The sequence below is a fragment of the Microbacterium sp. C23T genome, assembly GCF_053345975.1.
Map to the genome: position 1 here is coordinate 1 of NZ_JBKFBD010000008.1, position 57671 is coordinate 57671.

Annotated in this window: 51 protein-coding genes (1 of these 51 running past the window's edge); 11 read left to right on the forward strand and 40 right to left on the reverse strand. The window is 70.9% G+C overall.

Features of this window, described 5'->3' with window-relative positions; all coding sequences use genetic code 11:
* Positions 1-176: 176 nt before the first annotated feature.
* The 13 genes from ACLBXX_RS06075 to ACLBXX_RS06135 form a co-directional block, all read right to left on the reverse strand.
* Positions 177-1985: a glycoside hydrolase family 35 protein gene (locus tag ACLBXX_RS06075; protein WP_447657291.1), complete on the reverse strand. Its 1809-nt coding sequence runs from the start codon at positions 1983-1985 to the stop codon at positions 177-179.
* Positions 1982-2701, reverse strand: coding sequence for a bifunctional 4-hydroxy-2-oxoglutarate aldolase/2-dehydro-3-deoxy-phosphogluconate aldolase (locus tag ACLBXX_RS06080; protein ID WP_447657292.1), 720 nt, complete (start codon positions 2699-2701; stop codon positions 1982-1984). The genes ACLBXX_RS06075 and ACLBXX_RS06080 overlap by 4 nt, the downstream gene beginning before the upstream one ends.
* Positions 2702-2810: 109 nt before the next feature.
* Positions 2811-3716 carry a sugar kinase gene (locus ACLBXX_RS06085; protein ID WP_447657293.1) on the reverse strand — a complete coding sequence of 302 codons (906 nt, stop codon included), beginning with the start codon at positions 3714-3716 and terminating at the stop codon, positions 2811-2813.
* Between the two features lie 13 nt (positions 3717-3729).
* Complete coding sequence (locus ACLBXX_RS06090) at positions 3730-3885, reverse strand: hypothetical protein (RefSeq protein WP_447657294.1); 156 nt, start codon at positions 3883-3885, stop codon at positions 3730-3732.
* Positions 3882-4727, reverse strand: coding sequence for a 5-dehydro-4-deoxy-D-glucuronate isomerase (kduI, locus tag ACLBXX_RS06095; RefSeq protein ID WP_447657295.1), 846 nt, complete (start codon positions 4725-4727; stop codon positions 3882-3884). The genes ACLBXX_RS06090 and kduI overlap by 4 nt, the downstream gene beginning before the upstream one ends.
* Positions 4728-4764: 37 nt before the next feature.
* Positions 4765-5529 (reverse strand): 2-dehydro-3-deoxy-D-gluconate 5-dehydrogenase KduD, encoded by a 765-nt coding sequence (gene kduD, locus ACLBXX_RS06100; protein ID WP_447657296.1) that lies wholly within the window; start codon positions 5527-5529, stop codon positions 4765-4767.
* Positions 5526-6395, reverse strand: coding sequence for a fumarylacetoacetate hydrolase family protein (locus tag ACLBXX_RS06105; RefSeq protein ID WP_447657297.1), 870 nt, complete (start codon positions 6393-6395; stop codon positions 5526-5528). Before ACLBXX_RS06105 ends, kduD begins: the two co-directional genes overlap by 4 nt.
* Positions 6392-7576, reverse strand: a complete 1185-nt coding sequence (locus ACLBXX_RS06110) for a glycoside hydrolase family 88 protein (RefSeq protein WP_447657298.1) — start codon at positions 7574-7576, stop codon at positions 6392-6394. Before ACLBXX_RS06110 ends, ACLBXX_RS06105 begins: the two co-directional genes overlap by 4 nt.
* Before the next feature lie 46 nt (positions 7577-7622).
* A complete protein-coding gene (locus ACLBXX_RS06115; RefSeq protein WP_447657299.1) occupies positions 7623-8312 on the reverse strand; it encodes a ferredoxin-NADPH reductase in 690 nt (229 codons plus the stop codon).
* Between the two features lie 4 nt (positions 8313-8316).
* Positions 8317-9282, reverse strand: a complete 966-nt coding sequence (locus ACLBXX_RS06120; protein WP_387142169.1) for a carbohydrate ABC transporter permease — start codon at positions 9280-9282, stop codon at positions 8317-8319.
* Positions 9282-10214: a carbohydrate ABC transporter permease gene (locus ACLBXX_RS06125; RefSeq protein ID WP_447657300.1), complete on the reverse strand. Its 933-nt coding sequence runs from the start codon at positions 10212-10214 to the stop codon at positions 9282-9284. The genes ACLBXX_RS06120 and ACLBXX_RS06125 overlap by 1 nt, the downstream gene beginning before the upstream one ends.
* Before the next feature lie 58 nt (positions 10215-10272).
* Positions 10273-11580 (reverse strand): ABC transporter substrate-binding protein, encoded by a 1308-nt coding sequence (locus tag ACLBXX_RS06130; protein WP_387142172.1) that lies wholly within the window; start codon positions 11578-11580, stop codon positions 10273-10275.
* A 49-nt stretch (positions 11581-11629) separates the two neighbouring features.
* Positions 11630-13621, reverse strand: a complete 1992-nt coding sequence (locus tag ACLBXX_RS06135; protein WP_447657301.1) for a DUF2264 domain-containing protein — start codon at positions 13619-13621, stop codon at positions 11630-11632.
* Positions 13622-13820: 199 nt separating this feature from the next.
* Between ACLBXX_RS06135 and ACLBXX_RS06140 the strand changes: the two genes are divergently transcribed.
* The 3 genes from ACLBXX_RS06140 to ACLBXX_RS06150 are packed head-to-tail and all read left to right on the forward strand — an operon-like array spanning position 13821 to position 18429.
* On the forward strand, positions 13821-15827 hold the full coding sequence (locus ACLBXX_RS06140; RefSeq protein WP_447657302.1) for a heparinase II/III domain-containing protein: 2007 nt from the start codon (positions 13821-13823) through the stop codon (positions 15825-15827).
* Entirely contained in the window at positions 15824-16930 is a 1107-nt protein-coding gene (locus ACLBXX_RS06145; RefSeq protein WP_447657303.1) for a substrate-binding domain-containing protein, read from the forward strand. The genes ACLBXX_RS06140 and ACLBXX_RS06145 overlap by 4 nt, the downstream gene beginning before the upstream one ends.
* A 35-nt stretch (positions 16931-16965) precedes the next feature.
* Positions 16966-18429 (forward strand): glutamate--cysteine ligase, encoded by a 1464-nt coding sequence (locus ACLBXX_RS06150; RefSeq protein ID WP_447657304.1) that lies wholly within the window; start codon positions 16966-16968, stop codon positions 18427-18429.
* Between the two features lie 15 nt (positions 18430-18444).
* Here the strand turns inward: ACLBXX_RS06150 and ACLBXX_RS06155 are convergent, their stop codons facing one another.
* From ACLBXX_RS06155 to ACLBXX_RS06165, 3 genes are all read right to left on the reverse strand, one after another.
* Complete coding sequence (locus tag ACLBXX_RS06155; protein WP_447657305.1) at positions 18445-19431, reverse strand: Gfo/Idh/MocA family protein; 987 nt, start codon at positions 19429-19431, stop codon at positions 18445-18447.
* Between the two features lie 39 nt (positions 19432-19470).
* Positions 19471-20313 carry an EamA family transporter gene (locus ACLBXX_RS06160; RefSeq protein WP_447657386.1) on the reverse strand — a complete coding sequence of 281 codons (843 nt, stop codon included), beginning with the start codon at positions 20311-20313 and terminating at the stop codon, positions 19471-19473.
* 68 nt (positions 20314-20381) lie between these two features.
* On the reverse strand, positions 20382-21599 hold the full coding sequence (locus ACLBXX_RS06165; protein WP_447657306.1) for a serine hydrolase domain-containing protein: 1218 nt from the start codon (positions 21597-21599) through the stop codon (positions 20382-20384).
* Between the two features lie 131 nt (positions 21600-21730).
* On the opposite strand from ACLBXX_RS06165, the gene ACLBXX_RS06170 reads away from it, so the two are divergent.
* A complete protein-coding gene (locus tag ACLBXX_RS06170) occupies positions 21731-22057 on the forward strand; it encodes a DUF2470 domain-containing protein (RefSeq protein ID WP_387142191.1) in 327 nt (108 codons plus the stop codon).
* Between the two features lie 45 nt (positions 22058-22102).
* Complete coding sequence (locus ACLBXX_RS06175; protein ID WP_447657307.1) at positions 22103-22765, forward strand: biliverdin-producing heme oxygenase; 663 nt, start codon at positions 22103-22105, stop codon at positions 22763-22765.
* Between the two features lie 6 nt (positions 22766-22771).
* On the opposite strand, the gene ACLBXX_RS06180 is transcribed toward ACLBXX_RS06175, so the two are convergent.
* The gene (locus ACLBXX_RS06180) at positions 22772-24136 is read right to left on the reverse strand and encodes an ATP-dependent DNA helicase (protein ID WP_447657308.1); all 1365 of its coding nucleotides are present in this window, start codon (positions 24134-24136) and stop codon (positions 22772-22774) included.
* Positions 24137-24145: 9 nt separating this feature from the next.
* Positions 24146-24628, reverse strand: a complete 483-nt coding sequence (locus ACLBXX_RS06185; RefSeq protein ID WP_447657309.1) for a MerR family transcriptional regulator — start codon at positions 24626-24628, stop codon at positions 24146-24148.
* A gap of 53 nt (positions 24629-24681) precedes the next feature.
* Between ACLBXX_RS06185 and ACLBXX_RS06190 the strand changes: the two genes are divergently transcribed.
* From ACLBXX_RS06190 to ACLBXX_RS06200, 3 genes are all read left to right on the forward strand, one after another.
* Positions 24682-25515 carry an NAD(P)/FAD-dependent oxidoreductase gene (locus ACLBXX_RS06190; RefSeq protein ID WP_447657310.1) on the forward strand — a complete coding sequence of 278 codons (834 nt, stop codon included), beginning with the start codon at positions 24682-24684 and terminating at the stop codon, positions 25513-25515.
* 106 nt (positions 25516-25621) lie between these two features.
* Positions 25622-26767, forward strand: a complete 1146-nt coding sequence (locus ACLBXX_RS06195; RefSeq protein WP_447657387.1) for a hypothetical protein — start codon at positions 25622-25624, stop codon at positions 26765-26767.
* Between the two features lie 57 nt (positions 26768-26824).
* Entirely contained in the window at positions 26825-28603 is a 1779-nt protein-coding gene (locus ACLBXX_RS06200) for a SulP family inorganic anion transporter (protein WP_447657311.1), read from the forward strand.
* Positions 28604-28606: 3 nt separating this feature from the next.
* On the opposite strand, the gene ACLBXX_RS06205 is transcribed toward ACLBXX_RS06200, so the two are convergent.
* From ACLBXX_RS06205 to ACLBXX_RS06215, 3 genes are all read right to left on the reverse strand, one after another.
* Positions 28607-30586 (reverse strand): cytochrome c oxidase assembly protein, encoded by a 1980-nt coding sequence (locus tag ACLBXX_RS06205; RefSeq protein ID WP_447657312.1) that lies wholly within the window; start codon positions 30584-30586, stop codon positions 28607-28609.
* 104 nt (positions 30587-30690) lie between these two features.
* Positions 30691-30978, reverse strand: a complete 288-nt coding sequence (locus tag ACLBXX_RS06210; protein WP_045301792.1) for an HU family DNA-binding protein — start codon at positions 30976-30978, stop codon at positions 30691-30693.
* Positions 30979-31189: 211 nt separating this feature from the next.
* Positions 31190-31783, reverse strand: coding sequence for a TetR/AcrR family transcriptional regulator (locus ACLBXX_RS06215; RefSeq protein ID WP_447657313.1), 594 nt, complete (start codon positions 31781-31783; stop codon positions 31190-31192).
* Positions 31784-32009: 226 nt separating this feature from the next.
* Here ACLBXX_RS06215 and ACLBXX_RS06220 point away from each other — a divergent pair, with 226 nt between their 5' ends.
* Entirely contained in the window at positions 32010-32864 is an 855-nt protein-coding gene (locus ACLBXX_RS06220) for an alpha/beta hydrolase (protein ID WP_447657314.1), read from the forward strand.
* A 152-nt stretch (positions 32865-33016) separates the two neighbouring features.
* On the opposite strand, the gene ACLBXX_RS06225 is transcribed toward ACLBXX_RS06220, so the two are convergent.
* The 10 genes from ACLBXX_RS06225 to ACLBXX_RS06270 form a co-directional block, all read right to left on the reverse strand.
* Positions 33017-34114 (reverse strand): alpha/beta hydrolase, encoded by a 1098-nt coding sequence (locus ACLBXX_RS06225; protein ID WP_447657315.1) that lies wholly within the window; start codon positions 34112-34114, stop codon positions 33017-33019.
* A 99-nt stretch (positions 34115-34213) separates the two neighbouring features.
* Positions 34214-35476, reverse strand: coding sequence for an ABC transporter substrate-binding protein (locus tag ACLBXX_RS06230; protein ID WP_447657316.1), 1263 nt, complete (start codon positions 35474-35476; stop codon positions 34214-34216).
* Positions 35477-35551: 75 nt separating this feature from the next.
* Positions 35552-36433: a carbohydrate ABC transporter permease gene (locus ACLBXX_RS06235; RefSeq protein ID WP_447657317.1), complete on the reverse strand. Its 882-nt coding sequence runs from the start codon at positions 36431-36433 to the stop codon at positions 35552-35554.
* On the reverse strand, positions 36430-37416 hold the full coding sequence (locus tag ACLBXX_RS06240) for a carbohydrate ABC transporter permease (RefSeq protein ID WP_447657318.1): 987 nt from the start codon (positions 37414-37416) through the stop codon (positions 36430-36432). Before ACLBXX_RS06240 ends, ACLBXX_RS06235 begins: the two co-directional genes overlap by 4 nt.
* An 89-nt stretch (positions 37417-37505) precedes the next feature.
* Positions 37506-38507: a LacI family DNA-binding transcriptional regulator gene (locus ACLBXX_RS06245; RefSeq protein WP_447657319.1), complete on the reverse strand. Its 1002-nt coding sequence runs from the start codon at positions 38505-38507 to the stop codon at positions 37506-37508.
* Positions 38508-38542: 35 nt separating this feature from the next.
* Positions 38543-40069 carry an alpha-N-arabinofuranosidase gene (locus tag ACLBXX_RS06250; RefSeq protein WP_447657320.1) on the reverse strand — a complete coding sequence of 509 codons (1527 nt, stop codon included), beginning with the start codon at positions 40067-40069 and terminating at the stop codon, positions 38543-38545.
* Between the two features lie 149 nt (positions 40070-40218).
* Positions 40219-40524 (reverse strand): 30S ribosomal protein S14, encoded by a 306-nt coding sequence (rpsN, locus tag ACLBXX_RS06255; protein ID WP_018173549.1) that lies wholly within the window; start codon positions 40522-40524, stop codon positions 40219-40221.
* Between the two features lie 3 nt (positions 40525-40527).
* The gene (gene rpmG / locus ACLBXX_RS06260) at positions 40528-40698 is read right to left on the reverse strand and encodes a 50S ribosomal protein L33 (RefSeq protein WP_018173550.1); all 171 of its coding nucleotides are present in this window, start codon (positions 40696-40698) and stop codon (positions 40528-40530) included.
* Positions 40698-40934, reverse strand: coding sequence for a 50S ribosomal protein L28 (rpmB, locus tag ACLBXX_RS06265; RefSeq protein WP_013584774.1), 237 nt, complete (start codon positions 40932-40934; stop codon positions 40698-40700). Before rpmB ends, rpmG begins: the two co-directional genes overlap by 1 nt.
* A gap of 216 nt (positions 40935-41150) precedes the next feature.
* The gene (locus ACLBXX_RS06270) at positions 41151-42485 is read right to left on the reverse strand and encodes a DUF222 domain-containing protein (protein ID WP_447657321.1); all 1335 of its coding nucleotides are present in this window, start codon (positions 42483-42485) and stop codon (positions 41151-41153) included.
* A gap of 278 nt (positions 42486-42763) precedes the next feature.
* Here ACLBXX_RS06270 and ACLBXX_RS06275 point away from each other — a divergent pair, with 278 nt between their 5' ends.
* On the forward strand, positions 42764-48214 hold the full coding sequence (locus tag ACLBXX_RS06275; RefSeq protein WP_447657322.1) for an SCO7613 C-terminal domain-containing membrane protein: 5451 nt from the start codon (positions 42764-42766) through the stop codon (positions 48212-48214).
* Here ACLBXX_RS06275 and ACLBXX_RS06280 read toward each other — a convergent pair.
* Positions 48198-48875, reverse strand: a complete 678-nt coding sequence (locus ACLBXX_RS06280; RefSeq protein WP_447657323.1) for a DNA-3-methyladenine glycosylase — start codon at positions 48873-48875, stop codon at positions 48198-48200. The two genes, ACLBXX_RS06275 and ACLBXX_RS06280, sit on opposite strands and share 17 nt — an antisense overlap.
* Before the next feature lie 72 nt (positions 48876-48947).
* Here ACLBXX_RS06280 and ACLBXX_RS06285 point away from each other — a divergent pair, with 72 nt between their 5' ends.
* Positions 48948-50594 carry an MFS transporter gene (locus ACLBXX_RS06285; RefSeq protein ID WP_447657324.1) on the forward strand — a complete coding sequence of 549 codons (1647 nt, stop codon included), beginning with the start codon at positions 48948-48950 and terminating at the stop codon, positions 50592-50594.
* Between the two features lie 118 nt (positions 50595-50712).
* Here ACLBXX_RS06285 and ACLBXX_RS06290 read toward each other — a convergent pair whose 3' ends face one another.
* The 8 genes from ACLBXX_RS06290 to ACLBXX_RS06325 all read right to left on the reverse strand — a co-directional run.
* Positions 50713-52134, reverse strand: a complete 1422-nt coding sequence (locus tag ACLBXX_RS06290; protein WP_447657325.1) for a hypothetical protein — start codon at positions 52132-52134, stop codon at positions 50713-50715.
* Positions 52124-52888, reverse strand: coding sequence for a TIGR03943 family putative permease subunit (locus ACLBXX_RS06295; protein ID WP_447657326.1), 765 nt, complete (start codon positions 52886-52888; stop codon positions 52124-52126). Before ACLBXX_RS06295 ends, ACLBXX_RS06290 begins: the two co-directional genes overlap by 11 nt.
* Positions 52881-53945, reverse strand: coding sequence for a permease (locus tag ACLBXX_RS06300; protein ID WP_447657327.1), 1065 nt, complete (start codon positions 53943-53945; stop codon positions 52881-52883). Before ACLBXX_RS06300 ends, ACLBXX_RS06295 begins: the two co-directional genes overlap by 8 nt.
* Positions 53932-54345, reverse strand: coding sequence for a Fur family transcriptional regulator (locus tag ACLBXX_RS06305; protein WP_447657328.1), 414 nt, complete (start codon positions 54343-54345; stop codon positions 53932-53934). The genes ACLBXX_RS06300 and ACLBXX_RS06305 overlap by 14 nt, the downstream gene beginning before the upstream one ends.
* 45 nt (positions 54346-54390) lie before the next feature.
* On the reverse strand, positions 54391-55254 hold the full coding sequence (locus tag ACLBXX_RS06310; protein WP_045301828.1) for a metal ABC transporter permease: 864 nt from the start codon (positions 55252-55254) through the stop codon (positions 54391-54393).
* On the reverse strand, positions 55251-56084 hold the full coding sequence (locus ACLBXX_RS06315; RefSeq protein WP_447657329.1) for a metal ABC transporter ATP-binding protein: 834 nt from the start codon (positions 56082-56084) through the stop codon (positions 55251-55253). The genes ACLBXX_RS06310 and ACLBXX_RS06315 overlap by 4 nt, the downstream gene beginning before the upstream one ends.
* Complete coding sequence (locus ACLBXX_RS06320; protein WP_447657330.1) at positions 56081-57085, reverse strand: metal ABC transporter solute-binding protein, Zn/Mn family; 1005 nt, start codon at positions 57083-57085, stop codon at positions 56081-56083. Before ACLBXX_RS06320 ends, ACLBXX_RS06315 begins: the two co-directional genes overlap by 4 nt.
* A 424-nt stretch (positions 57086-57509) precedes the next feature.
* Positions 57510-57671 carry the final stretch of a dihydrolipoamide acetyltransferase family protein gene (locus ACLBXX_RS06325; RefSeq protein WP_387142269.1) on the reverse strand. 1203 nt of this gene lie beyond the right edge of the window, so 162 of the gene's 1365 nt are visible here — the last part of the coding sequence; its start codon lies beyond the right edge, outside the window; it ends in the stop codon at positions 57510-57512.

The window sequence follows — 57671 nt, forward strand, 5'->3', positions numbered from 1 at the left end:
TAGCGTGGGACACGAAGGCCTCCTGGTTCGTGAAGCGGTTTCTAGACAGCTCCACTTCACAACCGGAGGCCTTCACCTATCAGCAGCTCAACCGCGATTCACAAAACAACGTCCCTGGACATCACATCTAGACGCCGATCACGCGGAGGGCGACTCAGCCGCAGCCTCGCCGCCGGCTACTCCTCGAGCGGGCCGAGGTCGGGCTCGGCGACGAAGTGCGCCTCGGCCTCCGTGACGCGATCCAGCTCGACCACCACGACGACGTTCTCCCCCGCGGTCAGCGCGGCAGCCGGCACGTAGAGGGTGCGCTGGGGGCCGCTCGACCAGTAGCGGCCGAGCAGGAAGCCGTTCACGAGAGCGAAGCCCTTGCCCCAGCCGTTCGTGTCGAGGAAGAGGTCGGTCGGCTCGTCGAGCGCGAACGAGCCTCGCAGCACGAACGGGGCGACGCCGGGATCTGCGGAGGCGGCGGGAGCGGCATCCATCGCCGAAGCGCCCAGAGCGGCGACGTCGATGGGTGTCGCGGTCCACCCGGTGAGGGGCTCACCCGCCAGCGTCACCGGACCGAAGAGACCCTTGGGTTCGCCGAGACGCACGTCGTAGTTGACGCGGCCCTGCTCCTCCACGAGGACCCGCACACGGCGGCCCGCGGGAACGACGAGCGCATCCTCGTGACGAGTCCGCGACAGCGTGCCCACCGCCACACCGTCGGCCGAGACCCACGCGTGGTCGCGCACCTCGCCGAAGCGCAGCACTCCCCCGCGGCCGTCGAGCTCGGCCTCGTACGCGACGAGGGCGCTCAGGTGCTCGAGCTGCTCGAACGTCGGCGGCAGGTCATGACGGGAACCGGTCCCCACGCCCCCTCCGGTCGCCGCTGGCGCGTCGGCCGGAGCCTCCGGGCGCGTGGGCCCAGCCGCCGCCTCGGCCGTGACCGGCTCCAGTGCGACCGCGAATGCCGGCGCGGGCCCGCTGACCGCGGGCACCTCCTCGGGCACCGGCGCGTACTTCGCGATGACGTCACGGAACGCGAAGTACTTCTCGGTCGGATCGCCGCGCTCGTCGAGCGGGGCGTCGTAGTCGTACGACGTCACGATCGGCAGGTAGCGGCCCTTGTCGTTCGCACCGTTCGTCAGCCCGAAGTTGGTGCCGCCGTGGAACATGTAGAAGTTCACGGACGCGCCCGACGCCAGCAGCGCGTCGAGCTCGGCGGCCGACGCCGCCGCCGGGGTCGTGTGGTGGGTGTTGCCCCACCAGTCGAACCAGCCGTCCCAGAACTCGGCGCACATGAGCGGCCCGGTGGGCTGGTGACGGCGCAGGGTCTCGAGGCGCTCGGCCGCGCGAGACCCGAACGAGCCCGTGAGGTGCACCCCCGCGACGCTGCCGTCGCTGAGCATCTGGTCCGTCGGCTGGTCGATCGTGGTGAGCGGGACCGTGATGCCGGCGTCCTTCGTGACCCGCACGAGGTGCTCCAGGTAAGCGGTGTCGTCGCCGTACGCGCCGTACTCGTTCTCGATCTGCACCAGGATGACGGGTCCGCCACGGTCGATCTGGTGCGGCGCCACGATCTCGTACACCCGCTCGAGGTATGCGGTGACCTCTTCGAGGTAGCGGGGCTCGGAACGGCGAAGGCCGACGCCCTCGAGCGCCGTCAGCCAGACGGGGAGTCCCCCGTTGTGCCATTCGGCGCAGATGTAGGGACCGGGCCGCACGATCGCGTGCATGCCCTCCGCCGCGACGAGGTCGAGGAACCGGCCGAGGTCGTTCCAGCCGGTCGCGTCCCACTCGCCCCGCACCGGCTCGTGAGCGTTCCACGCCACGTACGTCTCGATGGTGTTGAGCCCCATCAGCTTCGCCTTGCGGATGCGGTCCGCCCACTGCCCCGGGTGCACCCGGAAGTAGTGCAGAGCACCGGCGAGCACGCGGAAAGGCTCTCCGTCGAGGAGGAAGTCGGTCTCGCCGATGGCGAACGAGCGCGCGTCGGCGGTCATCGCGCAGCCGTGCGCGCGCGAAGCACCGCGGCGAGACGCTCGAGCTGGGATGCGTCTTCGAGGGCCGAGCCGACGGCGGCGACGCGCACCCCGGCGTCGAGGAACTCCTCGACGTTCGAGGCGTCGAGCCCGCCGGTGGCGACGAACTTCACCTGCGGGAACGGTCCGCGGATGTGCGTGAACCACCCGCTGCCGAGCCACGTCGCGGGGAACGCCTTGAGCCACGTCAGCCCGAGCGAGACGGCGAGCTGGACCTCGCTGGGCGTCGCGACTCCGGGGAGGATCGGGATGCCGGCATCCTGCGCCGCCCGGACGACGACCGGGTCGAGTCCCGGCGAGACGAGATACACCGCGCCGGCGTCGGCGGCACGCGCCACCTGCTCCGGCGTGATGATCGTGCCGGCGCCGACGCTCTTGCCGCGGGCGTTCGCCGCCTCCACGACGGCACGCAGGGCGCGCTCGTCCTCGTCGGTCTGCAGCGGCACCTCGACGGAGTCGATTCCGCGGTCCCACGCGGTCTCGGAGAGGCGCACCGAGCGCTCGACGCCCATGCCGCGGAGGATCGCCATCAGCGGCGCCCCGGCGAACGCCGTGTCGAACCAGGCGCCCTGGGCGGCAGCTAGGCCCACGCGCCCGGAGGCTCCGGCCGACGCGCCAGCGGCGACCGGAGGGGGCGTGGGGACCAGTGCGCTCGATGAGGTGGGCTGGGAAGTCATTCGCGGGTCCTTCGGGTGTCGGGTTCGGTCATCGTTGCGGGTCGGGGCGACCGCGTGCGTTCGGGGTGTGCGGCGTGCGCGCCGAAGGTTCGGGATGCGCCCGAACCCGTCATGTCGCGGTCGGGATTCCGGCGGTGGGCTCGTCGATCGAGTCGGTGGTGGTCTGGAGGGTGCGGGCGGCGCGGGCGTGGCCGGCGCGCAGTCGGTCGGACACCGCGTCGCCCGAGAGCCGGCCCGCGAGGTATCCGCCCGCGAACGCGTCGCCGGCGCCCACGGGCTCGACGACCTCGACGACGAGCGCCGGCTCGAACACCACCTCGTCGCCGACGAAGGCCGTCGCGCCGATGTCGCCGTCTTTGACGATGAGCTCGGCGACATCCGGCAGGAGGGCACGCACGTCGGTCGCGGTCGGAGTGGCCCAGAGCGTCTCGGCCTCGTCGCGGCCCACGAGCACGATGTCGGCGCTGCGGGCGAGCTCGAGCAGCGCGGGGGCGGCGGTCGCAGCATCCCACAGCGGCGCGCGGTGGTTGACGTCGAACGAGACCGGCACGCCGTGCTCCCGGGCGCGAGCGATCACCCGCGTGAGGAACGCGGCCGCGGACGCCGAGATCGCGGCCGTGATGCCCGAGACGTGCAGCAGGTCGACGCCGTCGAACGACACGTCGGCCGCGTCGGACTCCGACAGATGCGCCGCAGCGGAGCCCCGACGGTAGTAGAGCACCCCGTTGCCGGGGTCCTTCACGTACAGCCCGGTCGGGTGCCCGTCATCGAACACCACGCGCGAGACATCCACGCCCCGCCCCGACAGCTGGCGGGCGATGCGGTGCCCGAGAGCATCCTCGCCGAGCCGGCTGAACCAGACGGCACGGTGTCCGAGCGCGGCCACGTGCGCGGCGACATTCGACTCCGCTCCCCCGGCATCGAGCAGGAACGCGTCGGCGTCGGCGACGGGAGTCGCGACGACGGGCGTCACCATCGCCATCGTCTCGCCGATCGCGAGCAGAGTCCGGGGCACCCCGCCAGCGTAGTCAGGCTGCCGCATCCGTCGCCCTCCCCTGCGCGATCACGCGAAACTCGGAGATCCCGCCGAACTCGGACAGGTTCGCGGCATCGGTCCGAGTTCCGCCGGATCTCCGCATCCCGGCAACCGCCGGCGCAGCGCCGGCGGCGTCGAGCCGCGTCATCGCAGGTCGGTGACGGGGGCGGCGTCCATGTCGTCGAACGCCTGGTTCTCGCCGGCCATCGCCCAGATGAAGGTGTACGCCGACGTGCCGACGCCGGAGTGCAGCGACCACGAGGGCGAGATGACGGCCTGGCGGTCGGCGATCACGAGGTGACGCGTCTCCGCGCGCTCGCCCATGAGGTGGATGACGCGGGCGTCCTCGGGGAGGTCGAAGTACAGGTAGCACTCGGTGCGGCGGTCGTGCGTGTGCGCCGGCATGGTGTTCCACATCGAGCCCGGGTGCAGCTCGGTGACGCCCATGACGATCTGGCAGCTCTTCACGCCGTTCTCGTGGATGTACTGGTTGAGCGTGCGGCGGTTGGAGGTCAGCTGGTCGCCCAGCTCGCGCACGGTGCCCTCGCCGGGCGACACGAGGGCCGACGGGTACGCGGTGTGAGCGGGAGCCGAGAAGAGGTAGAACTGCGCCCCGCTCTCACCGGAAGCGTCGGCGAACGAGACGTCCTTGATGCCCCGGCCGAGGTAAAGGCACGCGCCCTTGACGAGCGTGTAGACCTCGCCGTCGGCGGTGACCGTGCCGGTGCCGCCGACGTTGATGATGCCGACCTCGCGGTGCTCGAGGAAGTGGTCGCTGCGGATCTCGGGGTATCCGCCGAGCTCGAGCACCGAACCTGCGGGCACGGCTCCGCCGAGCACGATCCGGTCGTGGTGCGTGTATGTGAGGCGGATCTCTCCCGGCACGAAGACGTCGGGGATGAGGTACGTGTCGCGCAGGTCCTGCGTCGTCATGCCCGGGATCTGGGCGGGGTTGGTCGCGTAGCGCTGCGGGATGTGCGTCTCGGTCACGAGTTCTCTCCTGGTTCGGCGTGGGGGTGCGTAAGGGTCAGCGGACGAGCCAGCCGCCGTCGACGGGGATGACGGCGCCTGTCACATAGGCGGCGGCGTCGGAGGCGAGGAAGACGAAGACGCCTTGCAGATCGGATGCCTCGCCCCACCGTCCTGCGGGGATGCGCGACAGGATCGACGCGGCGCGGTCCTCGTCGGCACGCAGCGGTGCGGTGTTGTCGGTCGCCATATAGCCGGGGGCGACGGCGTTGACGGTGACGCCCGCAGCCGCCCACTCGTTCGCGAGTGCCTTGGTGAGCCCGGCGACGGCGTGCTTGGAGGCGGTGTATGCCGGAACGAGAATGCCGCCCTGGAACGACAGCATCGACGCGACGTTGATGATGCGTCCCCCACCGTTCGCGAGCATGTGGCGGCCGGCGGCCTGCGACAGGTGGAACACCGCGTCGAGGTTGATCGCGAGCACGTCGTCCCAGTCGCCGAGCGGGTACTCGGCGGCGGGCGAGCGGCGGATGGTGCCGGCGTTGTTCACGAGGATGTCGAGGCCCCCGAGCTCGGCGATCACCTCGTCGACCGCGGCGGACAGCTCGTCGGGCGTGGCCGACACGAGATCGCGCTGCACGCGGTGGACCCGGCGGCCGGTCGCCTCGATGAGCTCGGCGGTGGCCGATGCGTCGCCGCGGTCGAGGAGCGCCACGTCGGCCCCGGCCTCCGCCAGAGCGACAGCGACACCCTGGCCCAACCCGCGGCTCGAACCGGTGACGAGCGCGACCTTGCCGTCGAGGCGGAACGAATCGAGGATCATGCGGCGGACTCCTGGCTTGCGATGAATCGGGTGGTGAGCTCGCCGAGGCCGGAGATGCGCACGGTGACCGCGTCGCCGTCGGCGAGCGGGCGGTGCGCGTCCTGCGCGGCGGGCAGCTTCTGCGGTGTGCCGGTCGAGACGATGTCGCCCGGCTCGAGGGTCAGCACCTGGCTGAGGTGATGGATGACGTACGCCACGCTGAAGATCGTGGTCGACGTCGACTGCGACACCGTGACGACACCATCGCGCACGACCTCCACGAGGAGGTCCTGCGGGTCCGGCGCCTCGTCGGGCGTGACGACCCACGGTCCCAGCGGCGCGAAGCCGTCGGAGCACTTGCCGAGCGCCCACTGGCTCTGCCGGCGCTGCCATGCGCGGTCCGACACGTCGTTGAGGATCGTGTAGCCGCCGACGTGGTCGAGGGCGTCCTCGAGCGCCACGCGCTGGGCGCGACGGCCGATGACGACCGCGACCTCGCCCTCGTAGTCGACATCGGTCGCGCCCGGAGGGATCACGACGGCGTCGTTCGGGCCCGCGAGCGTGTTCGACGTCTTGACGAACACGTCCGGATACTCGGGGTCGTTCGCGGTCGGGTCGACGCCGTCCGGCACGTGTCCGCGGTAGTTGTAGCCGAGGCAGAGGATCTTGCCCGGCACCACAGGTGCGAGAAGGGCAGCCGCATCGAGCACCGGAAGAGAATCCGCATCGGCCGACGCCACCGCTTCCCGCGCCGCCGCCAGAGCGGCGTCCGACGAGAGCAGCGCCGTCACCGAACCGGCGATCCCGCCCAGGTCGAGCACGCGATCCCCCGCGACGACCGCGGCCGGCCGAGTGGCGTCCGAACCGGCGTAGGTGACGAGCCTCACCAGTACTTCCTCCACTCCGGACGCGCGACGCGCATCAGAGCCTCGAGGTAGAAGTAGTCGCCCCACAGCGTTCCCTCGTCGACGCCGTTGTCCTTCGGCAGGTCGTAGACCGAGTGCAGGATCAGCGCGTCGGAGTCCTCGGCGTTCACCGGCGTGTAGTTCGCGATGAGCGACGCCAGGATCGAGTGCGCCCGGGCACTCCACCCGGCGGCGCGCTCAGCATCCGTCTCCACCTTCGCGAGCTCGAGCAGGCCGCACACCGCGATCGCGGCGGCGGAGCTGTCGCGCGGCGCGTCGCTGCCGTCGGTGTAGACGAGGTCCCAGAACGGCACCTCGTCGGCCGGCAGGTGGCGCAGGAAGTACTCCGTGCAGCGACGGGATGCCTCGAGCAGGCGCTCGTCGCCGGTCACCGCGTAGTTCATCGCGAAGCCGTAGATGCCCCACGCCTGCCCGCGCGCCCAGCACGACTCGTCGGCCGCGCCCTGCTCGGTGCCGCCGCGGAGGGCCTCGCCGGTCTCGGCGTCCCAGTAGAACGTGTGGAAGGTGGAGTCGTCCTCGCGGAGGATGTGCTCGCGCAGCTGCGCGGTGTGGCGCACCACGGCGTCCGCGAAGCGCTCCTCGCCGGTCTGCTCGTGGGCCCATGTCAGCAGCGGCATATTCATGAGACTGTCGATGATCGTGCGGCCGCGCTGGGCGGGGTCGGAGAGGTCGCCCCACGCCTGGATGATGCCCGCGGGCTCGAGGAACCGCCGCATGAGGTGGTCCGCGGCGAGCAGCGACGCGTCACGCGCCTTCGGGTCGCCCACCAGGCGCCAGGCGGCGACCGTCGACAGCGTGTACAGGAACCCGAGGTCGTGGGTGTCGAGGTCCTCCTCGCCGCGCACGCGACGCTCGAAGTCGGCCGCGTCGATCCGCGCGGCGTCGCGGTAGTCCTCGTCGCCGGACAGCTCCCACGCCAGCCACAGCAGACCGGTGCGGAAGCTCGTGGTCCAGCCGCGGTTGCCGCCGAGCGGGATGCCGCCCTCGGCGGGACGCAGCTCGTAGCGGTCGTCCACCGTCGTGTCGTCGGGGTACGAGCCCCCGAACTTCGCGATGTTGCGCCGGATCGTCGACAGCGCGGCGGCGATGGCCGCGTCGGTCGTGGTCTCGGTGGTGCCCGCGGCGGGCGAGGTGGACGTCATGGAGAGATTCCTTCTGAGGTATATGCAGAGAATGGATGCCGCGGGCTCAGGCCTGCGCGGCGGCCTTCTCGTCGAGATCGAGCACGGGGCGGAGCGTGAAGCGCGAGTTGGTCCACGCGAAGAAGAGGGCGGCGGAGGCCGTGAGGCCGAGCCCGAGAGCGGGCGCGGTGGCGAACACGGCGACCTGTGCCGCGAGGGCGGCCAGCGACGCGGCCGTGAGGTACCAGCGGCGCAGGCTCAGGTAGAGGCTGGCCCGCAGCACGTCACGCAGGCGCGCGGCCGGCACCTCCGCGATCGCCACCAGGGCGACGAGCCCGACCGCGATCGCGAGCAGCGCCAGCACGCCGAGGAGCGGGACGGTGAACACGGCGACGGCCGTGTTCGACAGCATCCGCACGTCCACGAGCAGCACCACGATCACCGCCGCGACCGCGGCACCGATCAGGAGCGCACGACGCCACGTGGCGCGGAGCCCCGCGAAAAAGGCTCGGATCGGGCCCCGCCCGCCCTCCCCGTGCTCGCGGAACGCGCGGAACGCGGCAGCGAGACCGGGGGCGGCGAGCGGCGCGGCGATCGCGAGCAGCGGCCACGAGTACAGCGGGTCGGTCGTGACCAGCAGCACCACGAGCGGCAGCGACGAGACCACCAGCAGCAGGTTCACGATGAGCCCGAGGTAGATCATCCCGATGAGGGACGCCCACGTCTCGTGCGACACCAGCCCGTTGAGCTTCTTCATGGCCTCAGCCCTTCAGACCGCTCGTCGCGATGCCCTCGACGAAGTACTTCTGGCCGAGCAGGAAGATGATCGCGATCGGGATGACCGAGATCGTCAGGCCGGCGAACAGCAGTGCGTAGTTCGTGTCGAAGAGGTTCGAGACGAAGCCCTTGAGGCCGAGCTGGATCGTCCAGAGGTCGGGGTTGCGCAGGTAGATGAGCGGCCCGAGGTAGTCGTTCCAGGTGTTGACGAACGTGAGCAGCGTCAGCGAGGCGAGCGCCGGGATCGACAGCGGCAGCATGATCTTGCGCCAGATCGCGTACTCGCTGAGGCCGTCCAGACGTGCCGCCTCCGAGAGCTCCTCGGGGATCGTCTCGTAGAACTGCTTCATCAGGAACACGCCGAACGCGCCGAACGCCTGCAGCAGGATGATCGACCACAGCGTGTTCGACACCTTGAAGTTCGAGAGCAGGATGAACTGCGGGATCATGTACGACTGCCACGGGACGGCGATCGTGCCGACGTAGAGCAGGAACAGCACGTCGCGGCCGCGGAAGCGCATCCGGGCGAAGCCGTACGCCGCGAAGGAGCCCGTCAGCACCTGCAGGAACGTGACGACCACGGCCAGGAACAGCGTGTTGCGGATCCAGACGAGCATGTTCGACTCGGTCCAGATGTCGATGTAGTTCTGCCACACCCACGTCTCGGGGAGCCACTTCACCGGCACCGAGAAGACCTCGTTGGCGGACTTGAACGAGCTCAGCACCATCCACACGAACGGCGTGAGGAGTCCGATGGCGAAGATGACGAGTCCGACGTACATCGCGATGCGGGCGATGCGACGGCCGGGGGTCATCTTCTCGGTGTAGGAGACCCGGGGCTGCTGCTCCGGAGTCTCTTCGGCGAGCTTGCGCAGTCCGCGACGTGCGCCCGCGGGGGCGGTGAAGTCGGAGACGAGGAGCTCGGCGTCCTTCTCGATCTGCTCGGCCATCAGCTGCTCCGCTTCTTGTTCCAGAGGAACTGCACGATCGTGACGATGATGCACATGAAGAACAGCGCCACGGCAGCGGCCGACGCGTAGCCGAACTGGCTCTCTTCGAAGCCCTTGCGGTAGATGAACTGCGACATCACGAGGGTGGACTGACCCGGGCCGCCGTCGGTCATGACGAGGATCAGGTCGAAGATCTTGAACGAGTTGATCGTCAGCATCACGGTGACGAAGAACATGGTGGGACGCAGGCACGGCAGGGTCACGTTGACGAACCGCTGCCACACGCTCGCGCCGTCGACGCGGGCGGCCTCGTGCAGCTCGCGGGGGACCGTCTGCAGGCCCGCGAGGAAGAGGATCATGTAGTAGCCCATGTCACGCCACGTGCCGACGATGACGACGGCGGGCATCGCCCACTCGGGGGAGGTGAGCCATCCGGGCGGGTTCTGGATGCCGATGAAGCGGAGGAACTCGTTGATCGGGCCGTACTCGGGGCTGAAGAGCAGGTTCCACACGACCGCGATCGCGACGATCGAGGTGATGTAGGGGAAGAACGCGGCGGTGCGGAAGAAGGCGACGCCGCGGAGCTTGTTGTTGAGCAGCAGCGCGAGACCGAGCGAGACGACGATCGTCAGCGGGATGTGCAGCACCGAGTAGTACAGGGTGTTGAGGACCGAGATGCGGAAGCTGCCGTCGCCGATGAGCCGCGTGAAGTTGGCGAGGCCGACCCAGTCGGCCTTGCCGAAGACGTTCCAGTTGGTGAACGACATGTAGAACAGCACGACGATCGGGATGAGCGTGAGCAGCCCGAAGCCGATGAAGTTCGGAAGGATGAAGCTCCACCCGATGAGGGTGTTGCGCAGCCGCAGCTTCGAGCGCCGGCGGCGCACGGGCGGCGGCGCGGTGCCGGCCTCTGTGGCGGTGATGGTCGCCATGGCGGACCTCCAGTGGGGTGGTGAAGTCGGGGGGCGGTGCCCGGAGGGCCCGGGGAGATCAGTCGGTGCCGACCTCGTTGGCCACGCGGTCCTGGGCCTCCGTGATGGCGTCCGAGACGCTCTTGGAGCCCGACATGATCGCGGTGTGCATGTCGCCGAGGATGCCCTGGATCGCCGCCGTCTTGCTCGACGTCGGGTTCTCCGGGTGCACCTCGTGCGTCGAGTACGCGAACTTCGACAGGTCGTCGGTGGGAGCACCGTCGACCGAGAAGTAGGTCTCGACGACCGAGTCGGTCAGCAGCGCCGGCGTGATGCCGATGTTCGCGAGCACCTGGGCGCCCTCTTCACCGGCGGCGAAGGCGAGGAACTTCTTGGCCGCAGCCACCTTCGACTCGTCGATGCCGGCGTTGATGCCGAAGCCGGTCGGGTCACCGAAGGTGACGGGGGTGTTGTCCAGACCCGCGGTCTTCGACGAGACCTGCGGGATCGGCGCGATGCCCCACTCGAAGTCATCGGCGTCGCCCGAGGCCTGCTGCGCGATCAGCGTCGCGACGAACCACGTGCCCATCTGGAGCATCGCGGCGTTCTGCTTGCCGAACTCGCCCTGGTAGGTGAGCTGGTTCGCCTTGGCGGTGTTGAAGTCCACCTGGTCGCCGGCCGACTGCAGTGCGAGCACGTTGTCGTAGAAGGGCTCCATGTAGTCGTACTCGCCCTTGAGGATGTCGCCGTCGGACTGCGCGTTCGCGAAGCCCTGGACGGTCGACTGCCAGTTGTGGAGGTACGCGCCCTTGGCCGAGCCGCCCGCAGCGGCGATGCCCTCGGTCAGCGCCGCCGCGGCGTCGCTGTAGTCGTCCCACGTCCACGAGCCGTCGGGGTACTCGACGCCGGCCTGGTCGAAGAGCGCCTTGTTGTAGTACAGGACCCACGAGTCGTTGCGGTAGGGCACCGCGTACGCCGTGCCGTCGACCTCGTACGACTTGGCGCCGCTGATGCCGTCGGGCAGCTCGACATCCGACACGTCGAGGAGCTGGCCGCCCTCGACGAACGTCGGGACGAACTTGACCTCCTTCTGCGTGATGATGTCGGGGCCGGAGCCCGCAGCGAGGTCGGCGGTGAGCAACGTGTTGTACTCCGCCGCGTCGTAGCCCTTGAGCTCGACCGTGATGTCGGGGTTCTCCTCGTGGAACGCGTCGGCGAGCGCCTGGAACTCCGGCGTCGTGTCGAGGCTCCAGCCCGAGAGGGACAGCGTGACCGGACCCGACGACTCCTCGGGCGCGGCCGCGTCGTCGCCGCCGCCACTGCAGCCGGCGAGAGCGAGCGTTGCGACCACGGCGATGCCGGCCGCGGCAGCGTATGAGCGCTTCATTCTGGGGGTACTCCTTTGTGATTGCGGACCCGTCCTCGGGCCCGGAGGGTTACCGGTTCGCGGGGGATCCGGGGTGTGCGAGGCGACTCGTGGTCGCCGTTCCGTCCGGCCAGATGACCGTGGCGGTGGTCTGGTCGCCGTCCTCGTCGAGGACGACCTGTGCGGCATCGGCGGGCGATGCGAGGTCTGCGGCGGTGAGCTCTACAAGCGTCGCGCTCCACGTGCCCGGCTCGACCGGGAACGACACGAGCGGCACGCCGGCGACGGGCCCCAGCGGGCTGGCGTCCTCGCGCGTCTCGACGCTCGTCTCACCGTCACCGAGAAGGGGACGGATGCTGCTGCTCAGCCCCTTCGCGATCACCGAGGCGGCAGGATCCACCGTCGTGCCGTCGAGCGAAGCGGCTGCCAGCGCCCAGCCGCCCAGGCGGAGGCGGAGCGACGCGGCGTCGACGCCGGACTCGAGCGAGGCGACGCGAACGAGGCGCGCCTCCCACGGGCCGCGCACGAGCGAGTGCACCTCGACGAGGCCGGCGATCTCGATGTCGCCGTCGATGCCCGAGCCGTGGCGCTGGGCAGAAGGGCGCAGGTCGATCCAGTGGGCGCGCGAGACGGAGGCGGCGATGCCGACGCGGCCGCCCTCGTCGTCCTGGACGCGCACGTCGATGAGGTCCATCGCGGCGCGGTGGGTCGCGCGGCCGGCGGCGTCCACGAGGGCGACGGACTGCTCGAGGGGCTCCTCGAACGCGCGCTGGTTCGCGAGCGGGCCCGCCGCAGTCGAGTACCCGATGCGGGCGTAGAGCGGCGAGTCGCCGACGAGGCTGCCCTCGGCGGCGTGGTCGGTGCCGTGGTTGACGATGCGCACGATGCCGTCGGCCTGCGTGCCCGAGATCACCCAGCCCGCGGGGCGCACCGTGCGCAGCTCGTCACCCGACTCGATCGGCAGCGGCCCGGTCTCGGCGGCCCACACCGGGTGGTCCGCCGGGAGCGCGATGCCGAGGAGGCCCTTCACGGCCCAGTACGGCGAACCCGGGCCCGAGTAGGACTGGGCGAGCTCACGCCACTCGTGGTGCCAGCCCATGGTGAGCACGCCGTCCTGCGCCGGCACACCGGCGTCGTCGAAGTGCGCGACGACGGCGTTCGCCGCACGGCGCAGCTGCCCGAGCGGTAGGGACGGGACCTCGGCGATCGCGCCGACCCAGAACGGGGCGGCGGCTGCGAAGCGGTAGATGAGGCTGCGGCCCTGCACGAGCGGCGAGCCGTCGGCGCCGACGAGGGTGACGGCGTCCTGCAGGAAGCGGTCGAGGCGCGCGATGTCGCCGGGCGTGCGGCCGGCGGCGAGCTCGTCAGCGCCCTGCATGCGCGACCACAGCACGGGGTAGGTGTGGAGGGCCCAGCCGACGTAGTGGTCGTACGAGCGCTCGAAGCCGTCCGAGATCCAGCCGTCCTCGCGCACGAGGACGTCGTGCAGCGCGAGGTCGTCGGCGATGTCGTCCGCCGACCAGGGCCCGCCGACCGAGCGGAGGAACGTCTGCACGACGACGCGGAACCACAGCCAGTTCGTCTTGGGGTACGTCGCATCGCCCACGACGGGCGCGAGGTAGTCGATGACCCGCTGCTGGGTGAGGGCGTCGAGGCGGTCCCAGATCCACGGGCGCGTCATGTCGAGCACGAGCGCGAGCGACGCCGCCTCGACCTTGGCCTGCGCGTGCTCGTCGAGACGCACCCAGCGGTCCTCGGCCTCGGGGTCGACGCCCGTCACGATCCCGCGGCGGTAGAAGTCGGCGAGCTCCTCGGTGCCCTGCCCGCGCGCCCCGGCGATGCGGAAGCCGGCGAGGAGGAACGTGCGGGCGAAGCCCTCGAGCCCGTCGACGGCGTGGCCATAGCCGCCCTCGGCGCCCGGGAAGTGGATGCGGCCGGCACCCGGCGACGCGTGGGTGCGGGCGGTGTCGAGCAGGCGATCGGCGTAGGCGAGCCATTCGTCGCGTGTCCAATCGAAGCCCGTCGCGATGTGCGCCGACGTGGTGGGCTGCTGGACCGTCACTGGGATCTCCCTTGATGCCTTCTTCTCGCCGCCGGAATCGGGTCCTGCGGAAAGCGAACGTTTGGGACTGTAGCAACCCAATTCGTTCATTGCAAGGTTGTTTGAGATTCGTTATGATCGTTTATGATCGCTTTGGGTTCATAACGAGCCTCACTGCGAGGTGGATCCCCCACCCATGGTGAATCAACGAGGAGGAACCTTGACGACCGCGACGGATGCCTCGACCGCGACGTTCGAGGGCGACCTGGCCGCCGTCTACCACCGGCAGGCCGGCGCCGACCGTGCCTTCGGCGCGGCCCTCGCCTCCCTCCTCGCTCCCGCAGACCGTGCGCTCCCGGTCGCGACCTCCGCCGACCGCACCGTCTGGGGGCCCGACGGCAGCGCCGACGCCGTCGCCATCGCGGACGTGCTCGCGCGCGCCGACGAAGACCTCGGCCGTCCGTGGGGCGTCCCGCTCGCCACCGCCGCGGCGCGCATCCACGACGACGGCGACCGCGTCGGGTGGGAGACCGTCGTCTTCGAGCGCCAGTTCCGCCTCGCCCGCGCGGCGGTCGCCGCCGCGCACCACGCCGACGACCCCGCGCTCGGCCCTGCGTGGCTCGCCGAGGTGCTCGACGGCGTGTGGCTGATCTGCGAGCAGAGCACGTGGTGCTGGCCCGCTCACGACGATGCGTTCCGCGAGCGCGGCTCCGTGCTCCCGACGGTGACCGCGCCGTACCTCGACCTCGGCGCGGGCGAGGCGGTCGCCCTGCTCACGTGGGTCGACCAGCTCCTCGGCGCACGGCTCGAGGCCCGGTACCCCGGCATCCGTTCCCGCATCCGCCACGAGGCGCGCGTGCGTGTGTTCCAGCCGTTCACCGAGCGCCGCGACTGGCACTGGCTCGGGCTCGACGGCGACGTGCACAACTGGAACCCGTGGATCCACGGCAACGTGATCATCGCCGCGCTGCGGCTGCTCGACGACCCGTCCGAGGCCGAGGAGCGCGCGCGCACCATCGCCCTGGCCATCGAGGGCATCGACCGGTACGTCTCGGTGCTGCCGGCCGACGGCGCCATCGACGAGGGGTACGCGTACTGGTGGAACGGCGCGTGCCGCGCCCTCGAAGCCCTCGACATCGTGCGCCACGCGACCGGGGGAGTGCTCGACGCGTCCGGCATCGCGGCGCTGCGCGAGACCGTCGCGTTCCCGCATCGCATGCACCTCGGCGGTGACTGGTACCTGAACCTCGCCGACGGACAGGCGCGCGTCTCCGCCGCGCAGCCCTGGCACGCCCTGCAGCGTGCGGCGCGGAACGCGGGAGACACGGATGCTGCCGCCCATGCTGCGTCCCATCGCATCGCCGGCACGCCCGCGGCCACCGAGCACGAGGGCTTCGGGCGCCTGCTGCGCGGCATCACGGATCCCGCCTGGGTGGGCGCGGCGCGCGAGACGTCGCCGTTCCCGCGCGACGTCTGGCTGCCCTCCACCGAAGTCCTGCTGGCCCGTGAGCACGGCGGGACCCCGCGCGGCCTGACGGTCGCCGTCAAGGGCGGGCACAACGGCGAGCACCACAACCACAACGACGTCGGCTCGTTCGTCGTCGCGTCGGACGGCGTGCCGGTCGTCGTCGACGCGGGCCGGCCGACGTACACCCTGCAGACATTCGGGCCCGGCCGCTACGACATCTGGACGATGCAGAGCGGGTGGCACAACGTGCCCGTGATCGGCGGCGTCGAGCAGAGCCCCGGCGCCGGGTTCGCGGCATCCGACGTCGAGGTATCCGTGGATGACGCGTCGATGTCGCTCGACCTCTCGGGTGCGTACGCCGGCGCGACGCCGTGGCGGCGCACGGTGCGCCTCGAGCGCGAGACGCGACGCGTCGTGATCGAGGACGCGTGGCAGCGCCCGCTCGTCGAGCGAGCAAGGAACGAGCGAGACGAAACGCGCCGGACGGACGAGAAGACCCAGGTGCGGATGCTGCTGGCCGGCGACGTGCACCGAGGGGCCGCATCCATCACGGTCACGCCGCTCGACGGCGCGACCCCCGTGCGGATCTCGTGGCCGGAGGGCGTGGAGGCGTCTCTCGTGGTGCGCGAACTCGACGACCCGGTGCTGTCCAGCGTGTGGGGCGCGCGACTCACCCGGCTCGATCTCGACGTGACGACGGCCGACGCGGTCGCCGTCACGGTAGAACTGGACCTGACGAACGCGGAGGACGCCCGATGACCGACCAGACTCCGGCGCTGCTGGCCGCGGAACGGCGGGCGCACGTGATGGCCACGCTCGAGCGCGACGGCGCCGTGCGGGTCGCGCAGCTCATGGACGAGCTCGGCGTCGCCCCGGTGACGCTGCGCCGCGACCTCGCCCAGATGGAGCGCGAAGGCCTGCTCGTGCGCGTCCACGGCGGCGCCGTGCCTCCCGCGGGAGGATTCGACGACGTCGAGCCGGGGCATCCGCTCACCTCCACTCGTACCGGATCGATCGCGATGCTCGTGCCGTCGCTGAGCTTCTACTGGCCGAGCGTCGTGCGCGGGGCCGAGACCGAGGCGACGCGCCACGGCCTGCGGGTGGTGCTGCGCGGTGCGTCGTACGAGCTGCAGGACGAGCGCCCGGTGCTCGAGCGGCTCGTCCACACCGAGGGCGTGCGCGGGCTCGTCGTCGCGCCGAACACCGACACGCCCCACGCGCAGGACGTCGTGCAGTGGCTCGCCGAATGCGGTGTCCCCAATGTGCTGGTCGAGCGAGACGCGGTGGTGCTGCCGGACGGCAGCCCCGTCGAGAACGTCACGACCGACCACGCGCTCGGCGCCGTGCTCGCGGCCCGGCACCTCGCCTCGCTCGGCCACCGCCGCGTCGGGCTGATCATCGCTCGGGACTCGCCGACCTCGCGCAAGATCGCCGCCGGCTGGCAGGCCGCCTGCCTCGAGCTCGGCCTCACCCCGTCGGATCACTTCGAGACGAGCCTGCCGCCGCGCACGAGTCCCGACTTCTCGGCGGTCGTCGACGCCACGCTCGACGCGGCGCTGTCGACCTCGGTCACGGCGATCCTCGTGCACTCGGACCCCGAGGCGATGGCCTTCGTCGACCTGGCGCTGAACCGCGGCATCTCGGTGCCCGGCGACCTGTCGGTCGTCGCGTACGACGACGAGGTGGCCGAGCTCTTCACGCCCGCGCTCACCGCGGTGAGCCCGCCGCGCAACTCGGTCGGTCGCGCGGCCGTCGACCTGCTGGCGCGGCGCATCGAGGATCCCACGCGCCCCGTGCACCGCGTCGTGCTGAACCCCACGCTGAACGTCCGCGGCTCGACAGCTCCGCCCCGCGGCGCGTAGGCGCGGAAACGCCCGGGGCTCGCTAGAGTTCCGCCATGGGGGAGGACGTCCCGGCACAGGAGTTCACCCGCGCCGACCGCACACGCCATCGCGAGAAGGTCCGGCGCAACCTCGACGTGTTCGCGCGCATGCTGCGCGAAGCGCACTTCGACACCGACGACCCGCTGACCGGCCTGGAAGTCGAGTTGAACCTCGTCGACGACGCGGGAGACCCGGCGCTGCGCAACGCCGAGGCGCTGGAAGCGATAGCGGATGCTGCGTTCCAGACCGAGCTCGGACAGTTCAACATCGAGATCAACGTGCCGCCGGCGCGCCTGCGCGAAGGCGGCCTGACGACCTTCGAGGAGGGGCTGCGGCGCAGTCTCAACCATGCCGAGGAGCGGTCCGCGACGGTCGGCGCTCACCTCGTGATGATCGGCATCCTTCCGACGCTCGCGGAGGGACACCTGCGGCCCGACAGCATCAGCGCGAATCCGCGGTACCGGCTGCTCAGCGAGCAGATCCTCGACGCGCGCGGCGAGGACATCCTGATCAAGATCGACGGGCCGGAGCGGCTCCTCACGACGGCGGATTCGATCCTTCCCGAGGCGGCCTGCACCAGCACGCAGCTGCACGTCCAGACCTCACCCGACTCGTTCGCGGCGTACTGGAACGCCTCGCAGGCGATCGCGGGCGTGCAGCTCGCGATGTCGGCGAACTCGCCGTATCTGCTGGGCACGGAGCTGTGGCGCGAGACGCGGATCCCGCTGTTCGAGCAGGCCACCGACACCCGCAGCGAGGAGCTGAAGGTGCAGGGCGTGCGGCCGCGGGTCTGGTTCGGCGAACGCTGGATCACCTCCGTCTTCGACCTCTTCGAGGAGAACGTCCGGTACTTCCCGGCGCTCCTGCCGATCGTCCACGACGACGACCCGATGGCCGTGCTCGACGACGGCGGCATCCCGGCGCTCGCCGAGCTGCGCCTGCACAACGGCACGGTCTACCGGTGGAACCGCCCGATCTACGACGTCGCGGACGGCGTGCCGCACCTGCGCGTCGAGAACCGCCTGCTCGCCGCCGGGCCCACCGTCGCCGACATCATGGCCAACGCCGCGTTCTACTTCGGACTCGTGCGCGCGATCGCCGAGAACGACCGGCCGCTGTGGTCCCAGCTGTCGTTCACCGCCGCCGAGGAGAACTTCCACAGCGCGGCCCGCGACGGCATCGACGCCCAGCAGTACTGGCCCGGCGTCGGCCAGGTGCCCGCGACGGAGCTCGTGCTGCGTCGCCTGCTGCCGCTCGCGCACCGTGGTCTCGAGGCGTGGGGGGTCGAGACGTCCGTCCGAGATCGCCTGCTCGGCATCATCGAGGGCCGGTGCCTCACCGGCGTCACGGGCGCCGGATGGTTCACGGACCGCATGCACCGCCGGGCCGACATGGACCGCTACGATGCGCTGCGCGCCACGCTGCTCGAGTACCGCGAGGCGATGCACACGAACGAGCCCGTGCACACCTGGGAGTGAACCCTCCCGGAGCAGTCAGCCGGCGAGGGCGGCCGCGCGCCAGTCGGTGAGCACGCGAGCCGCAGCGCGTGTGTGGGCCCAGGGCATCTCGGGCACCTCGAGCCGCCCCTCTGCGAGCGCCAGCGACAGCGCGTCGGCCTCGGCGGCCATCGGCTGCACGACCGGCAGCTCGACGACGCGCTCGTCGGTCCCGCGGCGCACGATCAGCGTCGACGGGCTCTCGGTGCGGCTGCCCCAGACGTTCGGCAGCACGACCTCGGCGTCGGCGAAGCGCAGCACGCCGGTGTCGGACAGGTTCTCGATCACCGACGTCGCGATGCCGGCCGTCAGGTCGCCGAACGCGAGCTCGGCGGACGCCGTGCCGTCGACGCCACCCACCAGCTCGGCCTCGAATGCCCGGTACTCCGGTGCGATCGGCTGCCCCGCCGCGGCCGCGAGGTCGATCGCGAGCGCCAGCGGGTAGCACCCCACGTCGAGGATCGCGCCGCCCGCGACCGCCGGGTCGAACAGACGACCCTCGCGCGTACCCGCGTCGAAGCCGAAGGCGCCCTCGAATCGCTGCGGTGCTCCGAGCTCCGCGCCGGCACCGAGCTCGCGCAGCGCCTCGGCAAACGGGCCGAAACGCGTCTTGAACGCCTCGAGGAAGGGCCGCTGCGTGCGCTCGGCGGTCTCCAGGATCCGCTCGACCTCTGCGAGCGTCGGGCTCGCGGGCTTCTCGCACAGCACGGCCTTGCCCGCTTCGAGTGCCCGGATCGCGAGGTCGGCGTGGGCCGTGTGGACCGTCCCGACGTACACCGCGTCGACGTCGTCGCGCGCCAGGATCTCGTCGTAGGTTCCGGATGCCTCGGCCCCGTGCTCCGCCGCGAACGCCGCCGCGCGCTCGGCCGACGAGCTGCCCACGGCATGCAGCATCCCGTGTTCCGAAGCCCGAAGCCCGACCACGAAGTCGCGGCTGATCCACCCCGGCCCGAGGACCGCCCATCTCGTCTGCGCCTGCGCCACGCCCCGATGCTACCGAGCCGTGGGCTCGTCACGCTCCGGTCAGGCGATCGGCTCCGCCGCCTCGCGCGCCGCGCGGGCGGAGGACCGGATCGCACCGATGCTCGCGGCGATGACCAGCGCGATGCCGAGGATCTCGAGCAACGTCATATGTTGTCCGAGGAATATGAAACCCGCGAGCGCCGCGGTGGCCGGCGCCAGGCTCATCAGGATCGCGAAGACGGCGGCCGGGAGGCGCCGGAGCGCGATGAGCTCGAAGGCGTACGGGATCGTCGACGACAGCACCGCCACGGCCGCGCCCAGCGCGACGATCTCGATCCGCAGGAGGGCGGCCCCGGCATCCGCGATCCCGAACGGCAGGGCGATGACGGCACCGATCGTCATCGCGAGCGCGAGCCCGTCGAGCTTGGGGAACGCACGCCCGACGCGCGCCGAGGAGAGGATGTAGAACGCCCAGCTGCCGGCGGCGCCGAGCGCGAACAGCACGCCGAGCGGGTCGAGTCGGTCCCATCCGCCGCCGCCCAGAGCCACGACTCCGGCGAGCGCCAGCAGCGCCCAGAGCCACGCCGACGCGCGGCGGGCCGCGACGATCGACAGCACGAGGGGGCCCAGCACCTCGATGGTCACGGTGACCCCGAGCGGAAGGCGCTCGAGGGCGAGGTAGAACAGGCCGTTCATCAGCGCGAGCACCAGGCCGAACAGCGCCACCGCGGTCCAGTCGGCGCGCGAGTAACCGCGCACGCGAGGTCGCGCGATCAGCAGCAGCACGACGGCCGAGAACACCAGACGCAGCATGACCATGCCGAGCGGCCCGACCTGCGGGAACAGCAGGACCGCGATCGACGCGCCGACCTCTTGGCAGGCGAGGCCGGCGATGACCAGCAGGATCGCGGGCGAGGTGCCCGAGCGGCCACCGCCCGCGATCGTCGCGCCTCCGGAGCCTGCTCCGGCGTTCACTCCGCTGCCGGAGGAGTGCAGACCGCGAGTGTGTCGATCGCGGCGTGGTACTGCTCGGCAGTCCAGGGAAGGCCGGCCTCCGGCGCCGTCTCGCCTGCCGTGGCGGGCGTCTTCGACGCGATCGCCGCGAGCTCCCACGCGAGGTACACGCCGACCGCGGCGTCGGCGGCGGAGTTGTTGAGGACGACGGCGACCGTCAACCCGGTCGTCGGGTCGGCGAATGCCGCGGTGATGTACCCGGGCACCTTGCCGTACTGTCCGATGAGCGAGCCGGCGATCAGCGCACCGCCGTCTGCCGTGTACCACGACGGTGCATCGGCGGCGACGGCCACCGGTGAGTTGAAGCGGTCGTCGTCCTCGACGAGCGAACCGGACGCCAGCGACTGCACATAGCGGCCGAGGTCATGGATGTCGGTGATCACGCCGGCGTCCGTGAAGCCGCTGCTCGACGAGGCGGCGGTCAGATCGATGGGCTGTGCGCAGTCGAGCGCTCCCTCGGCGTTGTTGACCGACTGCCCGCCCTTGAGCGCGCCCGAGGCGGGGAGCTCGCCGAGTGCGGTGGCGTCGAGCCCGAGCGGATCGGCGACGTAGTCGTGGATGAGGGCGGCGGCCGTCGACTCGGTCGCGCGCTCCAGCGCGAGGCCGAGCAGCACGTACCCGGCGTCCGAGTCGCGGTAGGCCGTGCCCGGATCGGACGTGCGCGGCTGGCCGAGGCCGAAGCTCGCGAGATACCGCGGATCCCAGTTCCGGTCGGGATTCGAGAGCCACGACGAGTACAGCTGGCCGGCATACGAGCCGATGCCGGACGTCCCGTCGCAGAGCTCGATGAGCGTCACGTCCTTGAGGTCCGGCACGCCCGAGACGTACTCGGTGATGCTGTCGTCGAGCTTCACCTTGCCCGCGGCGGCGGCCTCGAACAGCACGTCGCACGTCATGGCGCGCGTGACCTTGCCCGCACGGAACACCAGATCGTCGGTGACCTCGCCCCCGCCGTCCGGACGCTGCGTGCCGAGGCCGGCGACCCAGCTCCCACTCCACGGCGCCCACACGCCCACGATCGCGCCGGACGACCCGGTGACGCCCATCGCGTGGGTGACGGCATCCGTCAGCTGCTGCACGGTCTCGTCGGCGAAGGCCGCGGTCGTCTGAGGGGGGACGTCGGGCTGGATGTCGCCGCCGAAGGAGCACCCGGCGAGGAGCAGAGCGGATGTCACGGCACCTGCGACGACCGCGATGGCGCGTCGATGTGTGGAGCGGGTCCGCATTCTCACCCCCCGATGATCGTGCAATGAATTCAAACACACCAGAGTCGCTTGCGTTGAACGGCGATCCGTAGGGTGATGGCATGACCCATCACTTCGACGACGCCGCCCTCACCGGCGTGCTCGGCCACATGAACGGCGATCACGGCGACGACAACCTCCTGATCTCGCGGGCGTTCGCCGCGGACGCGGGAGCCGCGGACGCCGAGATCAGCGCCGCGACGATGACGGGGTTCGACGGGGATCGGGGCGTCTGGGAGGCCACGCTCGCCGACGGGTCGACGGCCGAGATCGCCGTGGCATGGCCGGGCGGCCCGATCACGGAGCGCCGCGAGGTGCGCCGGGAGATCGTCGCTCTCTATGACGAGGCGTGCCGCCGCCTCGGAATCGAGCCCCGCCCGCACGCATAGGAAATTGGTGGTTAGGTTCGCCTTATCTTCAGTTAGCATGAAGGTATGAGCGACCCGATCCCGTTCTCCACCGCCCTGCGCGAGCGCTCCAGCAGCTCGCACTCGTCGAGCGAGCACTCCGGCTTCATGGCCGACCTCATGAGGGGGGAGGGCACGCGCGAGGACTACGTCGCCCTCGTCGTGCAGCACTGGTTCATCTACGAGGCGCTCGAGCGCACCGCCGGCCAGATGCGCAACGACCCGGTCGCGGCCGTCTTCATCTCCGATAAGCTCACGCGGCTTCCCGCGCTGGAGGCCGACCTCGAGTTCCTGGTCGGCCCCGACTGGCGCGAGCAGATCGTGCCGCTGCCGACGACGCGCCGCTACGTCGACCGCATCAACGAGGTCGGCGCGACGTGGGCGGGCGGCTTCGTCGCCCACCACTACACGCGCTACCTCGGCGACCTCTCGGGCGGCCAGTTCATCGGGCGCCTGATGGCGCGCCGCTTCGGGTTCGAGACGAACGGCATCGGCTTCTACCTGTTCGACGACATCGCCGACCCGAAGGCCTTCAAGGACGTCTACCGCGAGCAGCTCGACGCCGCCCCGTGGGATGCCGCGGAGCAGGAGCGCGTCATCGACGAGGTGCTGCTCGCCTACCGCTTCAACACCGAGCTCTTCGAGGACCTCGCCGCCGCCAAGGCCGCCGAGGCCGCCCACGTGGCCTGACGCGCGTCAGGCCACGGGAGTGCCGCGCACGGCGGAGGCCATGAACCGCCGCACGTCGGGGTCGACCTGGATGTCGCGGGGGCGCAGCGGGCGCGAGAGGTACAGACCTTCCAGCGAGGTCAGTCGCGACAGCGCGACGTACGTCTGCCCGGGCGCGAAGGCACCCGAGCCGAGGTCGATGATCGCGCGGTCGTAGGTCTTGCCCTGCGACTTGTGGATCGTGACCGCCCACGCCAGCCGCAGCGGGAACTGGGTGAACTCGGCCACGATGTCGCGCGTGAGGGTCTTGGACCCCGGGTTGTACGAGTAGCGGTACTTCTCCCACACCGACGGCTCGACGTCGAACTCCTCGCCCTCGACGTCGACCCGCACGGTCTCGCCCGCGATGCGGGTGACCGTCCCGATCGTGCCGTTCACCCACCGCGGCGGCTCGCCGAAGGCGGCGGTGTCGTTGCGCAGGAACATCACCTGGGCGCCGACCTTCAGCTTGAGCTCGAGATCGGCCGGGTACGCGGCATCCCCTCGCCCGAAGTCGCCGTTGACCTCCGCCATCGCCGTCTGCTCCCGGCCCACGAGCTCGGTGAGGTGGCGGCGGTTGATGTTGTTGACGATGTCGTTGCGTGTCGCGAGCGTGATGATCGGGTGCTCACCGTCGAGCGGGTCCGGGGGAGTGCGCGCCCCGGTGGCGTTGAGCACTTCGGCGATGTCGGCCGTCACCCGGCCGTAGCGCACGGCGTTGAGCATCGCCTTGAACGCCGGGTCGGACTGCCGGTGGATGTCGACGAGCTCACGGATGTTGAGGTCGGCGCCGTACGAGCCCACATCGAGGATGCCGTCGGTCGCGGCCTCGCCCACCCACACCTTGGCGTCGAAGAACCAGAACGACCGGTAGTGGTCCTGCACGTACCGGAGCTCGTCGCCACGGGGCGGGACCGGTGCGAGCTGGTACGGGTCGCCGAACATGACGATCTGCGTGCCGCCGAAGGGCTCGCCGCGCCGCCCCCGCGCCTTGCGCAGCGAACGGTCGATCGCGTCCATGAGGTCGGCGTTGACCATCGAGATCTCGTCGATGACGAGGGTGTCGATCGCGTTCAGCAGCTTGCGGGTCGCGTCGGACTGGTCCTCGTCGTGCGAGCCGATGATGCCCAGCGGCAGCTTGAAGAGCGAGTGGATCGTCTGGCCCTCGACGTTGAGCGCCGCGACGCCCGTCGGGGCGCACACCGCGATCTGCTTGTTCGTGTTCCACGCGAGGTGCTGCAGCAGCGTCGACTTGCCGGTGCCCGCGCGCCCGGTCACGAACACGTGCTCGCGGGTGTCTTCGATGAGCCGGAACAGCGCCTCCTGCTCGGCAGACAGAGGCGGAGTGTTCACCGACTCATGTTAACGAGCGGATGCCGCCTGGCGGCCCTGCACGCCGCGAGCCGTGGACACCCGCCCGCTCTCCACAGGCTCCTCGGCCTCCCTCCAGCGCCCGGTGCCCGCGACGACCTCGTCCATGATCGCCCGGAACCGCGGGCACGTCGTGATGTCGTGGGATCGGCAGCGCAGCGCGTGCTCCGTCATGCGCCGCGAGCGCTCCATGTCGGCCGTGCGGCGCTCGAGGTCGGCGAGGTGCTCCTCGAGCACGCGATGCCGCTCGGGCGCCTGCTCGTCCAGCAGCACGCCGATCTGCTCGAGGCTCATGCCGGCGTTCTTGCTGCGCACGATCACGCCGATGCGCACCAGGTCGTCATCGCCGTAGCGGCGGCGCCCGCCGGCGTCGCGTCCGGGCCGGAGCAGCCCGACGTCCTCCCAATGCCGCAGCACGTTCGTGGGCAGCGAGAACCTGGCGGCGGCGTCTCCGATCGGCAGACTTGACTTCATGTCGACATGAAGTCACAGGATCGAGGCAGACGCAACCCGACGAGAGGATCCCCATGTACGACGTCATCGTGATCGGCGGCGGCCCGGCCGGCCTCCAGGCCGCGCTCACCATCGGCCGCATGCACCGCGCCGTGCTCCTGCTCGACTCCGGCGAGTACCGCAACGCGACGGTCGAGCACGCCCACAACTTCCTCACCAACGACGGCCGCAGCCCGGCCGAGCTGCGCCGCATCGCGCGCGAGGAACTCGCCGCCTACGACACCGTCGAGGTGCGCACGACAGCGGTCACCGCCGTGTCGGGATCCCTCGGCGACTTCGAGGTGACCACCGCCGACGGCACCGAGCGCGCCGCGCGCCTCGTGCTGGCGACGGGCATGCGCGACGAGCTGCCGTCGGTTGCCGGCCTCGGCGAGCAGTGGGGCCGCCTCGTCGCACAGTGCCCGTTCTGCCACGGCCACGAGTTCGCCGGCCGGCGCGTCGGCATCCTCATCGACGGCGAGCACGCCGGGATGATCGAACGGATGCTGCGTCCCGTCGTCGCCTCCGTCTTCATCGCCCGCCCCGACGACGTCGCCCTCGTGACCGAGGTCGACGGCGGGCTCGAGCTCTCGCTCGCCGACCGTTCGGTCGAGCACGTCGCCGGGGTCTTCACTGCCGCCACCGCGACGCAGCGCGCCCCGTTCGCTGCCCAGCTCGGCTGCGGCAGCCTCCCGAGCGGCGGTGTGGAGATCGATGCGATGGGGCGCACCACGGTGCCCGGCGTGTACGCGGGCGGCGACATGGCGCACCTGGCGGCTGTTCCCGGTCCGATGGTGTCGTTGGCCGCCGCGATCGCCTCCGGCCAGCTCGCCGGCGCCAGCGCCGTCCGCGACGCGATCATGCCCTGACTCACGGGGGCGCGTGAACGGCGAGTGGACTTCGAGTCCCAACTTTGCGTTCCACAGGGGCCTCCCGGCCACGATTTCCTAGACTGGGCCCGTGGACCAGGGGGTGATGGACACGTCGTCCGGTCGCGCGGGTGCGCCTCCGGCCGGTCCGGCGACCCCTGACACGGCGCGCGTGACGCCCGATTCGCCGGTCATCCAGCCTCCCGCCAAACGGCGGACCCGCCGCCGCCTCGCGCTCGATCTGACGCTGCTCGGCATCGTCGGCGTGGTTCTCGCCGGCGCCGTGTTCGCGGCGTGGGGAGTGATGCAGCGCGAGTTCTACAGCCCGAAGGCGTTCGTCGAGCGCTACGTCCAGCTGCTCGCCGAGGGGCGTGCGGCCGATGCGCTCGCGGTGCCCGGCGTCGCGGTGAGCTCTGCCGAGCTCGAAGAGGCCGGCCTGCCGCCCACGGCGTCCGAGGCGCTGCTGCGCAGCTCCGCGCTCGCCCCGATCCGCGATGCGCACGTCGTGTCCGAGGAGCACGACGGCGACATCACCCACGTCACCATCGACTACACGGCGCGCGGGCACGACGGTCGCACGACGTTCTCGGTCGAGCGTGACGGCTCCATCGGCCTCGCGCCGACGTGGCGGTTCGCGAAGAGCCCGCTCGCAGTGATGAACCTCGGTGTCACGGGCTCGATGATCTTCGATGTCAACGGCTTCGAGCTCGACAAGCGCCAGGTCTCACCCGACGGCGCGGACGCCGACCCCGCCGCACCTGTCTCGCTCCTCGTCTTCTCACCCGGGCTGTACTCGGTGTCGGTCGACACCGCGATCTCGAGCACCCCCGGCGTGGCGGTGCTCTCCGACAGCCCGTTCCGTGCGATCCCCGTCAACGTGGTCGCCCAGCCGACCGAGAAGTTCCTCAGCGTCGTGCAGGAGAAGGTCGAGGAGTTCCTCACCTCCTGCGCGACGCAGGAGGTGCTGCAGCCCACCGCCTGCCCGTTCGGCTACTTCGTGGAGGACCGCATCACGTCGGCCCCGAAGTGGTCGATCGTGTCGCAGCCGACCGTCGCCGTCGAGCCGGACGGCGCCGGCTGGTCGATCCTCGCGGCAGAAGCCGTCGCGCACATCGATGTCGACATCCGCTCGCTCTTCGACGGCCGCGTGCGCGCCGTCAGCGAGGACGTCCCCTTCATCGTCAAGGGCACGATCACGGTCCGCCCCGACGGCACCGCGACGATCGTCGTGACCGGCCCCGACACGACCTAGCGCCGCCGGCGCACAGGCCGCCCCGCCTTTCCGCCATGATGGGTGCCGGGGTCGATGATGAGGTCGCAGGAAGGCATCGCACGGTGGATTCCCGCCGTCGCGACCGTGCGCGGCTACCAGCGCGCATGGCTGTGGCCCGACGTGCGGGCGGGCATCGTCGTGACCGCACTGCTGATCCCCGCGGGCATGGGGTACGCCGAGGTCGCGGGGCTTCCTCCCGTGACCGGCCTGTACGCGACGATCGTGCCGCTGCTGGCGTATGCGGTGTTCGGTCCCTCGCGGGTGCTCGTGCTCGGCCCGGACTCGTCGCTCGCCCCGATCATCGCCGCCGCGATCCTCCCGCTCGCGCTCGGCGACCAGTCGCGCGCCGTCGCGCTCGCGGGGCTGCTGGCGATCATGGTCGGCGCGCTGCTCGTCATCGGCGGTCTCGTGCGCCTCGGATTCGTGACCGACCTGCTGTCCAAGCCCATCCGCGTCGGCTATCTGAACGCGATCGCGGTCATCGTCATCGTGTCGCAGCTGCCCAAGCTGCTGGGGTTCTCGGTCGACGCGCCGTCGCTGTGGCAGGGCGCGGTCGCGATCGTCGAAGGCATCCTCGACGGACGCATCGACCTGCTCGCGGCCGCGTTCGGCGTCGGCTCCCTCGTCGTGATCTTCGTGCTCAAGGCCGTGCGGTTCCGCGTGCCGGGCGTCCTCGTCGTCGTGGTGGTGTCGATGGTGCTCACCGGGGTCCTCGGCCTCTCGGACCGGCTGAGCGTGGTCGGCGCACTGCCGCAGGGCCTCCCCGCGCCCGCCCTCGGCGGGCTGGAGTGGACGGATGTCGCATCCCTGGCGCTCCCCGCCGCCGGCATCGCGCTCATCGCGTTCACCGACACCGCCGTGCTCTCGCGCACGTTCGCCGCCCGCCGGGGCGACAGCGTCGACGGCAGCCAGGAGATGGCCGGGCTGGGCATCGCGAACGTCGCGGGCGGAGCGCTCGGCGGGTTCCCGGTCTCGGGATCGTCGTCGCGCACCCCGGTGGCCGAGCAGGCGGGGGCGCGCACCCAGCTCACCGGCGTGGTCGGCGCCGTGCTGCTCAGCGTGTTCATCCTCGCCCTGCCGGGACTCACCGAGCTCCTCCCGTCAGCGACGCTCGCCGCCGTCGTCATGAGCGCCGCCATCGGCCTCATCGACGCGCGCGGAGTCGTGCGGCTCGTGCGCATCAACATCGTCGACGCCGTGCTCTCGGCGGCCGCGTTCCTCGGAGTGCTCGTCTTCGGCGTGCTCGAAGGCATCGTCATCACGATCGGCCTGTCGTTCATCGCCTTCGTCAACCGCTCGTGGCGCCCGTACAAGGCAGAGCTCGGCCGCGTCGCTGGCCTCCGCGGCTACCACGACCTCTCGCGCAATCCCGAGGGCGCCCGTGTTCCGGGCGTCGTGATCGTGCGATTCGACGCCCCGCTGTTCTTCGCGAACGGCGCCATCTTCGACGACTGGGTGCGTTCCCGTGTGCGGTCCGCGGGACCGGACGTCCGCACCGTGATCCTCGCCGCCGAGCCCATCACCGACATCGACACCACCGCGGCCGACGAGCTCGTCGAGCTCGACGAGTATCTTCAGGCACGTGGCATCCGTCTCATCATCGCCGAGATGAAGTCGCCGGTCGTCGACACGCTCGCCCGCTACGGCCTGACGGACCGCTTCGCTCCCGACCGCTTCGCCCCGACCGTCGGCGCCGCGGTCGACGAGGTCACGGGCACGCTGCGGGGCGACATCGGCGGGACGAAATGGGATGCTGAGCCCCCGGCTCCACGCCGCGCCACGGGCGACGACACCCTGGGCGACCCGGAAGCGTAGTTCTCAGCCGCCGGTGCGCGCGTCGCGCTCGGCGAGCGCCGCGAGCCGCGCGTTGTACTCCTCGAGCTCCGCGTCGCCGGTGCGGTCGGCGTGGCGGTCGCGTCGCTTGGTCTCGCGGTCGTCGCTGCGGCTCCACTGGATCGCCACCGTGATCGCGAGGATGAGCGTGGGGATCTCGCCGATCGACCAGGCGATGCCGCCGCCGGTGTACTGGTCCTCGAGAGGCGTCGCACCCCACGTGCGGCCCATCGAGCCGAACCACTCGGCGATCATGAGGCCCTCCTGCATCATGATCGCGATGCCGAAGAAGGCGTGCATCGCCATCACGCCGATGAGCAGGAGCAGGCGCCCCGGATACGGCAGGCGGTAAGGCACCGGATCGATGCCGATGAGGCTCATCACGAACAGGTACCCCGTGATGAGGAAGTGCGCGATCATCCACTCGTGGCCGAGGTGGTCGTACAGCGACCAGCGGAACAGATCGGTGTAGTAGAAGACCCAGAGCGAGCCGATGAAGAGACCTGCGGCGACGAACGGGTTCGTGAGGATGCGCGCCACCGGCGAGTGCACGACCCAGAGCAGCCACTCGCGGCCGCCGCGGGTGCCGTCGTCGCGCTTGTGGATCGCGCGCGCGGCGAGCGTGATGGGAGCGCCCGGCACGAGCAGCAGGGGGATCGCCATGGTCAGGAGCATGTGCCCGACCATGTGCATGCTGAACAGGTAGTCCTGGTAGACGTTGATGACGCCCCCGGTGACCCACACCAGCAGCAGCCAGCCGACGACCCACATGATCGTGCGGTACACCGGCCACGCGTCGCCGCGGCGGCGCAGACGCCACACGCCCACGAGGTAGAAGAAGATCGCGAACCCGGCGATGACCGCCCACAGGAGGTCGACGTTCCACGCCGTGATCCAACGGTCGAGCGTCAGCTCGGGCGGGAGCGGGGCGCCGGTGAGGCGCTCCGCGGGCGTGGGCGTCTTCGGGATCAGCGGAGCGACCGGCGGGGGCGTGCGCGCGAGGGCCGCCGCCGCGCCGCTCGCGACGCCCATCAGCACGAGCTCGAAGGCGATGAGGGTCCAGAACGATCGGGTGGCGGCATCCTGGGTCCGCATCTTCCCGATGAGGCGGGTGCGGTACCAGGCGCCGAAGAGGCCGAGCGCGATGAGCGCCAGCACCTTCACGCCGAGGATCAGGCCGTACGGCGAGATGAGCGCGGACCAGTCGCGCAGGCCGATCGCGGCCCGCACCGTGCCCGACACGGCCACCACGACGAACGCGGCGAGCGCGATGCTCGAGTAGCGGGCAACGGTCGCGACGCTGTCGCCCTGGGACTGCAGCGGCCGCACGATCACGATGAGGAGCAGGCCGCCCAGCCACACCGCCGCGGCGATGATGTGCAGGATCAGCGCGGTCATCGCCTCGTGGTGGAACGCCTCCTCGCCGGAGTGGCCCTGAGTGCCCATCGGGACGAGGGATGCCGTGGCCAGCAGTGCCACGAAGAAGGTCGCCGTCCACGAGCGCACGGCGAAGGTCAGCACCGTGAGGGCGGCACCCGCGATCGTGGTGATGAGCCACGTGCGGCCGACCTCGGTCTCGACGATGAAGCGGCCGAGCTGCGCCCCGAACTCCGGACCGATGCTGAGGACCGGATTGAACGCGTCGACGAACGTGAGGAACCCGGTGGCGGCCGCGGCCATCGTGAACACGGCGGCCGAGATCGACGCGGTGTCGAGTGCGACGTCGAACTCGCGATCCCCCGCTCGCAGCGTGAACAGCGCCGTCACGAGCACGCCGACCATGCCGGCGGCCGAGAGGTTGACGAAGAGCTTCGCGGTCGGAAGCCCCCAGCGCACGAACGGCCCGGGGTCGGCGATCGCGAGCGGCGCGGTGCCTCCGCCGAACGCCAGTGCCCACACCATGACTGCGAGTGCGGCCACGACGAGGATGGCGGGCCCGACGGCCCGCAGGGCGCGGGGGTTCACGCTTCCAGCCTACGTCGCGGTGCCTGTGCGGTTTCCCGCCCAGAGACGCAGAAGAGGGGATGCCGCGGGTCGCGGCATCCCCTCTCCAGAGGTCTGCGTCGGAATTACTTGACGGCGGCCTTCAGCTTCGAGCCCGCGGTGACCTTGACGCGCTTGCCCGCGGGGATCTTGATCTCCTCGCCGGTCTGCGGGTTGCGGCCCGTGCGAGCCGAGGTGGCGACCTGCTCGAACGCGATCCAGCCCGGGATCGAGACCTTGCTGCCGGCGGCGACCGCGTCGGAGACGGTGGAGAAGAGGGAGTCGAGCACGCCAGAGACGGCGGACTGGCTCTGGCCGGTCGCGCTCGCGATGCTCGCGACGAGCTCGGTCTTGGTGATGGTCTTGTCGGCCATTTGGTATGTCCTCCAAAGACGACGAGTGCCGTCTTGTCATTGCTCGGACCGGACGGCTTCGCCCCCCGGCTGGTCCTATCGACCGGTCCCGAATGTACCCGACCTGGCCGACAGAACCGCGTATTTCTGCGGATTTCTGCCGATTAGGACCGCGTGTCGTGTGAAAAGAGTGACAAATGTGGCTCGTGAGCCTCGATTACGCCGACAGCGTTCAGCCCTTGTGCGCGGCGATCAGTTCGCGGGCTGTGCGGGCGAACGCCGGGCCGACCCGGTCCTGACCGTCGAGATAGCCGCCCACGAGCGCCGCATCGCGCAGCAGGACGAGGGATGCGGCGACCCCCTCGGGATCCCGCAGCCCCGCTCCCTCGGCCAGTTGCCGGAGGGTTCCGCGGAACCACTCGCGATGGTCTGCGATGAGATCGCGCACCGGCCCCTGGTCGGGGTACTCGGCCGCGGCGTTGATGAAGGGGCAGCCTCGCGTGTGCCGGTCGCGGATGTCCTGCTCGATGCCCGCGACCACGAGATCGAGGAGCACGTCGGGGTCATCCGACGCCTGCGCCGCCTGCGCGAACAGCGCCCGCAGGCCCTGGTCCTCCCCCTCGAGGTAGGCGAGCACGAGACCTTCCTTGCCCGCGAACTGCTTGTACATCGTGGCCCGCGTGACGCCGGCCTCCTCGATGATGCGATCGACCCCCACCGAGTGGATGCCCTCGTTGTAGAAGAGGTCGGTGGCGGCGTCCAGCAGACGCTGACGGGCTGACGACGGTCGGGATACCGCGGCGGGCGCGGCGGTTGTGGAGCTCATGGATCCCCCTCCATTCCTTCCATCGTGCCACCGTTTCTGCGCGCTGACCGGGCGCGGAATCGGGGTGGGGACGAGGCATCCGGAATCATTTCAAGAATTTCTGGGAATAGTCTTGCATAGATAGAACGTTCGGTCTACCATCGGATTCATCAGCCGGAGACACACCAGGATCCGGAACCTGAGACCACAACCGAAACCACCGCACGACACCCCTGAGGAGCAGGAAATGAACACCACGACCAAGACCCCCATCGTCCTCATCCACGGCCTCTGGATGACCCCCAAGAGCTGGGACACCTGGGCCGAGCGCTTCCGCGCCGCCGGCCACCAGGTCATCGTGCCGGGCTGGCCCGGTATCGACGACCGCACGGTCGAAGACATCCGCAACAACCCCGAGGCGCTCAAGGGCATCGGCCTGAAGCAGATCGCCGACAACTACGAGCGCATCATCCGCGAGCTCCCCGAGAAGCCGATCATCATCGGCCACTCCTTCGGGGGAGTCCTGACCCAGATGCTCGCCGACCGCGGCCTCGGCGTCGCGTACGTGGGCGTCGCCCCCGGACAGACCGCCGGCGTCACCACGCTGCCGCTGTCGACTCTGTGGACCGGCACGCCGATCCTGTCGAACCCGTTCGGCCGGAACGGCGCCAAGCCGCTCTCGAAGCGCCACTTCCACTTCACGTTCGGGAACGATCTCCCGCGGGAGGAGTCCGACAAGCTCTGGGAGGAGTACGCCGTCAACTCGTACAACCGGGTCTTCTTCGAGGGCGTGGCGTCGGTGCTCAACGAGAAGGGCGGCGTCACCCGCGTCGACTACGGCCGCACCGACCGCGCGCCGCTGCTCATCATCACCGGCGAGATCGACCACGTCGTGCCGCCGGCGATCGGCAAGGCGGTCGTGAAGAAGTACCAGAAGTCCGGCAGCCCCGCGATCGTCGAGTACAAGGAGTACGAGGGCCGCACCCACCGCCTGGTCAGCCAGGACGGCTGGGAGGAGATCGCCGACTACGCCCTCCAGTGGGCGACCACGCACCAGGTGCGCGAGACGGCCGCGGCTCCTGAAGCGGAGGCGGCACAGTAGACGGATGCTGCGCCCCCGCGCCGCGGGACAGCACCCGGCCGTCGAGCTCCCAGCCCGTCTGGTGGTTCGGTGGTCGGGTGGTGTCCCGGCCGGTGTCCGCGGTGGGACGCAGAGGCCCGGGGTTCGCAAGAGCCCCGGGCCTTTCCCGTGCCTCAGGCGTGCAGCCGCCGCAGCGCGGCCACGACGTCGTCATGCCAGCGACGAGCCGCCGGCAGTGCACCCGTGAAGATCGCGGTGTCGTGGGTCACGCCCTGGTACCGCACGACGCTCGCGTCGACGCCGGCTCGGCGCAGCGCCGCGCCGTACGCGTCGCCGTCGCCGCGCAGCGGGTCGTACTCGGCGGTGAGGATGACGGCGGGCGGCAGTCCTTCGTGCGAGGCCGCGAGCAGTGGCGAGGCATACGGCTGACGGGCGTCGGCCGTGCGGGCGAGATAGGTCCGCGCGACCGACCGCAGCTCCCGCACCGTCAGGAAGCGCGGGATATGCAGGGCGCGCATGGCGCCGAGGTCCATGTGCGAGCCGGTGAGGTCGACGACGGGCACCTCGAGCACCTGCACGCCGAGCTGATGCCGCGAACGGTCTCGGTTGAGCAGGGTCACCGCGGCGGCGAGGCATCCGCCCGCCGAGATGCCCAGCACCCCGATGCGGCTCGGGTCCACACCGACCTCGCCGGCGGACGCGAAGAGCCACTCCAGCGCCGCGTACCCCTGCTCGACCTGCGCCGGGTAGCGGTGCTCGGGCGCGAGGGCGTAGTCGACGGCGGCGATCGCGACGTGGGCGTCGACGCAGCGACGGCGGTACGCGGCATCCGTCGTCGGATAGTCGATGCCCCCGATGCGGAAGGCCCCGCCGAAGAACGCCAGCACGGCGGGCACCGGCGCGTCGCCAACGACCGACGGGTGGTAGATCCGCACGCGCACGGCGGGATGCCCCGGTACCGGGACGTGGTGCTCGGTGATACGGACTTCCGGGCCGGGTGTGCCAACGGTGCTCAGCTCGGTGCGGTCCCACGCGAGCGCCGCGCGACGGTGCCGGGCGCGGGCACGGGCGTGCGGGCCGACGTCCTGACCGGATCTGGCCTTCTTCGCCGGCTTCGCGTTCGCGTCGACGGACGCCGCGGCGGGGACGACCGGCACGCGACTGAACGGCCAGAGCGCGGTGAGGCGGGTCCTCACGGTGCTCATCGCCTGATCGAACATGTACCGGCGGTGCACTCGCAGGCGCTCTTCGAAGAACGGGTCCAGCGGCATGGATCCATCCTCCCGCCCCGCGGCGGCGACAGGCACGGTCCTTGACAATGCGGAAGGCCCGGAGTTCGGAAGAACCCCGGGCCTTCGCGCCGGCTGCGCCTACTCGCCGGACTCCTGCGCGAGCTTGGCGTCGAGGGCCGCCCCGACGTCGGCCGGAGTGGCCTGACCCTGCGCCATGAGCTGGATCTGCGCGACCAGCTCGGTGTACAGCGCGTCCTGGTACTTGGGCCACGAGATCATCGGCAGGTAGAACTTGCCGTCGAGCAGGGCCTGGAACGGCACCTCGAGCGACTCGTCGATCGTCGGGGTGTAGTTCGACGTGGTCGTCATGTCGTTCGTCTGCTCCTGGAAGATGCGCACGCCGTCCTCGCTGGCCAGGAACTCCAGGAACTTCTTCGCGGCCTCCGGCTCCTTGGCGGCGGTGTTGATGGCGTAGCCGGGCGACGCGGCGCCGGTGAAGAACGGCTCGCCGCCCTCCTGCGGCACACCCGCGAACGTGAACTTCAGGTCGGGGTTGGCCTCGCGGACCGTGCCCACGTCCCACGGACCCGTCGTGATCATCGCGACGCGCCCGCCGACGAACTCGTCGCGCACCTGGTCACCCGTCAGGCCGACCATGTCGGGGCTGAGCACGCCTTCCGAGATGAGCTCGTCCCACGGGGTGAGCGGGTCGGTCCAGAGGTCCTCGAAGGTGGACTCGCCCGCGAAGATCTGCGCGTCGACGTCACCGCCCTGCTCGTAGTTCGCCAGGCCCACGCCCGAGCCCAGCGAGGTCGGGAAGCCCTGCCAGGACTCGAGGAACGGCACCACCCCTGCGCTCTTGAGGGTCGTCAGCATCTCGACGAAGCCGTCCCAGTCGGTCGGGAACTCGTCGTAGCCGTGCTCGGCGAGGATGTCCTCGTTGTACATGATGCCGGAGGCCCACGAAGACAGTGAGAGGCCGTACGCCTCGCCGCCGGGCCCGGCGTAGGTGGCGGTGTTGAACTCGGACGCCACGTCCATGAACGGCTCGTCGCTGAGGTCCTCGACGAATCCGCCCTCGATGAGGTTCGTCTTGTTCTCAGCGGCGATGAGGAACACGTCGGCGGCGGTGTTGGAGCCGAGGCGGTTCTGCAGGGTGGAGATGTACTCCGCGACCGGCGGCGCCGAGGAGAACTCGATGCGGATGTCGGGGTTCTCCTCCTCGAAGGCTTCGATCACGGGCGTCATGGTCTCCTCGTTCGACCACGAGAAGAACGTGAGGGTCGTCCGGTCGTCGGCCGGTGCACCTGAGCAGCCCGCCAGCGCCACGGCCGTGGCGAGGGCGGCGGCACCGGCGGCGAGCCGGATCGACGTGCGGGCGGAGGGCAAGGTGTGCGTCATTGCTGTGCCTTTCGGTTGTTGGATCGTTACAGGTTGCGGAAGCATCCGCGCGTACCGCCGTGCGAGCGGTGCATCTCAGCCCTTGACGCTTCCCGCGATGAGGCCGCGCACGATGTGGCGCTGCATCGCGATGAAGAAGATCACCATCGGGATCAGGACGATCACGCTGAGCGTCAGGAACATCGGCCAGTCGGTCGTGAACTCGCCGACGGCCTTGTACGTCTGCAGGACGAGGGTCTGCTTCTCGGTCGAGCTGATGAAGACGACCGGCAGCAGGAAGTCGTTCCAGACCCACATCGTCTGGAAGACGCCGACCGTCACCAGGATCGGCCGGATGAGCGGGAGGGCGATCCGCCAGTAGATCTGCCACGGCCCGGCGCCGTCGATGCGCGCGGCCTCGATCACTTCGCCGGGGAGAGTCCGCATGTAGCCGACGATGAGGAAGTAGCAGAACACCGCCCCCGCGGAGTAGAGGATGATGAGCCCCTCGAGGGTGTCGACGAGCCGCGCGTCGCTCAGCAGCCGGTACAGCGGGATCAGGGTCACCTGGCCGGGCACGAGGAACGCGATCACCAGCAGCACGACCATCAGCCGCGACGTCCGCATGATGACCGAGAACGCGGCCATGGACCCGATCAGCAGCATGAGCAGGATCGAGGCGACCGTCACGTACAGCGTGTTGAGGAACGCCTGCGCGACGGGGATCTCGGTGAACACGCGGATGTAGTTGTCGAGGTTGAACGTGGCCGGCAGGGCCAGCGGAGAGGCCGTGGTCTCGGCCTGCGTCTTGAGCGTGTTGATGACCAGGTAGTAGAACGGCAGCCCCACCAGCACGGCGAGCGGGATCATGACGAGGCTCGTGACGATCGCGCTCGGGCGCGACAGCACGCGTTCACGACGGCGCACCGTGAGGGCGGGGACGGATGCTGCGGGCACGGCGGCTTCGCGGACGCTCATGAGAACCTCCCCTCGAGGCGGCGGGAGAGGAAGAGCTGCAGGGCGACGATCGCTCCCACCGCGATCATGAAGATCACCGCGAGCGCGGACGCCTGACCGTACTTCGCCTGCGAGACGCCGTTCTGGATGATCGTCTGGGTGATCGTGAAGGTCGAGAAGCCGGGGCCGCCCTTGGTCAGCGTGATCGGCAGGTCGTAGACCTTGAGCCCGCCCGTCATCAGCAGCAGCCAGCTCACCGTCATCGCCGGGAGCAGGAGCGGAAGAGTGATGTAGAAGAAGCGCTGGAGTCCCGACGCGCCGTCGATGCGGGCGACCTCGTAGTAGTCGCCGGGGATCGACTGCAGGTAGGCGAGGTAGAGGATGGCGTGCCAGCCGGTCGAGGTCCACACCGCGACGGCGATCACGCTGATCTGCGCCAGCGTGCTGTTCGACAGCCACGGGATCGGCCCGATGCCGGCGATCGACATGAGCAGCGAGTTGAGCGCTCCCGATCCCAGCGGGTTGAGGATGAAGCCCCACACCAGCCCGAGGATCGCCACCGACGGGATGGCGGGGAAGAAGAAGATGGCGCGCACCGCGTTGCGGCCGAAGAACGCCCGATCGAGGACGACGGCGAGCGGGATGGCGAGCGCCGTGATGATGATCGTCGTGGCGAGCGTGAACAGGATCGTGAAGCTCAGGCCCGCCAGCATCGAGGGGTCGGTGAAGACGTTCGCGTAGTTGCGGAACCCGACGAACTGCGCGTCCGACGAGTACCCGTTGAAGTCCGTGAAGCTCCACCACAGCGACTGCGCCAGCGGGATCGCGAACAGCACGATGAACACGATGATCATCGGCACGAGGAACAGGCCGATCCGCACCCGATCGGCGCGGTAGACGGGGCCGTGGCTGCCGACCGGCTGGCGCAGCCATCGCGACATGCGCCTTCCCGCCGTCACGAGGACCCGCGTGTCGGCCTCCGGCCTCTCTTCGATGAGTGTCACGTGATCTCCTTCGACCAGCGGAAGTGGACTGAATGCTACCTGTATCGTTACAACCGGTTTAGAGCCGGTACCGAACCCTCATGACGGGCTCATCCGGTCGACTCGCGCGCGACGACGCGGAACCCGGTCACGTGCTCCTTGGGCTGCCAGTCCGGCGCGTCCGCCAGACGGGCGAGCAGGAGGTCGACCGCGAGCCGGGCGACCTCGTCGTGATCGGGGTCGATGGTGGTGAGGCTCGGCACGCTGTACCGGGCCTCGAGGATGTCGTCGAAGCCGACCACCTTCACGTCGCCGGGGACCGAGACGCCGCGATCGGCGAGCCCGCGGATGACGCCCAGCGCGACGGTGTCGGTGATGCACACCACACCGTCGATGCCACCGCCGCCGTCGACCAGTCCGTGCGCCGCGAGGCGTCCGGACTCGGACGACAGCTCGCGCAGCTCGACGACCAGCGCAGGGTCCGGCTCGATGCCCCGCTCCTCGAGTGCCCGACGGTATCCCGCGTGTCGCAGCGAGGTGACGCTGAGGCGGCTCACATCGTCGCCCTCGACCATCGCGATGCGCCGGCACCCCCGGTCGATCACGTGCATCGTCGCGGCGTACGTGCCGTCCTCGTTGGGCAGGGCGATGTGGTCCACCGGCGAGTCGAAGACGCTCTCGCCCAGGATCACCATCGGCACGTCCGTCGTGAGCAGGTCGCGGTCGGCGGTGCCGAGGCCGACGGCCGACAGGATGAGCCCGTCGTACATGCGGGTGCGTGATGAAACGATGGCCGACAGCTCGTTCTCGCGGTCGGCGCCGGTCTGCTCGATCACGACGCGGTATCCCGCGTCCTGCGCCTTCGCGATGACGCGCGCCGCGAGCTGGGCGAAGTACGGCCGGTCGACCTCCGGCACGGCGAACCCGATCGTGTTGGTGCGCCCCGCGCGCAGGTTGCGCGCCGCGACGTTGACGCGATAACCGAGGTCGTCGATCGCCTTGAGCACCCGCTCACGCGTCTCGGCTCGCACGTGCGGGTGCTTGTTGAGCACGTTCGACACGGTCATCGGCGAGACGCCGGCGGCCTTGGCGACGTCGTGCAGGGTGGCCATTGCTGAACTCTATCCGTGGGCCGTCGGCCCGGCCGTCAGGCCAGCTCCAGCGACACCGTCGCGAACGAGTGCGCCGGCAGCGTGACACGCAGGGTCCCACCCTCGAGCTCGGTGTCGAGCGGGACCGGCGCTACGGCCTCGGGCGCCTCGGCCGTGTTGTGCGCGGCGGCCGAGTCTCCGGTGAGCACGCGGGCCGTCGCGGACGACACCGCGCGGCCGCGAAGGTCGACCTCGATGGTGAGGGATGCCTCGGCGTCGAGGTTGCTCAGCGAGAGCAACGCCGTCGAGCCCGTCGTGCTGGCCGACGCCGACACCACCTGCAGCGAGCGGCCGTCCGCCTCGCGGGCGTCGGGGGCGTCGAGGACGTGGACGGCGAGCGACGTGGCGTCGTGGTGGCCGCGGTTCATCTCGAACACGTGATACGTCGGCGTGAGCACGAGAGCTCCGGTCTCAGCATCCGTCAGCAGCATCGCCTGCAGGACGTTCACCGTCTGCGCGATGTTGGCCATGACGAGGCGGTCGGCGTTGCGGTGGAACGCGTCGAAGTGGACGGCCGCCACGAGGGCGTCGCGCACGGTGTTCTGCTGGTACAGGAACCCGGGGTTCGTGCCCTCCTCGACGTCCCACCACGTGCCCCACTCGTCGAGCACGAGCCCGACCTTGCGGCCCGGGTCGTACGCGTCCATGATCCGGGCGTGCGCGCTGATGACGCGCTCGATGTCCTGCGCCTTCGACATCGTCGCGTAGTAGTCCTCGGTGGAGAACGACGTGGCGCTGCCCTTGTGCTCCCACGTGCCCGCGAGCGTGTAGTAGTGGAACGAGATCGCCTGGAAGATGTTCTTCGGGTCGCGCTGGCAGCCGAGGCAGTTGAGCGCCTCCATCAGCGCCGTCGTCCAGGTCACGTCGTCATCGGACGCGCCGGCGGCGATGCGGTAGAGCTTGTTGTCGCCGTGGTCGCGGCAGAAGGTCGCGTAGCGGCGCGCCTCGGCCGCGAACTGCGGGGCGGTGAAGTTGCCGCCGCAGCCCCAGGCCTCGTTGCCGATGCCCCAGAACGGCACCTTCCACGGCTCGTCGCGCCCGTTCTCGCGGCGGAGGCTCGCCATCGGGCTGTCGCCGTCGCGCGTGAGGTACTCGACCCAGTCGCTCATCTCCTGCACGCTGCCGCTGCCGACGTTCCCGCTGACGTACGCGTCGGCGCCGAGCATCTCGCACAGGTCCATGAACTCGTGCGTGCCGAAGTGGTTGTTCTCGACGACGTCGCCCCAGTGGGTATTGACCATGCGCGGCCGCGACTCCTTCGGGCCGATCCCGTCGCGCCAGTGGTACTCGTCGGCGAAGCAGCCGCCCGGCCAGCGGAGGTTCGGGATGCCGATGCCCTTCAGCGCCTCGACGACGTCGAGTCGGATGCCGCGCTCGTGGGGGATCGGCGAGTCCTCGCCGACGTAGAAGCCGCCGTAGATGCAGCGCCCCAGGTGCTCGGCGAAGTGGCCGTAGAGGTGGCGGCTGATGACCGGACCGGGGACGTCCAGGTCGACGACGGCGCGGGCGCGGAGGTCGGGCACGGGTTTCTCCTTCGAAACATCGGGGTGAAGCGATTTGTAACGATACACACCACGATGGGTGATGTCGAGAACAAATGCGGAAGGCCCGGAGTTCCGAGGAACTCCGGGCCTTCCGGACGAGCTCAGCGGTCACTGAGCCTGTCGAAGTGTTACCAGCTCGACTTGGTCACGCCGGGCAGCTCACCCCGGTGCGCCATGTCACGGAAGCGGACACGCGAGATGCCGAACTTCGTGAGGACACCGCGGGGGCGGCCGTCGATGACGTCGCGCGAGCGCAGGCGGACCGGCGACGCGTTGCGGGGCAGCTTCTGCAGGCCCACGCGAGCGGCTTCGCGCTCCTCGTCGGTCGACGTCGGCGAAACGAGCGCCTTCTTCAGCTCAAGGCGCTTGGCGGCGTAGCGGTCGACGACCTCCTGGCGCTGCTTGTTGCGCGCGATCTTGCTCTTCTTAGCCATGGATCAACGCTCCTCTCGGAAATCGACGTGCTTGCGGATGACCGGGTCGTACTTCTTGAGCACGATGCGGTCGGGGTTGTTGCGGCGGTTCTTGCGCGTGACGTAGGTGTAACCCGTGCCCGCGGTCGAACGCAGCTTGATGATCGGACGGACGTCCTGTGCCTTCTTGGCCATTAGAGCTTCACACCCTTCGCCTGGAGGTCACGCACGACCGCCTCGATGCCGCGAGCGTCGATGACCTTGATGCCCTTGGCCGAAACGTTCAGCTTGATGTTGCGACCCAGCGACGGAACGAAGTAGGTCTTCTTCTGCACGTTCGGGTCGAAGCGGCGCTTCGTCCGGCGGTGCGAGTGCGAGATGTTGTGACCGAAGCCGGGAACTGCTCCAGTCACCTGGCACACTGCTGCCATAGTGATGTCTCCTTAGTACCGTGAGGCCGGACGGCCTCACCCAAGATCCCTTGTCTGCACCCCGCGCCGGATCCGGCCGGTGAAGGCCCGCGAACTGGTGTGGGATACGTACTGCGTGCTGGAGGCGCGCAGACAAAGAGTCAGTCTAGCACGGACGGATCCCGAGCCCCGCCGACTCCCACAGGCGCCGGACACCGCATCCCGGCGGTCAGGCGGTCAGGCGGTGAGCGTGTAGCGAGACTTGCCGGCGAGGCGTGGAGTGCGCTGGGCGTCGATCCACGGCGGGGGTATGAGCCACACCTTCGCATCGATGCCGGGACCGTCGACGCGGATCCCCCACCCGTCGGCATGCAGCCGATGATGACACCCGGTGCACAGCAGGACGCCGTTCTCGAGGTCCGTGCGCCCGCCGTCGCGATCCCACCACTCGAGGTGGTGCCCGTGGCACCACGCCGGTGGCGCTCCGCAGCCGGCGCATCCGCCGTCGCGTTCGCCGAGCGCGAGCTTCTGCGCTGGGGTGAAGAGGCGCTTCGCGCGCCCCCAGTCGAGGATCTCGCTGTCACCGCCGAGCACGCACGGGATGATCTGCGCATCTGCCGCCAGGCGGCGCACCGCGGACGGCGGGATCGACTGGGCGATGCCATCGATCGTCGCGGCGCCCGTGCCGGCCTCGAGATCTGCGAGGTCCATCCGCACGACGACAGTCGCGGTCACCCCAGTGGGCACCCGGTCGCACCCGATCGCGTGGCGGCAGAGGTCCGCCAGCGCATCCGCCTGAATCTGCCGAACCGATCGCGGGTCACGGTCGACCTCGTCGGCGTGTTCGTTCCGGCGCAGCGCGTCACCGACGAGCGCGTCGAGCGCCGCCTTGACAGGCGCTCCCGTCTCAGGGTCGAGCTTGGCCGAGATCACCAGCATCCCGTCGCGCTCGTGCATCTGGAACGTCCGCTCGGACACAAGCTGCTCGTGTCGCGGCTCGACGCCGTCGGGATCGAGGTGCGCCTCGGCGCGGGCCAGCAGCTTGCCGAGTTCGTCCGGGCGCAACCCCGGAGCCAGCCCCACGAGCTGCCGCTCCGCTTCGTCGAGCCGGGCCGCATCGACGCGCACGGCCAGCCGGTCGAGCAGGCTGATGATCGCCGCCGCCGCCGTCATGCCGATCCCGCCGCCCGCCACCGCCTCGGCGACATGCGGGTGCTTCGCTGGCAGCGCCTCACCGGTGAGCGACACCCGAGGCGCGGTCGCCTCACCGACCTGCACGATGTGCACCGCCTCACCGAAACTCGTGCCGGTGGTGGTCGAGATCAGCACCGCCGCCGATGCGAAACCCTGCTTCTTCGCGAGCGAATCCTTGCCGAGCTCTCGGCGCGACTGCCGCGAGATCTCGGCCGCTACGGGAGCGAACGCGGCATCGACATGACGCTTCAGCGCACCGAACGCCTGATTCACCGCCACGAGCTCCGCCGGCGTCAGCGCGCCGGCAGGACGGTCGCCGCCCGCGGTCGCCAGCGCGTGCAGCGCCTCTGCGATGCCGTCGAGCGGGGTTGCTTCCATAACTCGAGATTAGAACATACCTACGACATTCGCCCCTTTGGACCGGCTGAGAGTGGGGCCCTTCGGCGCCGTAGCCCGCCCCTCGTGCGCCTTCTCGGCGCTGCCCTGTCCCCGGCGATACCTTCATCGGCGCTGCATTCCGCCATGGGAATGCATCCTCGGGGTTGCTCCAAGGCACCGGGCGCCGGCGGCGCGGCGCGTTGTGCGGCCCTACAAAATCCCGCGCCGAGCCGCATTTCGGGTGGACCATGTCGTCAATCCCGGGAGAGGGGATGGACATGAGCGCAACGCACGACGACGGACCCCTGTGGCCTGCGTCTCCCTTCGATCTCGCCGACGCGCACCGGTGCCCGTCGTGCTTCACCGCCGTCACGGCGCAGGTGTGCCCCGCGTGCGGCTTCGCACTGACCGACCCGCACGCACCGCGCGTGCTGGAGCTCGGCCGCCAGATGCTCACGCTCGAGCTGTCGCGTCAGCAGCTGATGGACGAGATCCGGCTCGCGCACGCGACGGCGGCCGTGGCGAGAACGGATGCTGCGCCCGCAACGCTCGCGGGCCCGCCGGAGCTCGTCGCGGCCGAGGCCGTCGCCGACGCCGGCGTCGCCGTGCATCTGGTGCCCGCCGCCGACGCGATGCTCAGCGCCTCGGCGCCGCCGACCGGCGCCATCGCCATCGTCGCCGAGCCCGCAGCGGAGGGGGCTTCCCTCACGGCGCCCGACGCGCTCGACCTCGTCACCGTGCCGGAGTCCACCACCGCGGCGCCCGCGACGACGGCACCCGAGATCGCGGTGCCCCCGAAGCCGCCCGCACCGGCCGCTTCGGTGCCGCAGGGGCCTGGGCCGTCCGCACCGGTCGCGGTGGCGGCTGGGCCCGCGCGCCCGGAGGCTCCGGGCGACGCGCCAGCGGCGCCTGGAGGGGGCGTGGGGACCGCTCCCCGCCGCCGGCTGACCGTGCCGGTGCTGCTGCTCATCGTCGGCGTCTCGCTGGTCGGCATCGCCGCCGTGTTCTTCCTGCTGCTGGCGTGGTTCCTGTGGGGCATCGCGGTGCGCGCGCTCATCATCGGCGGCATCACGCTCGCGACGATCGCGCTGGCCTCGTGGCTGCGCCGCCGCGATCTGGGGGCGACGGCCGAGGGCATCGGCGCGCTCGGTGTGGGATTGCTCGCGCTGGACGCGTGGGCCGTGCGGGCGAACGACCTGTTCGGCACCGGGTCGACCGACGCCGCTCTGTACACGGGGGTGTCCGCTCTCGTCGTCGCGGTGATCTGCCGCCTGTGGGCGCGGGTGTCGCATCTGCGCGGACCCGACCTCGCCGCCTCGCTCGCCTTTCCCGCGGGCCTCGGATTCCTCGTGGGCGGACTGACGTCGCTGCCGCCCGCGGAATCCCTCACCGCCGGCCTGCTCGGCGCCGCCGCCGGTGGGCTGGTGCACGCGCTTCCCGCGCCCTGGTCGTCGGCGCGGCGCGGCGAGGACCACGCGGCCGAGCGCCTGGTGCTCGCGCTCAGCGGGGTGGGTGCCCTGGTCGGTGCGGGTCTCACCGCGGCGTTCTTGACCGCGGACGCGCTGCCGGTCGTGATCTGGTCGAGCATCGGGCTCGTCGTGCTCGGCGCCGCGCACGCGTGGCTCGCCCATCGGCCGGTCGACGGCGCTCGCCTGCCCGCCGCCGCCGTTGTCTCGGGCGTGGCCTCGGTGGTCGCGACGGCGGCTGCGGGTCTCGCAGGCTGGCAGCTCGCGCTGCGCAGCGACCTCCCCGTCTACAGCGTGCTGGTCGCCCCGGTGCTCGCCGTGCTCGTCGCCGTCGCCACCGACGTCGTGCGCAGCCGACGCGGCACACCCGCATGGGTGCCTGCGGCGATCGCATCGGCGGTCGTCGCCGGGCTGTCGATCGTCGCCGTGGCGCTCGGCTGGGGCGTGCAGGCCATCACCGTCATCGGCGCCTCCTGGACGGCGTGGCGCACGGATGCCTTCGCGGTGCCTGTCGAGGTCCCCGAGGCCCCGCTGCTCGCGGTGATCGCCGCCGTCGTCGTCACAGGCCTGCTGTTCGCCGCTCCCACACTGGCCCGCCCGGTACTGCGCGAGCTCGTGCCGGTGGTGGCGACGATCCTGCTGCTGGTCGCCGGCGCGCGCACGGCGGTGCCCGGCGTGCTCGTCGGGGTCTCCGTCGCGCTGGTCGTCGTCACCGTCGTCGTCGTTGCGATCCTGCGGAACCGCGCTCGGCGACGCGTCGATGATGCCGACGCCGCGCCCGAACCCGACGCCGGCCTCTTGGCGCGCGGAGTCCCGGTGGGGTACCTGATCGCCGGCGGGGTCGCCGCCGCAACCGCCTACGCGGGCGGCGTGGCGACGCCGTGGCTGTGGCTCGTCGGGGTCGCCGTCGCGATGGCGTACCCGATCGCACTGCGGCTGGCCCTGCGACCGATCGGGGTGGCAGCGGTGGCGGCGGCACTCGCTCCGGTGGCCCTCGCCGCCCTGTCGACTCCGCTCGCTGCGGGGGCGACGTCCGCGGTGACAGGACTATACGGCGAGGCCACGCCCGTCATCGCGGTGCTGCTGCAGTGGGTCGCACTGGCGACGCTGGTCGCGGCCGTCGCGCTCCCGGTCGAACGGGCGAGCCGCACCGGGCTGGCGACAGCCGCCGAGGTCCTCGCCGCGATCGGGCTGGCCGGCACCTTCTCGGCGGTGGCGGTGAACCCCGCCGCCCTCTCCGAGAACGCCCTGCTCACCGCGATCGGCGAGCCTGGTCTCGGCATCGCGCGCGGCGCGCTGCTGCTCGCGGGTCTGACGATCGTCGCCTTCGGCCTCACCCGCATCTCCGGGGTGCCCACGATCCTGGCCGCGGCCCTGACGGCGCCCGTCGCCGCCGCGACGGCGTACAACGTGCTCGGCACCCTCGAGCTGCGCTCGACGGACTGGGCGCCGCTCGCCCTCACCGCCGCCGCGGTGGTCGTGCCGCTGGTCTCGGCGGCCACCGTGTTCCGCCGCCGCACCTCCGACGACACGCCACCTGCGCCCATCTCGCAGTGGCCCGCCGACATCGCTCCCGCACCACCGCGACCTCGCCCGGCGGATCGCGTGCTCCGCAGGCTCGCCGCCGATCTCGGCGCGGCCCTCACGGTGCTCGTCGTGGTGTGGCCGGTGACCCCTCTGCTCGTATGGGCCGCACTCGCGATCGTCGCCGTCGGCTTCGCTGGGGCGTCCTTCTCCCGCGGGTGGGTGGGGACGATCGCGGCGGATCCCGCCGACGATCGCTTCGCGACGACGCGTGACGGGATGCCGCTCCTCGACGCCCCGCGCCGCCTGCTGGCGTGGCCGGCGGTCGTCGCTGCGATCGCGGCGTGGTGGACATGGCTCGACGCCGGAACCCCCGACACGTACTACACGGTGGAGTCGTACGTGGTGCCGTCCGCCGTGGTGCTCGTGGTGTTCGCCGCTCTGCTGGTGCGGTTGCGCCGCCGCGTCGAGGCGAGCGTCGCCCTCGCCGGCGGTCTCGCGCTCGGGCTGTGGGCGCCCGCCGTCGAGGGGTGGACCGGGGAGCCGCTGCGGGGTGTGGTCATCGCCCTCGTCGCCGTGGCGGTGTGCCTGGCCCTGTCGTTCACGCCGGTGCGCAGCATCCGTCCCGCCGCTCCTCTCGGAGCCGCCGTCGCGGTGATCGCGATCGGACTGGTCGCCGTCGAGCGCGCGTTCGAAGGGCCCGACTGGCAGGTGCTCTGGCTCGTGCTGCTGGTCGCCGTCGCGTACGCGTCGGGCTGGGGCGCGACCCTCGCTCGGCCGGGCCGTCTGGCGTCCGGGCTCTACGCACTCATCGTGCCCCCGGCTGCCCTCATCGCGGCGATCGTCGCGATCATCCCGCTCGCCGACGAGCCGCGCATCGTCGCCGGGACGATCATCATGCTCGCCGCACTGCACCTCGCCGCCGCGGGGCTGGACCGTCTTCCGCTGACCGGCACGACCCGCTGGATCTCGCTCGCGGGAGCCTTCGCCGTCGGCGCCGCGGGCTGGTTCCTGGGGGCGGCGACCCAGGTCGAGGCGGTGTCGCTCCCCGTCGCCGCGATGTGTCTCATCGGAGCCGTGCTCGGCATGCTCCGGCGTCGACGGGCCGGCGATGTCTGGCCCGGAGCGGAGGGCCCCGCGTGGATCGTGGGTCTGGTGCTCGCCACCGCGCCGAGCCTCCTGGTCGCGGCCGAGCCCCTGCGTGCATGGGCGTACATCGTGCTCACCCTCGCGGCGGCGGCCGGAGTGGCAGCGCTGCGCGAGCCCGCGCGCGAGCTCGCCGCGGCGGCCGCACCGTCGCCGGCGCAGGTCACCGCGCCGCCGGCGGCGGGCGCGGTACCGCCGATCCCGCCCGGACCGTTCGCGACGAACGCCCCGTCCGCGCAGCTCTCCGCCTACGCTCCGCCCGCGGGATCGCCCGTGCAGCCCGTCGCGCCGCCGGCCGTCGCGCCCGACGCAGTCGACGCGCCGTCCGCCCCGCGGACGCCGCGGTTCCTGGACATCTGGTCGCTGCGCACCCCGACGGCGATGCTGCTCGGGTTCGCCGCCGTCCTGATGGGGCTTCGTGGGCTCGTCCCACCGGGCGTCGAGGGCGACGCCGCCGCGGCAATCGTCGCGGGCCTCGGCGTCGTCGCGGTGGCCGTCCTGCTGACGGCGCGCGGAGCGGCGGACGCCGCCGCCCGCGGCGCGGCCGTCCTCGCCGGCGCCGGGACCGCCCTCCTGGTCGCGATGTCGCTCACACGCCCCGAGGCCGACCTCGTGCTCACCACCGTGACCGCCGTCATCGGCGGCGTCCTCGGCGTCGCGGGCGCCTCGGTGCTGGGGCTCCGACGCTGGGCGTCGCTCGGCGGCGTGCTTGCCGTGGGCGGACTCGTGGTCGCAGTGGTCGCGTGCGGCGTGCGGTTCCTCGAGATCGCCCCCGCCGGCGGCCTCGAGCCCGACCTGTGGGCCGTGGCAGGGGCGGGGATCGCGGGCGCCATCGCACTGGCCGCGCTCCGCGCGACGCCGTCGCGCGCGGTCGGCCTCACCGCCGGCGCGGGCTTCGCGGTCGCATCGGTGCTGTTCGCCCTCGCCGAGCTGCAGCTGCTGCTCGTGCAGCAGACGGGCGACGAGCTCCGGACGGCCGCGGTGATGTCGGCGCTGACGGCGGCCACCGTCGTCGGCACGGCCGCACGCGCCCGGCTCGGACTGGCCCTCGTGATCGCCGCGGCGATCGCCGGCGCGGGCTTCGGCATCCTGGCGCTCACGATCGGGGACGTGCGTCCCATCGAACTCGTCACGGTGCCGCCGGCGCTCGGCGGCATCGCGTACGGGGTGCGCACGCTGCGCCGCGAACCGGCGTCGCGCACGTGGCCGACCCTCGGCCCGTGGCTGGCGCTGCTGACCGTGCCGTCGCTGCTGACCGACTTCGCGGGGTCCCCGTCCGGCGTGGCGGCCGAAGCGGGGTGGCTCGGCCAGCCCGAGCTCTGGCGCATCGTCTCGCTCGGCGTCGTCGCGATCGCGATGGTCGTGGTCGGCGCGATCTATCGGCTGCAGGCGCCCCTGCTGCTCGGCTCGGCGGTTCTCGTCGTGCACGGTGTCGCCCAGCTGTGGCCGTGGATCTCCACCACGTACGTCGCGGTGCCGTGGTGGCTGTGGCTCGGCCTGGGCGGCGCGCTGCTCATCTTCATGGCCGCCCGCTACGAGAAGAACATGAAGGCGCTGCGCACGACCGTCGTCGCGGTCACGTCGCTTCGCTGACCTCGCGCGCGCCGCGCCCCCAGCGGAACGGCGACACGGTCGGCTCGCCGGGGATCCAGTAGCGCCACGGGAACACCGCGGTGCCGGCCACGCCTGCGACACCGACACGCGGCCCCGACGCCACCTCGGCGAGCGGGTCGGCGAGCACCTCCAGGCGTGCCACGGCGCCGTGCAGCGGCGCACCGGTGATCGCATCGATGCCGTCGTGCCGCGGATGCCGCAACCCGACCACGTCGCCGAACCGGCCGGGTCCGCGCGCCAGGTCGCGCGGTGTGCGGGCCGCCGGCCGGCGGCGGGTCGCAGCATCCGTCCCCTCGATCACCTGGCCCGCCCGCAACAGCACACCGCCGGCGACCCCCTCGGGACCGCACACGACATTCACGCACGAGTGGATGCCGTGGCTGAGGTACACGTACAGGTGCCCGGGCTCGCCCCACATCGTCGCGTTGCGCGCGGTCTGCCCCATGCGCGCGTGCGAGCCCGGATCGGGCACCGGCCCGGTGCCGCGACCGTGGTACGCCTCGACCTCGGTGAGCCGCACGGCCACCGTCTCGCCCTCGACGACGGTCGTGAGCCGGGCGCCGAGCAGGCGCGGCGCGACGTCGGCGGGAAGACCCTGCAGGTCCGCGCGGGTCGCCGCACGCCACAGGTCCCGCGCCATGGGCAGAGTCTACGTCCGCGCGTCCACGCAACACGTGCGTCGGGCCGCTGCGGCGAGCGCTACTGTTCGCGCATGGGGAAATGGTTCGTGCTCATCCTGCTGAGCGTCTCGCAGTTCATCATGGTGCTCGACAGCACGGTGATGAACGTCTCGATCTCGACCGTCGCGCACGACCTCGGCACCGACATCTCGGGCATGCAGGCCGCCATCACGTTCTACGCGCTGACGATGGCGGCGTTCATGCTCACGGGCGGCAAGCTCGGCGACCGCTGGGGCCGCAGCATGGCCTTCCGCATCGGGTCGGTCGTGTACGGCATCGGCTCGCTGACCACGGCGCTCGCGCCGAACCTGACGGTCCTCATGCTCGGCTGGTCGCTCGTCGAAGGCCTCGGCGCGGTGCTCGTCATCCCCGCGATCGCCGCCCTCGCGGCGATCAACTACACGGGCCGCGAGCGCGTCGTCGCGTTCGCCGTGCTCGGCGCGGTCACCGGCGGCGCCGCGGCCGCCGGCCCGCTCATCGGCGGTCTCGTCACCACCTACTCGTCCTGGCGGTACGTCTTCGTCGCCGAGGCGGTCGTGATGACCCTCGTGCTCATCGTGTCGGGGCGCATCAAGGACGTGCCCGGCGACCGCAAGCTCCGCATCGACCTGCTGAGCGTCGTGCTCTCGGCCCTGGGCCTGGGCCTGCTGGTCTACGGCATCCTGCAGTCCAAGACGTGGGGCTGGTTCCAGCCGCTCGACCCGCCCGTGATCAACGGCCAGCCGTTCGTCCCGCTCGGCATCTCGCCCGTCGCGTACCTCATCCTGCTGTCGCTCGTCGTGCTGTGGCTCTTCGTGAAGCGGCAGCAGCGGCTCGAGCGGACCGGCCGCGTGCCGCTGCTGAAGGTGAGCCTGCTGCGGATCACGGCACTCCGCAGCGGCCTGACGATGTTCATGGCGCAGTACTTCGCGATCGCCGCGCTGTTCTTCGTCGTGCCGGTGTACCTGCAGACGATCCTCGGCTACGACGCCCTGCAGACGGGCCTCAAGATCCTGCCGCTGTCGCTCGGGCTCATCCTGTTCTCGATCCTCGGGTCGCGGCTCTCGACCGTGCGCTCGGCCCAGAACATCGGCCGCATCGGACAGCTCACGCTGGGTCTCGGCGTGCTCGTGGTGTTCCTCGCGGTCCAGCCCGAGCTCGCCGACTTCGCGTTCGCCGCCGGCATGTTCGTGGTCGGCGCGGGCTTCGGCCTGCTCGCCTCGCAGCTCGGCAACGTCAACATGTCGGCCGTCTCGCAGTCCGACACGTCCGAGGTCGGCGGCCTCCAGGGCACGTTCCAGAACCTCGGCTCGTCGTTCGGCACGGCGATCGTCGGCTCGGTGTTCATCCTGCTGCTCACGTCGGGCTTCACCGCGGCGGTGGAGCAGAGCACGACCATCCCGTCCGACATCCAGCAGCAGGTCGTCGCCACCGCCTCGAAGGGGGCGCCGATCATCTCGCAGCAGCAGGCCGAGGACCTGCTGACGGATGCCGGCGCCGACCCCGAGTCCGCCACCGAGATCGCCCAGATCTACGCCGACACGCAGGTCGAGTCGCTGCGGCAGTCGCTGTTCTTCGTGTTCGCCCTCACGGTGCTCGGGCTCATGCTGTCGAGCGGGCTGCCCTCGAAGCTGCCCGTCCCCGCGGCCTCGAAGCCGGAGACGGACGCGGAGGATGCAGCATCCGTTCGCCCTTCCTGAGGGCCCGGGTCCTCGACTGAGGATCTGGGCCGAGATGCGGAGCGAACCGGGGCGAGCGATCCGCATCTCGGCTCTCGCCCTCGATTGAGGAGAGCGAAACGGATGCCTCGTCCTGTACTCAGCGGGGCGGCACCTGGCACCACGAGATCGACGAGCCGTTGAAGCCGGCGACGGGGTCGCCGTCGGCCACCTCGAGGACGCGCGTCTCCGGGCGCTTCGGGAGCGGGTGCTGGTAGGTGTCGTAGGAGTTCGTCACGGCGTCGGGCGCCACGAGCACCGCGAGGTAGCGGGCGCTGGGAGACACGCACACCTGGATGACGGCATCCGTGTCGGCGATCTCGGTGAGCATGGTCGTCGCACCGTCGGCGCCCACGTGGGCGACCGAGGTGCGCCCGGTCGGCACGCCGTCGGCGTCGAGCACCGCCGCCGTGCGGATCGTCGAGCCGTCGGGGAGCGGCGTCACCGACGTCGTCCCGCCGAGGTCGATGTCGGGCGCGACGAGGTCCGCCTCGCTGGCGTCGGTGAGGTCGATCACGGTCGCCCGGTCGACCCGGTCCACGACCGCCTCGCTCGAACCGCGGGCGATGCCCTCGATGGTCATCGCGTCGCCGAGCGCGGTCGGCGCGCCGGCCGAGGCATCCGATCCGGTCAAGAGCAGCGAGCCGTCGAACGACAGGAGGAGGATGCTGTCGGTGTCGGGCACGAACCGCCACTCCGCGACGCGGGGGTCGGCACCTTCGACCTCGATCGCCGTCGGATCGGCGCCGGGGTCGCTGAGCGACGCGGTGTAGAGCCGGCTCTCGCGACCGGAGTCGGCAGTGAGCTCGGCGTCCGAGAACGTGTACCCGATGCGCTCACCGCGATCGGCGGTCTGCAGGTTCGACACGAACCCGTCGCCAGGAAGCGGCAGTTCGTGCGCGTTCTCGCCGTCGAGGTCGGTGACGATGAGCCCGGCCTGGTCGTCGTCGGTGCGCACCGAGACGACGAGGTGCTGGGCCGTCGCGCGGAAGTCCTCGATGTGCGCGTGCCGGAACACGGGCACCGCGTTCTGCCCGGTGAGGTCGGTGCGGTAGATGAGGTCGCCCGAGTTCGTGCCGCGCTGCATGAGGAACACCTCGGCCGCTGGCGTCGTGAAGGTCTGCGTGATCGTCGCGGTCGGTCCGCCGCCGAGCGACGCGACATCGTCGATCGTCACGGTGTACTCGGTGTCGTCCCACAGCGGCAGCGTGAACCGGACGCCGACGCTGCGTCCCGAGGTGTCGACGACGAACGGCGTCTCAGGGGTGATGGTCACCTGCGACGGGTCGACCTCGGCGAGCGACTGCGTCGTGGTCACGATGAGACGGGCGCCGGATGCTGCGGCCGCCGCCTCCGGATCGACGTACGCGTCGGTCACCCGAGGCCCCTGCGCGACGCTCGCGGCGGCGCCGGCGAGTCCGAGCACGGCGAGGACGCCCACGACGATCGCGAAGGCGCCGACGAACGCGCGGCCCCGACGACGCCGGGACCGCGAACGACGTGACGACCCGTCAGTACTCATACGGGTCCTCGGGCTCGCCGATCTCCTCGACCGCGGCGGCGTCGACCACGAGCTGCCCGTCCGACGAGGAGCGCACGGTTCCGGTGATCGTGACCCACTGCCCGGTGTCGGGCGCGCTCGCGCCGCTCACGACGGGCAGGCTCGCGGGCTGCGCGTCGATGACGCAGTGCGTGATGACGAGACGCGTGAGATCGAACGCGCCGTCCTCGCCCGGCGTCACGAAGCCGGTGAGCTCGACGGTCTCGCCGTCGAAGGCGTCGGGATTGGTCGCCGTCGCGAACACCGTCGCCCACTCGCCGACGCCGAACGAGGCGGTGTCACCGGTCGAGGCGAGCTGGATCGTGTCGGCCCCGCCGAACAGCGGCGTGGCCCCGACGTCGCGCGACATCGCGAGCTCGGCGCTGAGCGAGGCCGGCGGCAGGACGAGCGTGAGCACGACGACCCCGGATGCCGCCACCCCGCCGGCGACGGTGGCCGCGACGGCGAGCGGGTGCGAGGTGTGGTAGGCGTGGTCCTGCTCCGGCTCTTCGCCATGGTCGTGGCCGTGGTCGGCCTCGGCGCCCAGCGGGAGGGCGAACGAGGCCACCGCGCCGATCAGCACGAACACCGACATCGACACCGCGAACCACGTCGAGTCCGGGTTGATGTAGAGGCCCAGCCGCCCGGTCACCGCGAGGGAGATCGTGAAGACGGCGAGGGCCGCGGCCAGCCCGACCCCGAGCCACCGCGTGCCGACGAAGCCTGTCCTACGCAAGGAGGTTCACCGCCGTCCCGATCGCGAAAGCCGACAGCACGACCACCACGACGATGCCGCCGAGCGTGCGCCACGTGAACGTCGTGCGCATCAGCGCGAGCATCTTGACGTCGACGAGCGGCCCGACCAGCAGGAACGCGACGATCGAGCCGGGCGTGAACGTCGAGGCGAACGACAGCGCGAAGAACGCGTCGACGTTCGAGCAGATCGACACCACCATCGCGAGCGCCATCATCGCGACGATCGACAGGGCGGGATTCGCGCCGATCGCGAGCAGCGCCTCGCGGGGGATGAGCACCTGCACCGCGCCCGCGAGAGCCGAGCCGATGACGAGCGCCGGCATCACCGCGCGCAGCTCGATCACGAACTGCGCGAGCGTGCGCCGCCACTTGCCGCCCGGCTCGTGCACGACGAGCTCGCACGTGTCGCGGAAGCGATCGGTCAGCAGGGCGTCGGGGGACGGATGCCGCGAATACAGCCATCCGATGAGGTTCGCGATCGCGTACCCGCCGAGGAGGCGGGCGACGAGGATGCCGTCGCTGAAGCCGAACGCCTGGTGGGTCGTGATGATGACGATGGGGTTCACGATCGGCGCGGCGATGAGGAACGTGAGCGTCTCGGGCACCGAGAATCCGCGCATGAGGAGGCCGCGCGCGAACGGCACGTTGCCGCACTCGCACACCGGCACGATCATGCCGAGGAGCGACAGCACTGCGCGTCTCGCCCACCCTCGCCGCGGCATCCATCGCTCGATGACGCCCGGTGGCACCCACACCTGCACGACGATCGACAGCACGACGCCGAGCGCCACGAACGGCAGCGACTCGATGAGCACGCTGATCGCGAGGGTCAGGCCGTCCTGGGCGCGAGTCGGGAGCGACGCCGGGAACAGCGTCGGCGCGAGCCAGTCGATGAGGAAGAGACCGGCGACGACCGCGACGCCCACACCGAGCCACAGCAGGGTGCGAGCCTGCGCGGACGGCTCGAGCCGCGCGGTCGCCGGAGCGTCGCGGCGCTTCGGCGTACCCCGGCGGACGGCGGGGTCAGTTCGCGTCACGGGCGGCATCCCGGGCGGCGGCGCAGTTCGCGCAGAGCCCGAAGATGTCGACGACGTGTTCTGCGTCGCGGAATCCGTGGCGCTCGGCGGTGCGCTTGGCCCACTGCTCGACGTCCGTCGCCTCGATCTCGACGGTCAGTCCGCAGGAGCGGCAGATCAGATGGTGGTGGTGGCCGGTGCTGGAGCAGGCGCGGTAGAGCGCCTCGCCCTCGGGGCTCTGCAGCGAATCGGCCTCGCCCTGGGCGGCGAGCCCCGCGAGTGCGCGGTACACGGTCGCCAGCCCGATGCCGGTGTTCTCGTCGCGGAGGGTGGCGTGCAGCGACTGCGCACTGACGAATCCGCGGGCGTCCGACAGCGCTTCGCGCACGCGTTCGCGCTGCCACGTGTTGCGCTGGGCCATGGTGGGGAGTCTACCGAGGGGTCCTGTGCGTCGCCCGGGCGCGGGTCAGGCCGCAACCCTCGTGACGCGGTCGCGGCGGGCGCCGACGACGCGGCAGACGACGTAGATCAGGAACGAGATCGTCGTGATGTACGGACTCACGGGAAGGGTGCCCATGATCGCGAGCAGGATGCCGCCCACCGCCGACACGAACCCGAACAGCGCCGACAGCAGCGGCACCGACAGCGGGCCCGACACGATGCGCATCGCGGCGGCGGCGGGGGTGACGAGGAGGGCCATCACGAGCAGCGCGCCGATGATGTGCACGGCGACCGCGACGATGAGCCCGAGCAGGAGCATGAACCCGAGCGAGACCGCGGTGGTGGGCACGCCGCGCGCGGCGGCGGACTGCGGGTCGAGCGAGTCGAACCGCAGCGGGCGCCAGATGAGCAGCAGACCGAGGAGCACGACCGCCCCGATGCCGATCAGCCAGCCGAGCTGGCCCGTCTGCACCGACACGATCTGGCCGGTGAGCAGGCTGAACCGGTTGGCGCTGCGGCCGTCGTAGAGCGACAGGAACAGGATGCCGAGACCCAGCCCGAACGGCATCAGCACGCCGATGATCGAGTTGCGGTCGCGGGCCTTCGCCCCAAGCACGCCGATGATCGCGGCGGCGATGAGCGAACCGACGATGGACCCGGTGACGACGTCCCACCCGATGAGGAGCGCCGCCGCGGCGCCCGCGAACGACAGCTCGCTGATGCCGTGCACCGCGAAGGCCATGTCGCGCTGCATGACGAAGACGCCGACGAGCCCGCCCACGAGCCCGAGGACCGCGCCCGCCCACACCGAGTTCGACACGAGCGCGAGGATCTCGCCGTAATAGGGCAGCCCGCCGAACATCGCGTCGGCGATGTCGTTCCAGTTCATTCGTGCGCCCCGTGGTCGTGATGGTGATGGGATGCCTCGGCATCGGGCGCGCCGACCACCACGAGCCGGTCGCCAGCACGCAGCACGAAGACGTGCGCGCCGTACAGCGCCGTGAGCACGTCCGAGCGGAGCACCTCCTGCGGCGTGCCGAGGGTGAACCGCCCGTTCGCGATGTACAGGATGCGGTCGACCTTGCCCAGGAGCGGGTTGATGTCGTGCGTGACGAGCAGGACCGCGGCATCCTTCTCGCGCCGATGCGCGTCGATGAGCCGGATCACCGCCTGCTGGTTCGCGAGGTCGAGGCTCGTGAGCGGCTCGTCGCAGAGGAGCAGGCGTGGGTCGTCCGCGAGCGCCTGCCCGGCACGAAGGCGCTGCTGCTCGCCGCCCGACAGCAGGCCGACGGGGCGGTCGGCGAACTCGCGGGCGCCGACCGCGTCGATGAGGGCGTCGACGCGGGCGCGATCGCCGCGGCGCGGGATCGGGAAGCCGAAGCGGTGGCCGTCGACGCCGAGCGTCACGAGGTCGCGGCCCCGCAGGGAGGTGTCGCGGGGCAGCGGTCGCGCCTGGGGGATGTACCCGATGCTGCGGCTGCCCTTGTGTGCCACAGGCGCGCCCTCGACGGTGATCTCGCCGTTCGAGAGCGGCTCGAGGCCGAGGATCGCGCGGAGCAGCGTCGTCTTGCCGGAGCCGCTCGGCCCGAGCACGGCGACGAGCTCGCCAGCGTGCACATCGAGGTCGAGACCCGCCCACAGCTCCCGGTCGCCGCGCGGGAGCGCGGCGTCCCGGATGCTGAGGATGACGGGGCGAGAGCCCGCGGCGGCCGGCGTCACGCGTCCAGCGCTGCGCTCAGCGCCTCGATGTTCGCCTGCATCCACGAGACGTAAGTCTCCCCCTCCGGAAGCGTTTCCGAAAATGCGATCACCGGGATGCCGAGTCCGTCGGCCTCGTCGACGATCTCCTGCGTCTCCGCGCCGCCGGTCTGCGTGTTGGTGATGACCACGCGCACGTCGCCGCCCTTCACGAGCGCGAGGGATTCGAGCAGGGTCGCGGGCGCGACATCCTGTCCCTCTTCGACGGCTTCGCTGAACTTCTCGGGCGTCGCGTTCTCGAGTCCGGCCGCCTGGATGAGGTACACCGGCACGGGCTCGGTCACGAAGACCTTGTCGCCCTCGTGCGCCGCCGCGATCTCGTCGAGGGACGCCTCGAGTCCGTCGATCTCGCTGTAGAACGCCTCGGCGTTCGCGGTGAAGGTCTCGGCGTTCTCGGGGCTGAGCTCGCCGAGCTCGGTCGCGATGGCCTCCGCGACATGCGCGATCGTGTGCGGGTCGTACCAGACGTGCTCGTTGAAGCCCTCGACGTGCTCGTGGTCGCCGTGGTCGTGGGCGTGGTCCTCGGCGCCGTCGCCGCTCTCCTCGTCGTGACCGCCGTTCTCCTCGTCGTGACCGCCGTTCTCGGGCCAGTCGTGCGAGTACTCGACGGCGGTGACAACCGGCGCCTCGGTGCCGCTGGACTCGATGAGCGCGTCGATGAACGCGTCGTAGCCGCCGCCGTTCTCGATCACGAGATCGGCCTTCGACACGGCGAGCTGGTCGCGCGCGCTCGGCTCGAACGAGTGCGGGTCCTGCGACTCGTTCGTCACGATCGACGTGACGTCGACGAGGTCACCCCCGATCTCCTGCGCGATCTGCCCGTACACGTTGGTGGATGCGACGACCGCGATCTTCCCGTCGCTCGTCTCGTCACCGGCGGCCGTTCCCGCGCATCCGGCGAGGACGAGGGCGGATGCTGCCGCCAGGCCGAGCACGGGCAGGGAACGTCGCACGAAGGTCATGCTTCGACCCTATCGCTAATGAGAATCGTTCTCAAATCCCTTCCCCGAAGCCGCCTGCCGTCGATCTTCCGATTCACGCGGCAGTCGCAGCCCTGCGAAACCCGTTCCTCAGTTGAGGACCGTTGCCGAGTTGCGGAGCCCGCGGCCTCGATCGCTCCGCATTCCGGCTCAGGTCCTCAGATGAGGAGCGGATGCTGCGGCCCAGGGCCCGAGGAACAACGCGCCGCCCGCGCGAGCTCGGCGGCACATCAGCACGGGCTCCTCAATCGAGGAGCATTGCCGAGATGAGGAGCCATGCGGCTCGATCGCTCCGCATCCCAGCTCAGGTCCTCAGATGAGGAGCGGATGCTGCGGCCCAGGCCCCGAGGAACGACGAAGCGCCGCCCGGCACAGAGCCGCGGCGGCGCTTCGGTCACACAAGACCTCAGTCGAGGAGCAGCGCGGGCTCCTCGAGGATCGACGCCACGTCGGCGATGAAGCGCGACATGCCGTCGCCGTCGACCACGCGGTGGTCGAACGAGCCGGCGACGGTCGTGACCCAGCGGGGACGCACCTCGCCGTCGACGACCCACGGCTTTTGGCGGAT

Bases quoted from the DNA above. Each gene is read 5' to 3' on its own strand.
- ACLBXX_RS06075 (WP_447657291.1), bottom strand. From the start codon at position 1,985: ATGACCGCCGACGCGCGCTCGTTCGCCATCGGCGAGACCGACTTCCTC.
- ACLBXX_RS06080 (WP_447657292.1), bottom strand. From the start codon at position 2,701: ATGACTTCCCAGCCCACCTCATCGAGCGCACTGGTCCCCACGCCCCCT.
- ACLBXX_RS06090 (WP_447657294.1), bottom strand. From the start codon at position 3,885: ATGACGCGGCTCGACGCCGCCGGCGCTGCGCCGGCGGTTGCCGGGATG.
- kduD (WP_447657296.1), bottom strand. From the start codon at position 5,529: ATGATCCTCGATTCGTTCCGCCTCGACGGCAAGGTCGCGCTCGTCACC.
- ACLBXX_RS06110 (WP_447657298.1), bottom strand. From the start codon at position 7,576: ATGACGTCCACCTCGCCCGCCGCGGGCACCACCGAGACCACGACCGAC.
- ACLBXX_RS06115 (WP_447657299.1), bottom strand. From the start codon at position 8,312: ATGAAGAAGCTCAACGGGCTGGTGTCGCACGAGACGTGGGCGTCCCTC.
- ACLBXX_RS06120 (WP_387142169.1), bottom strand. From the start codon at position 9,282: ATGGCCGAGCAGATCGAGAAGGACGCCGAGCTCCTCGTCTCCGACTTC.
- ACLBXX_RS06125 (WP_447657300.1), bottom strand. From the start codon at position 10,214: ATGGCGACCATCACCGCCACAGAGGCCGGCACCGCGCCGCCGCCCGTG.
- ACLBXX_RS06130 (WP_387142172.1), bottom strand. From the start codon at position 11,580: ATGAAGCGCTCATACGCTGCCGCGGCCGGCATCGCCGTGGTCGCAACG.
- ACLBXX_RS06145 (WP_447657303.1), top strand. From the start codon at position 15,824: ATGACCGACCAGACTCCGGCGCTGCTGGCCGCGGAACGGCGGGCGCAC.
- ACLBXX_RS06150 (WP_447657304.1), top strand. From the start codon at position 16,966: ATGGGGGAGGACGTCCCGGCACAGGAGTTCACCCGCGCCGACCGCACA.
- ACLBXX_RS06170 (WP_387142191.1), top strand. From the start codon at position 21,731: ATGACCCATCACTTCGACGACGCCGCCCTCACCGGCGTGCTCGGCCAC.
- ACLBXX_RS06175 (WP_447657307.1), top strand. From the start codon at position 22,103: ATGAGCGACCCGATCCCGTTCTCCACCGCCCTGCGCGAGCGCTCCAGC.
- ACLBXX_RS06185 (WP_447657309.1), bottom strand. From the start codon at position 24,628: ATGAAGTCAAGTCTGCCGATCGGAGACGCCGCCGCCAGGTTCTCGCTG.
- ACLBXX_RS06190 (WP_447657310.1), top strand. From the start codon at position 24,682: ATGTACGACGTCATCGTGATCGGCGGCGGCCCGGCCGGCCTCCAGGCC.
- ACLBXX_RS06195 (WP_447657387.1), top strand. From the start codon at position 25,622: ATGGACACGTCGTCCGGTCGCGCGGGTGCGCCTCCGGCCGGTCCGGCG.
- ACLBXX_RS06200 (WP_447657311.1), top strand. From the start codon at position 26,825: ATGAGGTCGCAGGAAGGCATCGCACGGTGGATTCCCGCCGTCGCGACC.
- ACLBXX_RS06210 (WP_045301792.1), bottom strand. From the start codon at position 30,978: ATGGCCGACAAGACCATCACCAAGACCGAGCTCGTCGCGAGCATCGCG.
- ACLBXX_RS06215 (WP_447657313.1), bottom strand. From the start codon at position 31,783: ATGAGCTCCACAACCGCCGCGCCCGCCGCGGTATCCCGACCGTCGTCA.
- ACLBXX_RS06220 (WP_447657314.1), top strand. From the start codon at position 32,010: ATGAACACCACGACCAAGACCCCCATCGTCCTCATCCACGGCCTCTGG.
- ACLBXX_RS06225 (WP_447657315.1), bottom strand. From the start codon at position 34,114: ATGCCGCTGGACCCGTTCTTCGAAGAGCGCCTGCGAGTGCACCGCCGG.
- ACLBXX_RS06230 (WP_447657316.1), bottom strand. From the start codon at position 35,476: ATGACGCACACCTTGCCCTCCGCCCGCACGTCGATCCGGCTCGCCGCC.
- ACLBXX_RS06235 (WP_447657317.1), bottom strand. From the start codon at position 36,433: ATGAGCGTCCGCGAAGCCGCCGTGCCCGCAGCATCCGTCCCCGCCCTC.
- ACLBXX_RS06245 (WP_447657319.1), bottom strand. From the start codon at position 38,507: ATGGCCACCCTGCACGACGTCGCCAAGGCCGCCGGCGTCTCGCCGATG.
- rpsN (WP_018173549.1), bottom strand. From the start codon at position 40,524: ATGGCTAAGAAGAGCAAGATCGCGCGCAACAAGCAGCGCCAGGAGGTC.
- rpmG (WP_018173550.1), bottom strand. From the start codon at position 40,698: ATGGCCAAGAAGGCACAGGACGTCCGTCCGATCATCAAGCTGCGTTCG.
- rpmB (WP_013584774.1), bottom strand. From the start codon at position 40,934: ATGGCAGCAGTGTGCCAGGTGACTGGAGCAGTTCCCGGCTTCGGTCAC.
- ACLBXX_RS06270 (WP_447657321.1), bottom strand. From the start codon at position 42,485: ATGGAAGCAACCCCGCTCGACGGCATCGCAGAGGCGCTGCACGCGCTG.
- ACLBXX_RS06275 (WP_447657322.1), top strand. From the start codon at position 42,764: ATGAGCGCAACGCACGACGACGGACCCCTGTGGCCTGCGTCTCCCTTC.
- ACLBXX_RS06280 (WP_447657323.1), bottom strand. From the start codon at position 48,875: ATGGCGCGGGACCTGTGGCGTGCGGCGACCCGCGCGGACCTGCAGGGT.
- ACLBXX_RS06285 (WP_447657324.1), top strand. From the start codon at position 48,948: ATGGGGAAATGGTTCGTGCTCATCCTGCTGAGCGTCTCGCAGTTCATC.
- ACLBXX_RS06290 (WP_447657325.1), bottom strand. From the start codon at position 52,134: ATGAGTACTGACGGGTCGTCACGTCGTTCGCGGTCCCGGCGTCGTCGG.
- ACLBXX_RS06305 (WP_447657328.1), bottom strand. From the start codon at position 54,345: ATGGCCCAGCGCAACACGTGGCAGCGCGAACGCGTGCGCGAAGCGCTG.
- ACLBXX_RS06310 (WP_045301828.1), bottom strand. From the start codon at position 55,254: ATGAACTGGAACGACATCGCCGACGCGATGTTCGGCGGGCTGCCCTAT.
- ACLBXX_RS06320 (WP_447657330.1), bottom strand. From the start codon at position 57,085: ATGACCTTCGTGCGACGTTCCCTGCCCGTGCTCGGCCTGGCGGCAGCA.